This is a genomic window from Shimia sp. R10_1, assembly GCF_017744095.1.
Lineage (GTDB): Bacteria > Pseudomonadota > Alphaproteobacteria > Rhodobacterales > Rhodobacteraceae > Shimia.
The window spans coordinates 115344-173014 of sequence record NZ_JAGHQX010000009.1 but is presented as its reverse complement, the minus strand read 5'-3'; the positions used below and the strand labels follow the sequence as shown (position 1 = coordinate 173014).

General features: G+C 58.3%; 53 protein-coding genes (2 of these 53 cut by a window edge). 41 read left to right on the top strand and 12 right to left on the bottom strand.

What is annotated here, in order from left to right; genetic code table 11:
• From J7413_RS16925 to J7413_RS16905, 5 genes are all read left to right on the top strand, one after another.
• Positions 1 to 518: the final stretch of an FGGY-family carbohydrate kinase gene (locus tag J7413_RS16925; protein ID WP_209100332.1), read on the top strand. 1000 nt of this gene lie to the left of the window's left edge; only the last 518 of its 1518 coding nucleotides appear in the window; its start codon lies off the left edge, out of view; its stop codon occupies positions 516 to 518.
• A gap of 60 nt (positions 519 to 578) precedes the next feature.
• On the top strand, positions 579 to 857 hold the full coding sequence (locus J7413_RS16920) for a putative quinol monooxygenase (RefSeq protein ID WP_209100330.1): 279 nt from the start codon (positions 579 to 581) through the stop codon (positions 855 to 857).
• Between the two features lie 460 nt (positions 858 to 1317).
• On the top strand, positions 1318 to 3534 hold the full coding sequence (locus tag J7413_RS16915; protein ID WP_209100328.1) for a TonB-dependent hemoglobin/transferrin/lactoferrin family receptor: 2217 nt from the start codon (positions 1318 to 1320) through the stop codon (positions 3532 to 3534).
• An 80-nt stretch (positions 3535 to 3614) separates the two neighbouring features.
• Complete coding sequence (locus J7413_RS16910) at positions 3615 to 5252, top strand: SbmA/BacA-like family transporter (protein ID WP_209100326.1); 1638 nt, start codon at positions 3615 to 3617, stop codon at positions 5250 to 5252.
• Positions 5253 to 5274: 22 nt separating this feature from the next.
• A complete protein-coding gene (locus J7413_RS16905; protein ID WP_209100324.1) occupies positions 5275 to 6075 on the top strand; it encodes a ChaN family lipoprotein in 801 nt (266 codons plus the stop codon).
• Positions 6076 to 6196: 121 nt separating this feature from the next.
• Here J7413_RS16905 and J7413_RS16900 read toward each other — a convergent pair whose 3' ends face one another.
• Entirely contained in the window at positions 6197 to 7987 is a 1791-nt protein-coding gene (locus J7413_RS16900) for a methyl-accepting chemotaxis protein (protein ID WP_209100322.1), read from the bottom strand.
• 393 nt (positions 7988 to 8380) lie between these two features.
• On the opposite strand from J7413_RS16900, the gene J7413_RS16895 reads away from it, so the two are divergent.
• Complete coding sequence (locus J7413_RS16895) at positions 8381 to 10165, top strand: HAMP domain-containing methyl-accepting chemotaxis protein (RefSeq protein ID WP_209100319.1); 1785 nt, start codon at positions 8381 to 8383, stop codon at positions 10163 to 10165.
• Positions 10166 to 10222: 57 nt separating this feature from the next.
• Here the strand turns inward: J7413_RS16895 and J7413_RS16890 are convergent, their stop codons facing one another.
• The 6 genes from J7413_RS16890 to J7413_RS16865 all read right to left on the bottom strand — a co-directional run bounded on the left by J7413_RS16890 (position 10223) and on the right by J7413_RS16865 (position 17403).
• A complete protein-coding gene (locus J7413_RS16890; RefSeq protein ID WP_209100317.1) occupies positions 10223 to 12187 on the bottom strand; it encodes a beta-galactosidase in 1965 nt (654 codons plus the stop codon).
• The gene (locus tag J7413_RS16885; protein WP_209100315.1) at positions 12184 to 13830 is read right to left on the bottom strand and encodes an amino acid ABC transporter permease; all 1647 of its coding nucleotides are present in this window, start codon (positions 13828 to 13830) and stop codon (positions 12184 to 12186) included. Before J7413_RS16885 ends, J7413_RS16890 begins: the two co-directional genes overlap by 4 nt.
• A gap of 65 nt (positions 13831 to 13895) precedes the next feature.
• Positions 13896 to 14645 carry a transporter substrate-binding domain-containing protein gene (locus J7413_RS16880; RefSeq protein WP_209100312.1) on the bottom strand — a complete coding sequence of 250 codons (750 nt, stop codon included), beginning with the start codon at positions 14643 to 14645 and terminating at the stop codon, positions 13896 to 13898.
• A complete protein-coding gene (locus J7413_RS16875; RefSeq protein ID WP_209100310.1) occupies positions 14642 to 15715 on the bottom strand; it encodes a LacI family DNA-binding transcriptional regulator in 1074 nt (357 codons plus the stop codon). Before J7413_RS16875 ends, J7413_RS16880 begins: the two co-directional genes overlap by 4 nt.
• A complete protein-coding gene (locus J7413_RS16870; protein ID WP_209100308.1) occupies positions 15715 to 16467 on the bottom strand; it encodes a sugar phosphate isomerase/epimerase in 753 nt (250 codons plus the stop codon). The genes J7413_RS16875 and J7413_RS16870 overlap by 1 nt, the downstream gene beginning before the upstream one ends.
• Before the next feature lie 171 nt (positions 16468 to 16638).
• On the bottom strand, positions 16639 to 17403 hold the full coding sequence (locus J7413_RS16865; RefSeq protein WP_209100307.1) for a helix-turn-helix domain-containing protein: 765 nt from the start codon (positions 17401 to 17403) through the stop codon (positions 16639 to 16641).
• Positions 17404 to 17717: 314 nt separating this feature from the next.
• Between J7413_RS16865 and J7413_RS16860 the strand changes: the two genes are divergently transcribed.
• From J7413_RS16860 to J7413_RS16850, 3 genes are all read left to right on the top strand, one after another.
• Positions 17718 to 18698 carry a sialic acid TRAP transporter substrate-binding protein SiaP gene (locus J7413_RS16860; protein WP_209100306.1) on the top strand — a complete coding sequence of 327 codons (981 nt, stop codon included), beginning with the start codon at positions 17718 to 17720 and terminating at the stop codon, positions 18696 to 18698.
• 63 nt (positions 18699 to 18761) lie between these two features.
• Entirely contained in the window at positions 18762 to 19289 is a 528-nt protein-coding gene (locus tag J7413_RS16855; RefSeq protein ID WP_209100305.1) for a TRAP transporter small permease, read from the top strand.
• A gap of 6 nt (positions 19290 to 19295) precedes the next feature.
• Entirely contained in the window at positions 19296 to 20573 is a 1278-nt protein-coding gene (locus J7413_RS16850) for a TRAP transporter large permease (protein ID WP_209100304.1), read from the top strand.
• A 48-nt stretch (positions 20574 to 20621) separates the two neighbouring features.
• On the opposite strand, the gene J7413_RS16845 is transcribed toward J7413_RS16850, so the two are convergent.
• Positions 20622 to 22346 carry a phosphoenolpyruvate hydrolase family protein gene (locus tag J7413_RS16845; RefSeq protein ID WP_209100303.1) on the bottom strand — a complete coding sequence of 575 codons (1725 nt, stop codon included), beginning with the start codon at positions 22344 to 22346 and terminating at the stop codon, positions 20622 to 20624.
• Positions 22343 to 22870, bottom strand: coding sequence for a phosphoenolpyruvate hydrolase family protein (locus J7413_RS16840; protein WP_209100302.1), 528 nt, complete (start codon positions 22868 to 22870; stop codon positions 22343 to 22345). The genes J7413_RS16845 and J7413_RS16840 overlap by 4 nt, the downstream gene beginning before the upstream one ends.
• A 304-nt stretch (positions 22871 to 23174) precedes the next feature.
• On the opposite strand from J7413_RS16840, the gene J7413_RS16835 reads away from it, so the two are divergent.
• From J7413_RS16835 to J7413_RS16730, 22 genes are all read left to right on the top strand, one after another.
• Positions 23175 to 24041: a branched-chain amino acid ABC transporter permease gene (locus J7413_RS16835; RefSeq protein ID WP_209100301.1), complete on the top strand. Its 867-nt coding sequence runs from the start codon at positions 23175 to 23177 to the stop codon at positions 24039 to 24041.
• Positions 24038 to 25018: a branched-chain amino acid ABC transporter permease gene (locus J7413_RS16830; protein WP_209100300.1), complete on the top strand. Its 981-nt coding sequence runs from the start codon at positions 24038 to 24040 to the stop codon at positions 25016 to 25018. The genes J7413_RS16835 and J7413_RS16830 overlap by 4 nt, the downstream gene beginning before the upstream one ends.
• 13 nt (positions 25019 to 25031) lie before the next feature.
• The gene (locus J7413_RS16825; protein WP_209100299.1) at positions 25032 to 26270 is read left to right on the top strand and encodes an ABC transporter substrate-binding protein; all 1239 of its coding nucleotides are present in this window, start codon (positions 25032 to 25034) and stop codon (positions 26268 to 26270) included.
• The gene (locus J7413_RS16820) at positions 26261 to 27034 is read left to right on the top strand and encodes an ABC transporter ATP-binding protein (RefSeq protein ID WP_209100297.1); all 774 of its coding nucleotides are present in this window, start codon (positions 26261 to 26263) and stop codon (positions 27032 to 27034) included. Before J7413_RS16825 ends, J7413_RS16820 begins: the two co-directional genes overlap by 10 nt.
• Complete coding sequence (locus tag J7413_RS16815; RefSeq protein ID WP_209100295.1) at positions 27024 to 27743, top strand: ABC transporter ATP-binding protein; 720 nt, start codon at positions 27024 to 27026, stop codon at positions 27741 to 27743. Before J7413_RS16820 ends, J7413_RS16815 begins: the two co-directional genes overlap by 11 nt.
• A gap of 11 nt (positions 27744 to 27754) precedes the next feature.
• Positions 27755 to 28963, top strand: coding sequence for a Tm-1-like ATP-binding domain-containing protein (locus J7413_RS16810; protein WP_209100293.1), 1209 nt, complete (start codon positions 27755 to 27757; stop codon positions 28961 to 28963).
• 1 nt (position 28964) lies between these two features.
• Positions 28965 to 29828: a phosphoenolpyruvate hydrolase family protein gene (locus tag J7413_RS16805; RefSeq protein WP_209100291.1), complete on the top strand. Its 864-nt coding sequence runs from the start codon at positions 28965 to 28967 to the stop codon at positions 29826 to 29828.
• Positions 29825 to 30268 (top strand): SRPBCC family protein, encoded by a 444-nt coding sequence (locus tag J7413_RS16800; protein WP_209100289.1) that lies wholly within the window; start codon positions 29825 to 29827, stop codon positions 30266 to 30268. Before J7413_RS16805 ends, J7413_RS16800 begins: the two co-directional genes overlap by 4 nt.
• A 278-nt stretch (positions 30269 to 30546) precedes the next feature.
• Entirely contained in the window at positions 30547 to 31866 is a 1320-nt protein-coding gene (locus tag J7413_RS16795; protein WP_209100287.1) for an extracellular solute-binding protein, read from the top strand.
• Between the two features lie 97 nt (positions 31867 to 31963).
• The gene (locus J7413_RS16790) at positions 31964 to 32911 is read left to right on the top strand and encodes a sugar ABC transporter permease (protein WP_209100285.1); all 948 of its coding nucleotides are present in this window, start codon (positions 31964 to 31966) and stop codon (positions 32909 to 32911) included.
• Positions 32908 to 33870, top strand: a complete 963-nt coding sequence (locus J7413_RS16785; protein WP_209100283.1) for a carbohydrate ABC transporter permease — start codon at positions 32908 to 32910, stop codon at positions 33868 to 33870. Before J7413_RS16790 ends, J7413_RS16785 begins: the two co-directional genes overlap by 4 nt.
• Positions 33867 to 34055, top strand: a complete 189-nt coding sequence (locus J7413_RS16780) for a hypothetical protein (RefSeq protein ID WP_209100281.1) — start codon at positions 33867 to 33869, stop codon at positions 34053 to 34055. Before J7413_RS16785 ends, J7413_RS16780 begins: the two co-directional genes overlap by 4 nt.
• Positions 34056 to 34057: 2 nt before the next feature.
• Positions 34058 to 35152 carry an ABC transporter ATP-binding protein gene (locus J7413_RS16775; protein ID WP_209100279.1) on the top strand — a complete coding sequence of 365 codons (1095 nt, stop codon included), beginning with the start codon at positions 34058 to 34060 and terminating at the stop codon, positions 35150 to 35152.
• On the top strand, positions 35145 to 36137 hold the full coding sequence (locus tag J7413_RS16770; RefSeq protein WP_209100277.1) for an ABC transporter ATP-binding protein: 993 nt from the start codon (positions 35145 to 35147) through the stop codon (positions 36135 to 36137). The genes J7413_RS16775 and J7413_RS16770 overlap by 8 nt, the downstream gene beginning before the upstream one ends.
• 12 nt (positions 36138 to 36149) lie before the next feature.
• A complete protein-coding gene (locus J7413_RS16765) occupies positions 36150 to 37769 on the top strand; it encodes a dihydroxyacetone kinase subunit DhaK (RefSeq protein ID WP_209100275.1) in 1620 nt (539 codons plus the stop codon).
• A complete protein-coding gene (locus tag J7413_RS16760) occupies positions 37738 to 38832 on the top strand; it encodes a LacI family DNA-binding transcriptional regulator (protein ID WP_247743581.1) in 1095 nt (364 codons plus the stop codon). The genes J7413_RS16765 and J7413_RS16760 overlap by 32 nt, the downstream gene beginning before the upstream one ends.
• A 19-nt stretch (positions 38833 to 38851) precedes the next feature.
• Positions 38852 to 39907, top strand: coding sequence for a sugar phosphate isomerase/epimerase (locus J7413_RS16755; protein ID WP_209100271.1), 1056 nt, complete (start codon positions 38852 to 38854; stop codon positions 39905 to 39907).
• Positions 39907 to 41064 (top strand): Gfo/Idh/MocA family oxidoreductase, encoded by a 1158-nt coding sequence (locus J7413_RS16750; protein WP_209100269.1) that lies wholly within the window; start codon positions 39907 to 39909, stop codon positions 41062 to 41064. Before J7413_RS16755 ends, J7413_RS16750 begins: the two co-directional genes overlap by 1 nt.
• Before the next feature lie 103 nt (positions 41065 to 41167).
• Entirely contained in the window at positions 41168 to 41836 is a 669-nt protein-coding gene (locus J7413_RS16745) for a GntR family transcriptional regulator (protein WP_209100267.1), read from the top strand.
• A 19-nt stretch (positions 41837 to 41855) separates the two neighbouring features.
• Complete coding sequence (locus J7413_RS16740) at positions 41856 to 42869, top strand: ABC transporter substrate-binding protein (RefSeq protein ID WP_209100265.1); 1014 nt, start codon at positions 41856 to 41858, stop codon at positions 42867 to 42869.
• A 47-nt stretch (positions 42870 to 42916) separates the two neighbouring features.
• Entirely contained in the window at positions 42917 to 43684 is a 768-nt protein-coding gene (locus tag J7413_RS16735; RefSeq protein WP_209100263.1) for an ABC transporter ATP-binding protein, read from the top strand.
• Entirely contained in the window at positions 43677 to 44477 is an 801-nt protein-coding gene (locus J7413_RS16730) for an ABC transporter permease (protein ID WP_209100261.1), read from the top strand. The genes J7413_RS16735 and J7413_RS16730 overlap by 8 nt, the downstream gene beginning before the upstream one ends.
• Positions 44478 to 44487: 10 nt before the next feature.
• On the opposite strand, the gene J7413_RS16725 is transcribed toward J7413_RS16730, so the two are convergent.
• Entirely contained in the window at positions 44488 to 45387 is a 900-nt protein-coding gene (locus J7413_RS16725; protein ID WP_209100259.1) for a LysR family transcriptional regulator, read from the bottom strand.
• Positions 45388 to 45511: 124 nt separating this feature from the next.
• Here J7413_RS16725 and J7413_RS16720 point away from each other — a divergent pair, with 124 nt between their 5' ends.
• The 3 genes from J7413_RS16720 (at position 45512) to J7413_RS16710 (ending at position 48359) form a co-directional block, all read left to right on the top strand.
• Positions 45512 to 46135 carry a glutathione S-transferase gene (locus tag J7413_RS16720; protein WP_209100257.1) on the top strand — a complete coding sequence of 208 codons (624 nt, stop codon included), beginning with the start codon at positions 45512 to 45514 and terminating at the stop codon, positions 46133 to 46135.
• 92 nt (positions 46136 to 46227) lie between these two features.
• Positions 46228 to 46704, top strand: coding sequence for a nuclear transport factor 2 family protein (locus tag J7413_RS16715; RefSeq protein ID WP_209100255.1), 477 nt, complete (start codon positions 46228 to 46230; stop codon positions 46702 to 46704).
• A 29-nt stretch (positions 46705 to 46733) separates the two neighbouring features.
• A complete protein-coding gene (locus tag J7413_RS16710) occupies positions 46734 to 48359 on the top strand; it encodes a pyridoxamine 5'-phosphate oxidase family protein (protein WP_209100253.1) in 1626 nt (541 codons plus the stop codon).
• 2 nt (positions 48360 to 48361) lie between these two features.
• On the opposite strand, the gene J7413_RS16705 is transcribed toward J7413_RS16710, so the two are convergent.
• On the bottom strand, positions 48362 to 49120 hold the full coding sequence (locus J7413_RS16705) for a DeoR/GlpR family DNA-binding transcription regulator (RefSeq protein WP_209100251.1): 759 nt from the start codon (positions 49118 to 49120) through the stop codon (positions 48362 to 48364).
• Between the two features lie 165 nt (positions 49121 to 49285).
• Between J7413_RS16705 and glpD the strand changes: the two genes are divergently transcribed.
• The 4 genes from glpD (at position 49286) to J7413_RS16685 (ending at position 54975) form a co-directional block, all read left to right on the top strand.
• Positions 49286 to 50869, top strand: coding sequence for a glycerol-3-phosphate dehydrogenase (glpD, locus tag J7413_RS16700; protein WP_209100249.1), 1584 nt, complete (start codon positions 49286 to 49288; stop codon positions 50867 to 50869).
• Positions 50870 to 51056: 187 nt separating this feature from the next.
• A complete protein-coding gene (locus tag J7413_RS16695; protein ID WP_209100247.1) occupies positions 51057 to 53273 on the top strand; it encodes an NADP-dependent isocitrate dehydrogenase in 2217 nt (738 codons plus the stop codon).
• A 164-nt stretch (positions 53274 to 53437) separates the two neighbouring features.
• Entirely contained in the window at positions 53438 to 54604 is a 1167-nt protein-coding gene (locus J7413_RS16690) for an ATP-binding protein (RefSeq protein WP_209100245.1), read from the top strand.
• An 86-nt stretch (positions 54605 to 54690) separates the two neighbouring features.
• Complete coding sequence (locus tag J7413_RS16685; protein ID WP_209100243.1) at positions 54691 to 54975, top strand: helix-turn-helix transcriptional regulator; 285 nt, start codon at positions 54691 to 54693, stop codon at positions 54973 to 54975.
• A 39-nt stretch (positions 54976 to 55014) separates the two neighbouring features.
• Here the strand turns inward: J7413_RS16685 and J7413_RS16680 are convergent, their stop codons facing one another.
• The gene (locus J7413_RS16680) at positions 55015 to 55479 is read right to left on the bottom strand and encodes an Lrp/AsnC family transcriptional regulator (protein ID WP_247743580.1); all 465 of its coding nucleotides are present in this window, start codon (positions 55477 to 55479) and stop codon (positions 55015 to 55017) included.
• Between the two features lie 183 nt (positions 55480 to 55662).
• Between J7413_RS16680 and J7413_RS16675 the strand changes: the two genes are divergently transcribed.
• The 3 genes in view from J7413_RS16675 to J7413_RS16665 are tightly spaced (each overlapping or abutting the next) and all read left to right on the top strand, a layout consistent with a single transcriptional unit that may run on beyond the window.
• Positions 55663 to 56079: an acyl-CoA thioesterase gene (locus J7413_RS16675; protein ID WP_209100241.1), complete on the top strand. Its 417-nt coding sequence runs from the start codon at positions 55663 to 55665 to the stop codon at positions 56077 to 56079.
• A complete protein-coding gene (locus tag J7413_RS16670; protein WP_209100239.1) occupies positions 56076 to 57128 on the top strand; it encodes a pyridoxal-phosphate dependent enzyme in 1053 nt (350 codons plus the stop codon). Before J7413_RS16675 ends, J7413_RS16670 begins: the two co-directional genes overlap by 4 nt.
• A protein-coding gene (locus J7413_RS16665; protein ID WP_209100237.1) for a Xaa-Pro peptidase family protein crosses the window boundary here: on the top strand, positions 57121 to 57671 show its 5' end (the start). It continues 619 nt past the right edge of the window; only the first 551 of its 1170 coding nucleotides appear in the window; its start codon is at positions 57121 to 57123; the stop codon falls past the right edge of the window. Before J7413_RS16670 ends, J7413_RS16665 begins: the two co-directional genes overlap by 8 nt.

Below are 57671 nucleotides of genomic sequence, written 5' to 3'. Positions count from 1 at the left end.
ACATCACGCCGCAAAGCGATGATCCGTTTTTTCACCCCTTCTTGTATGGCTCTGGTCTGGGCGCAGATCACCGCGCTGGCTTTTACGGGGTCGCAGGCTGGCATGGCGAAGGCCACCTGCTGCGTGCATTGTTTGAGGGGGTGATGTTTGAGCACCGCCGCCACATTGATGTCTTGCGTGGCTCCGGCGTGCAATTTGACGCGGCCGTTCTGTCAGGGGGCGGGGCGCGCAGCCCACACTGGCCTCAGATGTTTGCCGATTGTTTGGGCGCTCCAATCTCTGTTGCTCAGGCGCAGGAAACCGGGGCGTTGGGTGCCGCTATTGGTGTGGCAGTGGCCACGGGGCTGGTGGCCGATTATGCCGAAGGCATCGCGAAAATGACGCGCCAGCGTGCCAGCTTTGCGCCCAATCCAGCAATGACGGCGCATTATGAACGCAGGTATCAGCTTTACGGCAAACTCACCGAAGCGCTCGCGCCGATCTGGGCGGAACTTCATGAACAGGCCGCTACGGCGTGAAATACGCCGTGGCAAATTTTCGGTTTCTCAAAAGAAACGCAGACTTTGAAAGAGACTGACATGACTGTCCTTGTGATTGCCGAAGTGTCAGGGCCTCTCGAAGAGTTTGATGCTCTGAAACACGCAGTGGATGCGCTTGCTCAAGCATCGCGCAGAGAGGAGGGGTGCCTGACATATCGTCCGTTTGAGGATCAGGAACAGTCTGGCTGCCTTGTGATTTTGGAAAAATGGGCAAGCCGTTCGGCGCTTGACGCGCACGGCAAGTCTGCCCACATGGCGCAGTTCAAGGCGTCCCTTTCAGACAAGATCAGTGTATCGGTTGAAAAGCACGACATCTGAGGCACGTTGCCGGTTAATCTCTTTTTAGGTGTGTGAATGCACCCTTCTAACCTAGACCTTCATGGCATTGTGCGTCAGTCTACGGGCTCGCAGCGAGCCTATCGGGCAGTGTCAAACTGAGTTGGTCCAACCAGATGGGAAAAGCGCGGGATTACTTTGCTGCGTCTCCTGCCTAATACTCCTTGAACGATGTGTGCCGTTATCCTGCACCTGCTGGACGAAGAGTCTTTCTTGCGGTTCCTCAGTTGACTTAGTTTTAACAATAACTTAACGAAGCAACGAAGGCGGACTGAATGGGCATTCACTTGCCTGCCGTTGCGCCTCCGCGAGCAAGACTAAGCTAGCACTTTCCCAAAATTTTATCTTGCTGCCGGAGGTTCCAATGGTTCCTAGGAACAACGCGCGTGTCTCGCTTTTTGCGACGACCGCTCTCGCTGCTTTGCTTGCAAGCATCCCAGCCATGTCACAACAAGTCGATGGTCAATCATCCCCCGATGAGGAAGCTGTCGCCGAAGATCTGTTTGAGTTAGACACGATTTATGTAAACACAGACCGTGTTGGCTCTGACCCGCTCGACATCCCCGCAAATGTCACCGTTGTTGGCTCTGAAGAGCTCAAACAGCGCAATATCTCAGACATCAATGAGCTTGCCCGCACGATCCCCGGTGTGGAGGTGCCACGCCAGACATCAGGCGCGAATCCCTACAATTCCTTCTCTGGGGTTACAATTCGTGGCGTTGGCGGCAACCGGGTCCAGTTGCAAGTTGACGGCTCGCGCATGGCCGAAAGTATCACCGATGGCACGCGAGACTACTTTGACACCAGCTTCACCAAGCAAGTTGAGGTTGTCAGAGGTCCAGCCTCGGTGCTGTGGGGGGCGGATGCGCTGGGCGGTATTGTTGCGCTCGAAACCATCGACCCCGAAGATCTGTTGCGTGGTCGCGAAAAGGGTGGAGAGGTGTCTCTGTCTTATGACTCGCTCGACAACGCCAGCACAGGGTCTGTGAGCTATGCGCAGCGCCTCGGCGATACTCTCGAAGTTATGTTTGGCTACGCTCACCGGGATGCCAACGAAGCGGAATTCTCCAATGCACGTGCAGACGGTGGAATCTACGGATGTCCCCGCAATCTGTCGTTTGGCGCAACGCCCTGTAACGAGTTGGACCCCACCGACATTTCGTCTGATCGCGGCCTCTTCAAAGCTGTTTGGACGCCAAATGCAAACAACCGCTTGGAATTCTCAGCAGATATTCTGGATCGCACCACAACCGTCAACAACAAGTATAACATCGGCCCGCAGTTCAGCAGTTTCACTGGAGCGCCCACTGGCGAAACCCTGCATTCTGACGATCGTGAGCTTGACCTGAGCCGCAAACGCTTTGGGCTTGAGCACGAACTGACTCTGGATACCGGTGTCATCAATTCGGTCAAAACTGTTCTGGCTTATACGCCGCATAGTTATAGCTCCAGCAGCCGCAGGCAAACGACCTCCGCGGCCGGGGATTCTGTGATCACCGATGATCAGCTTGACTTCTCAGAGGACTTCATCGAACTGGACATTCAGGCGGATGCATCTTTCGTGACAGGGTCCGCACAGCACAATGTGATCTTTGGCTTTGACGGTGATCTGACCTCAACAGACTATTCCCGTACGCGCGTGACCAACAATCTGACGCAAGGAACTGTCGATCCGGAGGCGGGGGTGGGCTTCAACTTCGCCAATGCAAAAACCACACGTGCTGATATCTATATTCAGGATCAGATCATCTTTGGCGATGGCCGTTTCGAACTGACCCCAGGTTTGCGCTATGCGACCTATGACATCGATCCAGAACCGGATGCAGACTACCAGGTTGCCCCCGGCAACGAACCTCGCACGCGCAGTGACAAGCGCCTGATCAAGAGCTTGGGCGCGCTCTATCGCTTTAACGACACATACTCCATGTGGGCGAAATATGGTGAAGGCTTCAAGATGCCAACGGCGTCACAGCTCTACACATCGCTGCCCGGCGCCTTCTTCTCTCTGATCCCTGCACCGAACTTGGAGCCTGAAGAAGTCAAAAGCTACGAGCTCGGTCTGCGGGGCGAATATGGCAATGGTTTCTTTGCCGTAAACGTCTTCCGCGCGGACTACACCAACTTCATCCAGCCATTCTACAACATTCCGGGGACATCAAACTATACCTATCGCAACCTGTCTTCTGTTGAGATTCAGGGTATCGAGGCGTCCGGGTCCTGGGCGTTTTCTGACACGCTGGTTGGGACCTTCTCCGCATCTTACCAAGAGGGCACGCAGGTTGCCTCTCCTGGCTCTGCACAAACCGATTATACAGCGCCACCTCTGACGGCGGTTCTGTCTCTGGCGAAAGATCTGCCGGATTATAACTTGCGTCTTGAGGCGGTTGGGACCTTTGCAAGCGCTGTAAAGAAAACATCGGGCGCGAACGATTTCAAACCGGGTGGTTACGGCCTGCTCGATTTGCATGCTCAGTGGCAAGTGATCGACAACGGCTATTTCAACTTCAGCCTGCTGAACGCGTTTGACAAACGCTACTTCGTCGCCAATGCCGCAAACTACGGTAGCTCGGCGTCTGCGGCTGTTGCACGCACCAACCCGATTGAACTGCAAACCGGCGCAGGCCGAACCTTTGCAGTGAACTTCGAATACAAGTTCTGATCGGCGCGATGCGCGTATTGCAACACATCTATCGAACAGTCAGGCGCGCGGTCTCAGGGCCGCGCGCCTGGCTGGGCTGTTTGATCTTCACCGTCGTCTTGGGGTTGAACTTCTTTCAAGTCTGGATCGGCATTCAGTTCATCGACTGGAACAAGGCGTTTTACGGCGCGATTGAAGACGTCGATGCCACCGCCGCGATTACGCAGCTTTTCGTTTTTGCCTATCTGACCGGCCTCTCTGCTGGCACCTATCTTGTAGGCACCTACCTGCGCAAACATCTCGGGCTGATGTGGCGCGAGCGTCTGACCCAGAAAGCGCTGGATGCGTGGGTCAATGCAAAGGCCTATTGGTATCTCCGCCCCGGCATGTCGCCTGACGCGCTGGACAATCCAGATCAACGCATTGCCGAAGATTGCAGAAAGTTCTTTGATATCTTCTTGGTGGAAGGCATCGAGCTGATCAGTGAAATCGTGGCGCTGTTTTCCTTGGTGTCTATCCTTTGGGGATTGAGCAACTTCCCATTGGCTTTCCAGATTTTCGGGCATGACATCGTCATCACACATTACCTGGTCTGGCTCGCTTTCGTCTATGTGGCGCTGTCCAGCGTGATCACCCATCTCATGGGCAAGCCTCTGAAATCGCTCGTGTTCCGACAGGAGAGGCGCGAAGCGGACTTTCGCGCTGCTTTGCTGCAACTCAGCGAAACCGCAGAGGATGTGGCGCAATCGCAGGGGGAGCTTGCCGAACGCCGTCGCCTCGACCTGCGCTTTGCTGCCATTAAGCGCAATTTCCATCGCTTGATCGGGCGAGAGTTTGTTCTGGGGCTGTTTTCGCGGCCCTACTTTCAGACCGTTTTGCGCATTCCGCTCTTTTTATGCCTACCCGGCTATTTTGCAGGCGCCCTGACATTTGGCGGTTTGATGCAGGTCTCTAGCGCTTTTGGGCGCGTTGTGACCAATCTCAGCTGGTTCATTTTCAGTTATCGCCAATTGGCAGAGCTCGCCGCCGTGGCGCAGCGATTGGACGATCTGTTTAACGCGACCAACCGCCTTGCACCGCACCCAGATGTGCCCGTCGACATCCATCATACACGTTCCAGCGACGGCGCCTTGCACGTCAAGGCGCTACAGCTCGCAACACCGGAGGGTCGATGGCTTGACTGTGTGCCGGATCAGACCGTGCATGCCGGGGAGTGCATCTGGATCTCTGGCGCGTCAGGCAAAGGCAAATCAACCTTGCTGAAGGCGCTCGCTGGTCTTTGGATCTACGGGCAAGGCGAGATCAAAACCCCAAACGCCAATATGCAGTTTTTGTCCCAAAGCGCGCATGTTTCACAGGAAGGTCTGTATGCTGCGGCCTGTTACCCGATGGATCCAAAGGACGTGCCAGCAGATGACCTCAATGCCGCGCTACAGAAAGTGGGTTTGGGGCTTCGGCTCACTAAGAGGCAACAGGCGGGTCGAGACGCGGCTGAAGGGCTCTCACTTGGCGAACAGCAACGCCTGGCATTCGCGCGCTTGCTCATCGCGAAACCTGAGTGGATCATCATGGATGAGCCAACCAGCAGTCTGGATCGCGAGGCAGAGCAGGCGCTGTTTTCCCTCTTGCGGGCGGAGGTGCCCAACGCGACCATTCTGTGTGTGTCGCATCGCGCTCCCAACGCGCTCAATTCCGACCGAACTTGGCAAATTGGCCATGTGGCAGATCGCGCCGCGTAAGCGCGCATAACAGGAGAAACCGATGAAATCCGGAAACTGGTTTGATCCCCGCACCGGCGCAGCTTTGCACCATCACGATGTGATTGCGCAAGCCGCGCAGGCACAGGCTGTCTTGCTCGGCGAACAGCACGACAAAGCGGAGAACCACCGCTGGCAGATGCATGTGGCCGCCGGCTTGCTGGCACTTCGATCAGACCTCGTGATGGGCTTTGAGATGTTCCCCAAACGCCTCAATCCCGTTCTGCAGGATTGGGTGGATGGCAAGATCGCCGAACCTGAGTTCGCAGAGCGTGTGGAATGGGGCACCGTTTGGGGCTTTGACATAAGCCTCTACATGCCGCTGTTTCATTTCTGCCGAGACTTTGGCATCCCGATGCTGGGGCTGAACTGCCGTCGCGGTTTGGTGACTGAGGTCGGCAAAGAGGGTTGGGATGCCATCCCAGAGCCAGACCGCGAAGGATTGACACAGGCGGCACCGGCCAGTGCAGCCTATCGCAAATACCTTTTTGACATCACCGGCGGGGCTTTTCCCAACCGTAAGGCAACATCGCCAGAGGATCCGCAGTTTGACCGTTTTGTGCGTGCACAACAGACGTGGGATCGGGCGTTTGCCTGTCGCATTGCCGAAATCGCGCTATCGTCTTCGGCACCGCTTGTGATTGGCATCATCGGTCGCGGCCATCTGGAGCATCGCTACGGCACGCCGTCACAGCTTGTAGATCAGGGCGTCAACAACTGCCGCGTTCTGCTGCCGCATGCGGAGGGCGCCGAGCCAATGGGCGATATCGCAGATGCGCTTTGCCAGATGCCGGCGGCGTCATAAGCGTTGCTGCGCTGTCCGGGTGGATTGGAACTCTTTGCACTGCTTAAATCAATTGGGGAAACGTGCCACCATAAAACGATGGCACGTTTTTTGTTGTGGGCACTTGGCCTCGTATCTCCCGTCAGGCCGCCGATTGGGTGGGCGAAGCAGCAGGGTTTCGTGCCCATGCGCTCTGTGAACCCGCAATCTTGAACCGATTGACAAGATCGACCAACGTTGCCGCATCCCCATTGAGCATATGCCCTGCGGCTGTGGCTTCTTCGACCATAGCCGCGTTCTTCTGGGTCACTTGATCGAGCTGCATAACCCCTGCATTGATTTCTGCAAGGCCTGTTGATTGCTCTGACGCACCTTCCGCGATGTCAGAGACACCTTTGGAAACCTGCACGACGCGTTCTGCGATGTTGTTCAATGCTTCGCCGGTTTTGCCAACAAGTTCCACGCCATGCTCTACATGTTTCGAAGACTCGTCGATAAGGCCTTTGATTTCCATAGCTGCCTCAGAGGAGCTGTGCGCAAGCTTGCGCACTTCAGAGGCCACAACCGCAAAGCCTCGTCCCGCATCCCCAGCACGCGCAGCTTCTACGCCAGCATTCAGCGCCAACAGATTAGTTTGAAATGCGATATCATCAATCACCGAAACGATCTGCGAAATCTGGCTGGAGCTTTGCTCAATCTCAGTCATGGCTTTGACAGCGCTATGCACAACCTGGCCGCTCTGTTCCGCTTCGAATTTGGCTTTCTCCATCGAGCTTTCAACAAACCGTGCTCCCTCTGCAGAGGTGCGCACCAAATGTGTCAGATCATCTAGCGCGGCTGCGGTCTCTTCCAGCGTCGCGGCTTGGTTTTCCGTCCGTTTGGATAAGTCGTCAGACGCCTGGCTGATCTCTTCCGCACCGTTGCGAATAGATCCGGCGGCTTCAATGACCTGTGTCATGGTCTGGCTCAAAGTGGTCACCGAGGCATTAAAATCTGCGCGCAGCTCTTCGTAGTCGAGAGGGAACTCTGTTGTGATTTTCGCGGAAAGGTCCCCGCGCGACAGGCTTGAAAGATGGCTCGATAGCGTCTGCACCACTTTGGACTGCTCGGCATCACGCGCGCGTTGCGCCACTTCCATGTCCCTTTGCCGCACCAGCGCGTCACGGAACACATCCAAAGTCCGCCCCATATCGCCAAGTTCATTCTGCGCCTGTGTGAACGGGATTTCGCTCTTTGTGTCCCCTTGTGCCAGACTGCCCATTCTTTCCCGCAATTGGCTAAGCGGGCCTGTGACGCTGCGTGTCAGGAAGAAGGCGGCACCGCACAAAATCACGAGAATGCCGCCCAGGACAGTCAGTGCCTTGTTACGGATGGTTGCCAACTGTGCGTCCATATCCGCCACATAGACGCCCGTGCCAACGGTCCAACCCCAGGGCTCAAAGTACTTCACATAAGCAACCTTGGCTTCCATTTCGGTGCTTCCAGGTTTGGTAAATTGATATGTGAGTGTCCCAGAGCCCTCGGTGACAGCGGCCTTCCGCAATTCGCGATAGACCAGCATGCCATTGGAGTCTTTGAAATCGCCTCGATAGCTGCCCACGGCGTCTGGTGACACTGGATGGGCTTGCATTACGAAGTCGCTGTCAAATGCGTATACATACCCTGTTTCACCAAAGTGAAACGTTGCGAGGCGATCACGCGCAAGTTCATAAGCCTGTTCTTCGGTGTATTTTCCAGATTGAACGCCCTTATCCAGATCTTCCAGCAGGCTGACGGCAATTTCGGTGATCTTATTCAGCTCAGCATCACGCAGTTGTTCTGTGGTTGTCCGCATTTGATTTTGCAAAATCATTTCCAGCACAATGGAGAGGCCAACGGCCAGCAACGCGAGCGCGACAACCCGTGTCGACAGTTTTGAAAGAAAGCCTAGCATGAGTGAGTTGAATCCTTTGGTAGTTCTTCGCGCTCAAGCGGCCTAGGGAGAGCCCCTTAACAACTCCTTGCTTGCCGAAATATTGAAAATGCAGCCTATTTTACCGGTTGAAGTCGATTTTCTTGAATTTTTCAATTTGAAAACAATTGCTTATGATGATCGTTTGCAGCGCTCGAAGTTTTGAAACATGTCATTCCAGCATCCCAAGTTCGGGCAGATATGCTGTCAGATCATAACTATGGTGCGCAGCCCCCTCATCATTGTCTTGAAATCTAGATCCGCGCCTGTTGCGGTCAGTCCCCTGACGGACCTCTCGAACACTGTTTAACTCTTCAACAAGCAAATTACGAATAGACGGGCCAGAACACGTTTAAACAGGATCAGAAACACGCAATGTACTCATTTGCAAAAAACCTGAGGATCTCTCAGAAAATTGGTGTCTGCTACTTCGTTCTGCTTGTCACCTTTGCATCCGTGGCAATCTACAATGTCAGATCCCTAGAGCAGGTCGCCGATGGCACCGAAGAAATCTATCAGAACTACTTCACCAGTGCGATCAATCTGGCCGGGGCTGAGGCGGCTTTAAGCCATCTGTTTATCGCACAAAAATCTCACATCATTGCGCCAGATGACAAAGCAATGCGGCAGCAGGAAGACATCATCCAGCATTCGATCACGCAGTTCAACGAGCGCATGAGCCAGTTTGAACAAACGCTCGATCCGGGCCTGGAAACAGAGACCTTTTTAGACCTGATGAAAAAAGCTGAGCGTCTTCTGGTCATGAACGATGAGATCGTTTCGCTTAGTCAAACCAACAATGATGTCAAAGCCGCTGATCTGAGTGCTGGGGCCTTTTCTACTCTCTTTCTCGAGATCGTCGAAATGAACGAAACGATGTTGCAAACCAACGTCGACGGTGCGGCCCACTTCTATGAGAAGGCGCAGAGCTCCTTCCAGCTGACAGAACGTATTGTGATCGTTGTCGCGGTTGTGTTCTGTGTTTTTGGTCTGGTGATGTTTGGCGTTCTTGCGCGGTCGATCAGCGCACCGCTTGGCAACTTGCGTGGTGTGCTCAATCAAATGGTGCGCGGTGAGGGGCAAATTGACGAAACGCTTCTCAATCGTCGTGATGAGATCGGTATGCTCGGTCAGTCTGTTATGGATCTGAAAGTCGCGATCGAAGAGAAATCCACGGCAGAAGCGGCATTCAAAGCCCGCGAGGCACGTGAAGTGAGCCATGTTGTGGAGGCACTGCGCACCAATATCGACAAGCTCTCCAAGGGTGATCTGACAGTCTCCATTGAAGAGGCATTTGCCGATAAATACGAAACCCTGCGTGCGGATTTCAACAATTTGACCGAGCGTCTGTCGCACACGGTTTCCACGCTGCAAGACAACGCCGCCTCCATTCGCAATGGCGCCTCAGAGATTAGTCAGTCTTCTGGCGCATTGGCGCAACGCACCGAAAGTCAGGCGGCGACATTGGAAGAGACGTCAGCCGCGATGGATGAGCTCAATGCGAGCGTGGCTGCTGGTGCAGATGCGACCCGTAGCGTGGCCACAACCATGGGCGAAGCCAGTGATCAAGCAGAGGCCAGCAGTGAAATTGTGGAAAATGCAGTCGGCGCGATGTCTCAGATCGAGCAAAGCTCCAGCCAGATTGCACAGATCGTTGGTGTGATTGACGACATTGCGTTCCAAACCAATTTGCTGGCTTTGAACGCAGGCGTCGAAGCGGCGCGGGCAGGGGACGCAGGGCGTGGCTTTGCGGTTGTCGCCTCAGAGGTGCGTGCGCTTGCGCAGCGGTCCTCAGAGTCGGCGATGGAGATCAAGTCGCTGATTTCTGAAAGCGAACAACAGGTTGAAAAAGGCGTGAAACTGGTTGGAAGCGCCGGCACAGCGATCAATGGCATCGCGGAACGCGTCAACCAGATCTCTGTTCTGGTATCAGAACTGTCCGTGCGGGCGGCGGAACAATCTGAAAACCTTGCCGAAATAAACAGTGGCACCTCGCAGCTAGAACAGGTCACGCAGCGCAATGCAGCCATGGCAGAGGAAGCAACAGCGACCAGCCAAGTGCTTGATGGCGATGCGCAATCTCTCACCGAAACGCTTGAGTTCTTTCATGTCGGGCGCGGTGGATATCGCTCAGCGACAGCTCAGAATGTTGCGGCATAGGCTTCGGGCGCGTTGTGAAATGCAGAACAGGCGTGGCATGTGCCACGCCTGTTTGGTTTACAGGATACGCCACACAGCCACGCCGTAGGCAGGCACCGTTGTCGTTCCAATCACAAAGGGCCGCCCCGCCGTATCGGGCACGCTGATGGGCTCCCGCCCGAAATTAAACGCAAATGCCAAGTCTCCTCGCTGTGTGATCCTAAGATCAGCGTGGCATGGGGTCGGTGTAAGCCCTGCCCAGTCCAGCGCATTTTTCAAGATCGCGCGCAAAAGCGCGCCGCGCGGAACCATGGCGACATAGGTGGCGCGGTCCGAGCGCACGACGGCCGCACTGCCATCTCGGTAGTCGCTGGCAAACGTGGCAAGCACCTCCGCATCCGTTTCAATCACCTCGCGCCAGCCGGAAAAGCCGAAAGCTGTACCGTTTTTCAGGCGCACGGACTCCTCGGCCAGATCAGGCAACGACTCCACCCGCAACACACGTACTGCCGCCAGTTCCGCCAGCACACCGGGTGCCAGATTGTGGGGTGTGTGCATCTGCGCTGTCTTGCTTCCGCTGCGCGCACCAATCAGCAGTTTTGCGCCGCTTTCTCTAAGTCTCGTTGCCAACGCGGCGGTCACAATCATGTTTTGTGGCAGCACGATCAGGGTGTACCCCGCCAAATCACTGTCTGGCCCGACAAAATCCAGATCCATACCCAAGGCGCGCAACTCCGCATACCACTCGCGTACGATCTGCGCATTGGGGAATGCATCGTCATGCGGCAGGATGTCAGCGGCCCAGATGGATTGATAATCCAACATCACAGCCACCCTTGCTTTCTGGCGTGTGGCTTCTGGCAGCAGCGCGCGCTCTTTGGCCACTTGCATCACCTCCAATGCGGCCTGATCCGGGCTTCCGTCAGAGCGCAGCAGCGCGGTGTGAAACTGTTCTTGGGCGTATTTCGCCTGCCGCCAGCGAAAAAACATCACCGCCTGCGCGCCATGGGCATAGGCCGCCCATGTCCAAAGCCGCACCATGCCATCCGCAGGGGAGGGGTTCTTTTCCGCCCAATCCACAGGCCCGGGCTGCTGCTCCAAAATCCACATGCGGCCGTCGCCCTGACTGCGGTAAAGATCGCAGTGAAAGCCCTGATAATCCGGCGTACCGGTTCTCAGATAGTGCCGCTTTTCTGTATCAGACAGGGTGGACCCCAACAAATTGCCCAGCGGGTAGCTGTCAAAACCGATGATGTCCAAATCCTTGGCCACGTCATGGTGGTCAAACTCAAAACTCCCGGCCATGAAATTGTGCGTGATGTCCCGACCCGGAGAATGCTTGCGCAAAATCTCCACTTGGGCCCGATTGAATAACTTCACGCGGTCAGAGCTATACTGCGCAAAATCAAGCGACTGCGTTGGGTTGGCCATCGCCACCAGCCCATTGGGCAATTCGATTTGGTCAAAATTGGTGTAAGACAGCCCCCAGAAAGCCGCCCCCCATGTGTCATTGAGCGCTTCAATCGTGCCGTACTTGCCTTCAAGCCAAAGCCGGAAACCGTCCCGGGCCGCTTCGGAATAGCTCAGCACCGTGTCATGGTCATTGTATTCGTTGTCGATCTGCCAGGCTTTGACATAGGGATTCTGCCCATAGCGCCGCGCATATTCTGTGGCGATCCGCTTGGCCTCTTCCAGATAAACGGTGCTGGAAAAACAGTAATGTCTGCGCGAGCCATAGCCGCGCACCCGGCCATCTGGCCCCACTGGCAGGATTTCGGGGTGTGCATCAATCAGCCATTTGGGCGGTGCCGCTGTTGGCGTGGACATCATCACCCGCAGGCCCGCCGCGCCCAGAATGTCGATCACCTCATCCAACCAATCCCAATGAAACTCGCCGCGTTTTGGTTCAATCAGCCCCCAGGTGAATTCGGCAATACGCACCCAGTCGATCCCCATCTCGACCATACGCTGCGCATCTTCGCGCCAAAGCGACGGGTCCCATTGCTCAGGGTAATAGCAAACCCCCAGTTCCAGTTTGCTCATCGGTTTTCCCTTGCTGTGCGGCGCTCAATCCATTTCAGAAAGCTCGCGCAGCACAGCGTGAGCACCACATAAAGGATCGCGGCGGTATTAAATGGTGCGAATGGCAGAAAGCTTGACGCCTGAAACTCGCGCATGCGCTGGGTCATATCGCGCACCGACAGGATCGAAAGCAGCGATGTGTCCTTGATCATGGCGATGAATTCATTGCCAAGGGGCGGCGTCACAACCCGCAAAGCCTGCGGCAGAATGATCAGCCGTGCGGTCTGCCAGCGTGACAGGCCGAGCGAGTTCCCAGCCTCAATTTGCCCCTTGGGAATGGCCTCGATTCCCGACCGAAAAATTTCCGCCATATAGGCGGAATAGCCCACCGAAATGGCGATAATCCCGCGCGTCATATTGGTCATGTCGATGCCGCCACCGGTGGCATCTTTCACGGCCCCCGCCAAGGGCAGGCCGATATAAAGGATGATCACCAGCATGGGAATGCCGCGGATCGTATCGACAAAAAACTCGGCCCCCACCGCGAGAGGATGCAACTTGTGTTGGGCGCCTCCAACGGTCAGAGTCAACAGCAGGAAGCCAAGGACCGCAAAGGTCAGCGCGGGGTTGCGCTTGGAATCCGGCAGAAAGCTGGTTTGCCAAAGCACAGGATATCCCTGTGTGTGTGCCTCCACAGGCACAAATGCAGCAGAAACTGATTTGACGGTTTCAATCTGCTCAAGCGCTGTGACGGCATCGGGCGCGCTGCGGATGCGGTACTTTTGCGCTGCGCTTTCTTCAAATTCGCCAAATCGGATGATGTCGGCCTGCGCCTGCGGCGTGCCGCGTACAATGGCAATACGCGCCTCCGTGCTGCCAACCAGAACGTAGGTCACTTTGGGCTGCATAAAGAAAAACGCGGATGCCGCCAGCATACTCATGCTGATCGCGGCATAGATCGCCGTGGTGCGTTTTTTCGGCGTAAAGGACTGGAGGCCCACCCAGATGAGCCCAAGAATACCCGCAAAAATATAGGCAAAAATCGCCGCGCGAAACGTGATCGCAACGCCTGTTGCGAACTGCCAGTGCGCCATGAAGAGTAGGTAAAACAGCACAGCTCCTGTCAGGATTTCCAGCCCAAGGCTGGCTGGATTGCGCAGTTGTGCGGGCAGCTTTGCCGCAAATGGAATGGTCAGCACAAGAAGAGCAAACAGCACGAGCAAAAATTGCAGGGCGGATTGCACCTGCGTCACCACCTCAGGAAACAGCGCCCAGGGTTTCACGCTGCGATCGATGAGTGTGGAGGTGTTCTCACCCAGCGCATTGAAGAAGACAGACTCGGCAAACGGCATCAAAACTTGTGGTGCGGCATATCCCACAGCCGCAACACCAGTGGCGCAGACCGGTGCCGCGAGTGCCGCAACGCGAAGCCACATCGGCGCAGAATCAACAAACCGCGCATGGCGCGCGCACAGATAGGCAAGCGCAGCGGTTACAAACAACAGCAGGAAACCCACGAAAGTTGGCCCCGCGTTTTCGCCAATGCCAAGGATCGCGACCAGCGACCTAAGGTATTTCGACGATGAGGCGAATAAATAGATGATAAAGGGCGCGGCCGCGAGCAGCACAAGGTTGCTCGGCCGGATCGAACTCAGGCGCGACATGGGATCTCTCTGCAGGTTGGATGGCCCGCCCCCCGGAAGGGGTCGGGCCTTGGGGTGAGTGGTGGTTATTCAGTGCCCCAGTATTTCCCCATCAGCTTGTCGAGCGTGCCGTCTTCTTTGATCATCGCCAGACCTTCGTTGATGGCGTCCACAGTGGCGTCGCCTTCCTGAAACACGATGCCAAGCGGGTCAGATTGCAGCCCGGTGATCCCCACGGTCAGCTCACCTGCAAATTCCTGCTCATAGGCAACAGCAGAGGTGCCATCGATGATCACGCCTTCCACATCGGCGTTCTGTAGCGCCAGAACCGCCGCAGAAAAATTGTCATAGAGGCTGACATTTTCACGCCCCACCAGATCTTCTGCAAGCTGCGCATTGGTGGTGCCGGTTTGTGCGGCAAGCTTGTTGCCGCCTGCCTTGAAATCGTCCAGCGTCAGGCTCGCATTGTCCACCGACAACAAGACCGCCTGACTGACAACGATGTAGGGATCGGAGAAATCCATCGTCTCTTCGCGCTCTGGTGTGATGGAGACCCCAGAAATCACCAGATCGAATTCGCCCTGCTGCAGGGCCGCAAAAATGCCGTCCCAAGCGGTGTTCACGAAATTAGGCACGCAATTCACCTTGGCGCAGATCGCGTTCATCACATCCACGTCAAAACCCACAACTTCGCCGGTGGCTTCATCAACGGTTTCCATGGGCGGATAGGTGGCGTCGGTTCCGATTTTCAGAACGCGCCCTTCCAGATCCGCGGCAAATGCGGCTGGAATCGTGAGTGCGGTTAGGGCCGCAGCTGTCAGTAACGACTTCATCATGTCTTTTGTAACTCCTCTGTTGGTTGGGGGTGGTGCGCCTCTTTGTGCGCAGGTGTGTCAGGTTGCCGCTCAATCAAAGTGGCCCTGATCTTTTTCTGGTTTTGGGTTGGGTCGACACCTGTCAATGCCCGCAGCATATAGTCGCCAAGCAGGCGGCTGGTCTCTTCAATCGGCACATAATAGGTGCTCGGTGGCGGCACAAAATAGCGGCTCAATTTCAGATCATCAGTGGAAACCACCACCAGATCGCGCCCGATCTTGCAGCCTGCCTCATGCGCTGCGGACAGCACCCCGAGCGTCATGGCTTCATTTGCACAGACACAGGCGGTTGGCGGCTCAGACATCGCCATCATGGCGGCAAAGGCGTCATGCCCAGTGCGCGCCGTGGTTGGTCCGCGAAAAATCAGCGCCTCATCAGGTATCAGCGCCGCTTGTTTGAGTGCGTCAATGTACCCTGCCTGCCGCTGGCGCGCGTAAATCAGATTTGACGGCGGATTGATCAGCGCAATGCGCCTATGTCCCAAACTGGCCAGTCGCGCCGTTGCATCATAAGCGGCCGTCTGACTGTCAATATCCACATAGGCATGGGGCTGCGGGCTGTCGCTCATGCCCATTGTAACAAAAGGAAATTCACATTCTTGCAGATACGCGATACGGGCATCGTCCTGCAGTGTGCCGGAAAAGATCACGCCATCCGCCAACCCATCCTGCACGATCCGTGCCAGCACCGCCATTGCGTCATCCATATTGGCGACGTTGAACACGCTGAGCTCATAGCGCGACCCCTGAAGCGCAGAGGAAATGCCTGCCAGAATGCGCGTGAATTCCACGCCTTCCCATTCGTCCGCATCCTCTGTGGAGACGCTGACCAAAACCCCAATGCGATAGGATTTCTTGGTGCGCAGCTTCAGCCCATCCAAGTTGACGCGATAGCCTACCTTGGCAGCCGCTTCTTGAATCTCTTGGCGTGTTTCTTCCTTCACCGATTTGTCGTTGCGCAATGCGTTCGACACCGTGCCGACCGAATAGCCCGTGAGCTTGGCGATGGATTTGATCGTCGCACGCGCCATCAAACCACGCTTTCTGCCAGCAGGTGGCTCAACACCCGCCGACCTGTGGCCAACGACCGAGCGGGCTCAGAAGGGGCATCATGTTCGACAAAAAGATCACGACAGGGCGTATTTGAAAGCGCGTTCAGCACGCTCGGCCAATCTACGACGCCTTGCCCAATGTCACGCCAGCGTGCATCACCGACGCCACCTTGCGGATCGACATCTTTTGCATGCACCGACACAATTTTATCTGCGTATCGCGTAATCCATGCCAGCGGATCGGCAACGGCGACAGCCAGCCAACCGATGTCGGGCTGCCAGTAAACGCCGGAGTGGGACAAAATTTGATCAAGGGGTGTGCTGCCGAAATCCCCCTGCAAATCAAAATCATGATTGTGGTAGGCAAACCGGATATCAAGCGCAGCAAGTCGATCCGCCCAGATGGCCATTTGATCAGCCAAAAGCTGCCAGCCTTCAGCCGTCGTTGGCCGCTGCTCAGGGGCAAGCCAAGGCATGACAACTGTTTTGCAGTCCAGAAGCACAGTCAGGCTAACAATGTCGTCCAGCCGCTCTTCAAAATCGGCCCAGTCAAAATGCGCTGACCGCAAAGTCAGTCCAGACTGCCGGACCTGTGCTGCAAGACGATGCGGGCTGAGATCGTGAAAACCAATCGTTTCAATGTCGCGGTAACCACACCCGCGGGCGGTAGTCAGCTGATGCTGCAACGTGCCCACATCCCTCACTGTGTAAAGCTGTGCCGATACCCGCATCTGCGATTCTCGTTAATTGAAACGTTTCAATTATGCTGTAAAAACCGTTTCAACTTGTCAAGCCGCTGGTTCAATGGATCTTGAAGGGGGCTGAATCTCTGCATCGCAAGACGCGGCCAGGGGAGGTGCTGCCCCTGCCAGCGTCTCACGCGCGGCATTGTGTCGTGGGTATTACGCGCGCAACAGGGATGTTGCGATGCTGTTTCTGATCTTGAGAAGTTCTGCCTCAATCTCCTCCATCGCAGCCTCGCAGGTGGCATTGTTGGCATATGGCACTGTCAGTGCGCCATGAAGTTGCCCGCCGAGAGACACCAATGGCACCGAGAGATCGACGATTCCCTCCATGAAGCGGCTGTTGAAGCGCAGCACACCGTTTTGAGACAGCTCGCTGCGATACGCGTCAAGATCTTTCGCTTGAAAGTCCGGGTTTCTCTGCAAAATGCGGGCCTCGGTTTCTGAGAACAGAAACGGGTTCATTGCGCACAGCATGACAATGCCGGATGCGGAGTCTTCCAACGGCCGCCGAGAGCCGATTGGCACGCTGATTGACATGCGCAATGGCGGTTCCCAGCGCTTCATCACAACCATCTCATCTCCGGAGGCAAGCACCAGTTGACAAGGGGCGCCTGTCAGGTGGGAAAACTGATCTGCCATGGGGGAGATCGCTTCCAGGATATCTTTTATTCTCGGTGAGTTAAGTCCCATTTCTAACAGTTTGGATGTCGTAACATACCCAAATCCGGCACCGGATTTTTCAAGGAAACCCTCGGCCTCCAGTACCGCGATCATTCGGAACACTTCGTTGCGGTTCCGGCCAAGTTCTGCCGCGATCTCCTGTGTGCTTAACGGGGTAGGGGCTTTGCTCACGATCTCAAGGATCTTCAACCCTCGCGTGAGCGCCGGAGCGGAATAGCTGGATTGAGTCGTCTTCGTCATGTGTCTCCCTTTCGTATTTGACACACTGTTTCAAATATGCAAACCATTCAACCCATAACGGGGAGAAGGATGCGGGTTAATGCCAAATTTCACGGCAATTCGCAGGGCGCAACGGATGGAAATGCACAGCTTGTTGCAAAGCTGCGCATCTTCCCTCCTCGCTGCTGAATGTTCGCAGATGCCGAACACCTGTCTTGCAGGGGCCGTCCCATCTGTTGTGGGGCCGCCCGCCTTCGTGTCGACGCCGCACCGTACCGACACCGTGTTCTGACTTTTCATTTATCAGTTTCTCAACAAATCCAGGGAGGAAAACCATGAAACTGTCTCAAATCCGCTCCGTCGCCATTGGTGCGACTGTTGCTCTTAGCGCAAGCGTGTCCATGTCTTGGGCGCAGGAAGTTCTGCGTTTCGGGCACGTCTATGAGGCGTCCACGCCATATCACGCCGCCGCTGAGCGTGCCGCCGACCTGCTCGAAAAAGCAACCGATGGCCGCTACACCATGGAAGTCTTCCCTGCGTCTCAGCTCGGCAAAGAGGCTGCGCTGAACGAAGCGCTATCACTGGGTACAGTTGATGCGATCTACACAGGTGTAGCGTTCCTTGGCCAGTCCTATGGCCCGATCAGCATCTCTGACTACCCTTTCACCATGCGGTCCTATGAGCATTGGAAAGCCTATGTGGCCTCCGATCTGTTTGATGAAATGAGCGGCGAGTATCGCAAGGTTTCTGGCAACACTATCGCGGCCATGACCTATTATGGCGCCCGCCACGTCACCTCCAACAAGCCAATTATGTCCCCTGAAGATATGGATGGGCTGAAGATCCGCACGCCAAACGCCCCTGCCTATCAGATGTTCCCTAAGGCCACCGGTGCCAACCCAACGCCAATGGCCTTTGCTGAGGTCTATCTGGCGCTGCAGCAAGGGGTGGTTGACGCGCAGGAGAACCCGCTGCCAACCATTCAGTTCAAAAAGTTCCATGAAGTTCAGTCCAACATCAACCTGACTGGGCACATCACGAACTCTCTGGCGATGGTGGTATCCCCGGTAACTCTGTCTAAAATGGGTGATGACGGTCAGGCCCTGATCGATGCGCTTGCTCAGGCTGCGTCCAGCACATCTGATGAAATCGTCGCCTCCGAGGCCGAACTCGCGGATTGGTTCCGCGATCAGGGCGTGACCGTAAACGAAGTGGACCGTCAGCCCTTCATGGATGCGGTGTCTCCAATGCTGACTGGTGCAGACGTGCCATGGAGCCCTGAAATCTTCGCGCGCCTTCAGGCCATCAAAGAATAAACAGGTAATGGGCCCGCCAGTTTTCGCTGGTGGGCCTTTTTACACATGGAAAGGAAGGCCCCGATGAAGGATGCGACCCAAGCGCCTGAAATTGATTTCGACGCTCTTGCCAAAGAAGACGAACTCCATTTCAGCAACTTCAAGGTCAGCCTGGCGGACTACCCCCTGCTTGCCCTCTTCGCAGCCCTGTTCTGCGTTGTGTTTCTGCAGTTTTTCACGCGCTACGTGCTCAATGACTCCATCGCCTGGACCGAAGAGGCCGCGCGATACCTGCTGATCTTGCTCACGTTTGCTGGCGCGATCCGCTGTCAGATCATGGGCTCACATATCGCGCTCGAATTTGTTGATAAGTTCTACGGGCGCCATCTGAAGTGGGTGCATGTTTTCGCCCTACTTGCCAGTTTTGCACTGTTTGCAACAATCCTCTGGTCCGCATGGGAGCTCATTCAGCGCACCTCATTTCAGCAAATGGTCTCGCTGCCTTTCCCAAAATACTATCTTTACGCGGGCGTCATGGCGCTGGCTGGGGTGAATGCGCTGGTGATCGTCGCGCAAATCATCAACGGTCTGAAAACCGCGACACGGAGCTAACCACCTATGGGTCTCTTTATTCTCTTTGCATCCCTTTTTGGTCTGATGCTCCTGCGCGTGCCAATCGCTTTCTCGCTCGCGTTGTCGTCTTTTGCCTATATCCTGCATTCCGGCCTGCCGCCCGTGCTGCTTATGCACAATCTGGTCAATGGCATGGACAGCTTTCCGCTTCTGGCCATTCCCTTCTTCATCCTCGCTGGAGCGCTGATGAATTCGGCGGGCATCACGGCGCGTATCTTTGGCTTTGCCCGCGCCATTGTGGGCTGGATGCATGGCGGTCTTGGCCATGTGAACATCGGCGCCAGCATCATCTTTGCCGGCATGTCCGGTGCGGCCGTGGCGGATGCTGGTGGCCTTGGCGCGATTGAAATCAAAGCCATGCGCGAAGCGGGATATGACGATGACTTCAGCGTCGGTGTAACCGCCGCATCTTCCACCATCGGGCCGATCATTCCGCCCTCACTGCCGTTGGTGATCTTTGGGGTGATGGCGTCCGTGTCGATCGGTCAGCTCTTTGTGGCGGGCATCGTGCCCGGCCTCATGATGGCGGCGGCGCTGTCCATCATGGTGTGGTGGATGTCACGCAAGCGCAACTACCCCCGTGATGTGTCCTTCAGCGTCAGCCTGATTGGCACGCGGTTCAAAGCGGCGTTTTTGCCCCTGATGACGCCCGTGATCATCGTCGGTGGCATTGTGTCAGGCGCCTTCACCCCGACTGAGGCGGCAATTTGTGCAGCGGCCTATGCTCTGGTTCTGGGCACACTGGTTTATCGCACGCTCACATTGCGCAAACTTGCGGTGATTTCACTGGAAACCATCGAAACCACCGCGGCCATTATGCTCATCGTGGGTGCAGCTTCTGTGTTTGCGTGGATCCTGACCGCCAATCAGATCGCCAGCCAATTTGCCGAATTTGTGCTCTCTTTCACCGACAGCAAAGCGGTTGTGCTTTTGCTTATCATGGCGATTGTGCTGATCGTGGGGCTGTTTATGGAGACCATCGCGGCGATCTCCATTCTGGTGCCCGTCTTGATGCCGGTGGCGGCGCAGTTTGGCATTGATCCCATTCATCTCGGCATCATTGTGATCCTCAATCTGATGCTGGGTCTGCTCACGCCGCCCGTGGGCATGGTGCTTTTTGTGCTGTCCCGCGTGTCCAAAGTGCCCTTTGAGCAATGTGTGAAAGCCACCCTGCCGTTTCTGGTGCCACTGATTGGTGTGCTGCTCCTGCTGACATTTATCCCACAGCTTGTGCTCTGGTTGCCCCAGATGCTGTATGGCTGATAAAAAAGCACCGGCTCTCAAATGGAGCCGGTGCGCCGCAGGCTGAGCCTAAGCCTGCAAATGATATTTCTTGATCTTGTTATAGAGTGTGCGGGTTGTCATGCCCAACTCCTCCGCGGTCTGCGCGCGCCGAAAACCATTGCGTGATAGGGCCGCCGCGATCCACTCCCGTTCAGAAGTGCTGGTCGCAGTTGGGGCTTCCGGTGTCTCTGGCGCAGGTGTCTCAACGGGCTGACGCCGCAGGAAGTCCACCGCCTTTAGATCCACTGTCCTCCCATCGGCCCGGCGAATGGCGCGATGCACCGCATGGGCAAGCTCGCGCACATTGCCCGGCCAGTCATGTTCCAGCAGTCTGCGCAGAGCGGCGTTAGAGAATTTTGGCACCTCGCCGCCAATCTGCTGACCAAGGTGCATTGCAAGCTCTGGAATGTCATCCACGCGTGCCCGCAAGGGCGGGAGTGTGATTTCATAGCCAGAAATGCGATAAAACAAGTCTTGTCGAAAGTCCTGTGTGTCTACGCAGCTCAGCAAGTCCAGCGCATTGGTGGCAATGATGCGGGCATCAATCTGACGTGCGCTATGGTCGCCAATCCGTTGCACGACCTTTTCATCCGTAAACTTGAGCAGTTTGCCTTGCAGATCGCGGGGCAATGCGGAGATTTCGTCAAAAATAATGGTACTGCCCGCCGCAAGCTCCAGCGCACCCCGTTGTGTGCCGCCCCCGCCAAATGCGCCCGGCGCTTTGCCCAGAAGATGCACCGCGCCTTCTTCGCCGTTCAGGGCAGGGCAGTCCACCACAACTGGCTGACGCCGCGCAGCCATCCCGGCTTCATGCAGCCCCAGCGCGGCCCGGCTTTTGCCGGTGCCGGTTTCTCCGATCAGCAATACGGGCACATCTTCATGGGCCAGCTCCTCAAGTTCCTGACGGATCATCTGCATCGCCATCGACGATCCAACCAGATCATGCCGTGAGGCTGGCGTGCTGGTCTCAACACGCGACAGGCTTGGAATGGCGGTGAAACCCTTTGTCACCTCATTCAGTGTTTGCTCCACAGGCAGACGGTCCAAGGTGGACCCGGCCACAAAGCCCTGAACTCCGCAAATCCGCGTGATCGCAAGCGCCTCTTCCGGCGAGGTGATCGGCCCGCCGTGGCACAGCTTGTCAACCGAGGCCGGTACACCTTCCAGCACCCGCTCAATCTGCGCCGCTGCCGTGTCTAGTGTCAGATGCGTTGTGACGCCGGTTCCCCCGCTGGTGAACCCGACGTTGACGCAAATTGCGGTTGCGCCCGCATCCACCATTTTGCGCGCCTGCATATTGTTGTGCACATAGGCAAAGCTGCCCAATCCCGCCTTGGTCGCTTCCCGCACAAGCGTGAGCTCGCGCTCAAGCCCCAGCCCTTCGCGCTCAAGCAGAGCGCCCAATCTGCCATCAATCAATGTGGTGGAGGGGAAGTTGCACACCCCCGCGAACCCAAGCGCCTTTGTGCGCGCCACGAGGGCCGCAATGTCGAGATTGGGGTCGCTCACCGAAAACCCGGCATAGATCGGCGCGCTACAACGCCCCAGCATTTCCCGCTCGGCAAATTCGATCACCCAGTCATTGGCCGCGCGCACCGGCAAAAAACTTGTGAGTGAGGAGGCCCCCTGCACCCGGAAGCGACCGGCATTCAATGCCAGCAAATAATCCGCCCCCGCTTTGTCGGCAGCTTTCGCGGTCAGACCAGAGCCGACTACAGCAGCAAACAGAAACTCTTTCTTCTGCGCACTCATGGCTTGGCCTCGTTCCAAATGATCCCGTCCACAGACAGTGTTTTGAGCGCCATCAACTGTTCATGCCATGCAGAGGAATAGGCGAAAATGCGTGCGCGATCATCTTCAGATCGCAGCGTATCAATCAGGGTTTGCAGCGACTTCAACACCAGCGCGCCGCTCTCAGTGTCCTCGATGCTCAACAATCCGGGATGCAGCACAAGCTGATCATTGCCTGCCCTCAGCGCCTGACGGGCCTGATCGAGGGAGAGGAAAAACGCCAACGTGTCAAAACCTGCCGCTTTGGCGCGGGCAAGAAAATCATACTCGAACGCGGGCGAGGCCGGGATTGTCGACATGGATTGCCGCAGGTTCCCTTCCAGCAAAATAGCAGAGGGCCAATTGGTGATCCCACGATAGCCAAGTTCATGCAGCCGGGAAAACAACGCATCTTCTGAACCAAACGGATCGCTGGCCAAGACCGCCGCCCAGTCGCCTTGCTGCGGGCTCTCTCGCAGGGCGCGGTTGTGGTCAAGTCGGGGCATAAGAAACCCCAGATCTGCCTGCGATGGGGAAAGTCCGGCCAGGGTAGGGCAAAAGATCCGATCGCGCTGGGGTGCGTCTGAAAGGGTGCGGCCAGCAAGGGTAAGTGTTTTCATGCTGCCATATAAGAAGAATATTCCGATAATAAGAAGCTATTTCTGATATTTTCTGATTGCGGTCAGGAGGCGGGTTCGTTGATCTGATTTAAGTGTATGAAAATAATACATTTTAAAAATCCGCGCCGCTGGTGTGTTTTCTTTGTTGGCCACGACATCTCTGTCAGTTTCTTTCTCAACGGGAGGAAACATGACTCTATTTCTTATTGTCACCCTCAATGGGCTGACACTCGCTGCGCTCTACTTTTTGGCGGCCAGCGGTTTTAGTTTGATCTTTGGCCTGATGCGCACGGTCAACATGGCCCACGGCGCGCTTCTGCTGCTGGGCGGCTATGTCGGCTACAGCATCGTCGATGTCACCGGCTCTTGGGGACTTGGCGTGCTTGGGGGCGGCCTGGCGGCGGCGCTGGCAGGCGCTTTGGTGCAGGCTGGCGTTCTTGGGTGGATGCAGGGCGATGAGCTGCGCCAAACCCTCGCCTCTATCGCGATTTCCATCATCATGGCCGATCTTATGCTGTGGTACTGGGGTGGTCTGACCTATCAGGTCGCGCTGCCAGAGGCGCTGGCAGGTGGGCAGAGACTGCCGATCCTCGGTGTGGGCTATGCCAACATCCGCCTCGCTCTTATGGCCTTTGCATTGGCCACCGGTCTTGCGCTTTGGTTCCTGATCCAACGCACCCGCTTTGGCGCCGTGATCCGCGCCGGTGTGGATGATCAGGACATGCTGCGCGCCCTTGGCTACCCAATTGGCCGCATCTTTGTGCTCGTCTTCGCCCTCGGCGGCATGCTTGCAGGCATGGCCGGAGTTGTCGCAGCAAGCGCGCTCTCCATTGCGCCGGGCACGGATCTTCAGTTCCTGCTGTCCTCGTTGGTGGTGGTCATCGTTGGCGGCATGGGCTCGATCGGCGGGGCTGCCCTTGGTGCGCTGCTGGTGGGTCTGGCTGAGCAATACGGCCTCGCCTACGCGCCGACCTATGGCGTGGTTTTCACCTTCGCAATCATGGTGCTTGTGCTCGCGGTGCGTCCGCAGGGCCTGCTTGGAAAGGCAGAACAATGAGACCCGCTGTCGTTCTTCTACCGCTTTTGGCGCTGCCTCTGCTGCTCAATGATTTCTGGCTGACACAGGTCGCGACCCGCGCGCTGATCCTCGGCGTCATGGCTTTGAGCCTCAGCTTTCTGGCCACCTATCTGGGCGTGGTCTCTTTTGCACAAGCCACCATGGCTGGGGTTGCGGGCTACACAATGGCCTATTTTGGCCCCAACACCGTTGGGCTCGGCGTGCCGCTGCCATTCTGGGTCACAATCCCCATCGCCTTGGCGCTTGCCACGGTGTCCGGCGCACTTGTCGGGCTGATTGCGCGTCGCTCACGCGGCATCTATGCCATCATGATCACGCTGGCGATTGGCGTGGCCTTCTTCTACTTCACCCGACAGAACTACACGTTCTTTAACGGCTGGACAGGCTTTTCCGGTGTGCGCGCGCCAGAGATCGCCGGGATCAGTCTGCGCGATCCGCTGCCCCTCTATCTTCTGTCGCTCGCGACAGCCGGTTTGGCTCTGGCGCTGGTCAGTGGCTTTGTACGCTCCCCATTGGGGCTCACCATTCAGGCGGTGCGCGATGCGCCGGGGCGCGTGCTGGCGCTGGGCATCTCTGTCACCACTCCGATTGTCGCGGCCTTTGCATTCTCAGGCTTTCTGGCCGGGGCAGGGGGCATTCTCAATGTCTGGTATCAGGAGCGGATATCGTCCTTTTCGGTTGGCCTTGGCCCGATCATCGACATCCTGATCATCTCTGTCATTGGCGGGTTGCGCCATCCAGCGGGGGCCTTTGTCGGCGCAGTGGTCTTTGTGCTGCTGGACACCTTCGCCGTCGATCTGATCGACCGGGAGCGCTTCAACACGCTGATCGGCTGTGTGCTGCTGCTGATCGTCGTCGTCGCCCCCGGCGGGCTGCATCAGCTTGGCGCGGACTGGATCGCCCGCCTGCGCAGCCCTGACGCGAAATCCAAATCATCTGTACGAGCAAACTCATAGGGAGGAACCTAGAATGAATAAGCTCAAATTAGCGGCTTCGGTGCTTGCGCTCAGCGCAATGTCAGTGCCAGCTTCTGCCGAGGAGGTCAAAATCGGCGTGATCTCCATCCTCGAAGGCGCGTTTGCCGCGCTTGGCCAGGATGGGATCCGTGGCGCAGAGCTCGCGGTGCTCGAAGTCGGCGGAGAGGTCGATGGCAACAAAGTCGAAGTCATCACCATGTCCTCAGACGCCAGCCCGGACAGCGCCGTGAATGCCGCCCGCAAGCTCATTGAGCAGGATGGGGTGGATATGATTGTGGGGCCATTGTCAGGCTCCGAAGGGCTCGCGCTGCGCGATCTGTCCAAATCTTATCCGGCTGTGACCTTCCTGAATGGCTCGTCAGCAGCGCAGGACACCACGCTGCGCGACAGTTCTGACAACTTCTTCCGCTTTGGCGGCGATGGCGCACAGTGGATGGTGGGTGTCGGCGACTATGCCTACAACGACATGGGCTACAAATCCGTCGCCGTGATCGCAGAGGATTACTCCTTCCCCTACACGCAGGTTCTGGGCTTTATGACCGAATTCTGCTCCGCAGGCGGCAAGGTGCCAGAGAAATTCTGGACCCCAATCGGCAACAAAGACTACTCCTCCGTGGTCTACTCGATCCCGCAGGACGTGGATGCGATCTTTGTGGCGCTGGGCGGCGCAGACGCGGTCAACTTCCTCACGCAATACAGCCAGGCCGGCGGTGACAAGCCGATCATTGGCGGCTCCATCACCATCGACCAGTCCATTCTGGACTCCAAAGGTCCGTTCAAAAAGCTGCTTGTCGGCGCGCCAGCTGGCACGCCAACAGTGAGCGACTATGACGGCGAAGAGTGGAGCGCCTTTTCGGCAAGCTACACAGAGGCCTTCCCAGATGGTTTCTCTGCACCGTCTATCTTTGCCCATCATTATTACATGAGCGCAAAAGCTGCGATGCTGGCTCTGGACGCGGTGGATGGCGATCTGTCAAACGATCAGGCGGCCTTCCGCGCGGCGCTCACGGATCTGACCTTTGTGACCCCAACAGGCGGCACCATGCGTCTGGACAAGAACCGCAATGGCATCGTCGATAACTTTGTGACCGAGGTCTATGAGCGTGAAGACGGCTCGCTTGGCAATCGTGTTGTCAAAGTGGTGCGCGATGTGGATCAGCTCTTGGGGCAAGACGAAGCCACTTTCCTGGCCTCTGGCCCTGTCAGCCGGGACAACCCTTCGTGCCCATAAGTCAGACACATACCAACGCCAATGCCCTGGAGGTCCGGGGCATCGGCAAACGCTTTGGCGGCTTCTGGGCGGTTCAGGACATCAATCTGACGGTGCAGCCCGGCGAACGGCGGGCGATCCTTGGGCCGAATGGCGCGGGCAAAACCAGCCTGTTCAATGTGCTGACAGGCGACACGCCGGCGACGGCCGGAACCATTTCGCTGTTTGGCACCAACGTCACGCGCGAGCCGATCAACAAACGCATTCAACGCGGGGTGCGCCGCACCTATCAGCACGCACATCTGTTCAATGGGCTCACTGTGCGCGAAACCCTGTTTCTTGCGGTCGCAGGCGTGCGGGGCGGTTGGCGGCAGGTGCTGCCCTTGCGTCACAATGATGCGCGCCTGACAGAGGCGGAGCGCTTGGCAGAGGTGGCAGGTGTCACCGATGTGTTGGAGCGGGAAGTTTCGGAGTTGAGCCACGGTCAAAGGCGCCAGCTCGAAATTGGCATCGCTTTGGCGGAAGACCCCAAAATCTTGCTTCTGGATGAGCCCGCTGCCGGGCTGTCCCCGGCAGAGCGCCCGAAACTCAGCGCCTTGCTCATGGCTTTGCCCAAAGACGTCACTGTTGTGTTGATCGAGCATGACATGGAAATCGCGCTGCAAACTTCTGAAAGCGTCTCTGTGCTCTACAATGGCCGCCTGCTCGCAGAAGGGTCTCCCAAAGACATCATGCAAAACGAAGAGGTGCATCGCGTCTATATCGGAGGGGCCCATGGCCATTGATGGATTGCTAAAAATCGAAGGGCTGGATTTGCGCTATGGCTCCAGCCACGTGCTGCACGAGGTGGATCTCACCGTGGGCACACGCCCGCTGGGCATTCTGGGGCGCAATGGCATGGGCAAAACCAGCCTGTGCAATGCCATCATGGGGCTGCATGCCCATGCCGCAGGTGAAATCTGGTTTGATGGGGTTGCGCTCACGGGGCTCGCGCCAGAAAAGCGCGCGCAGCTTGGCATCGGCTATGTGCCGCAGGGGCGGCGGGTGTTTCGCTCCCTCACGGTTGAAGAGCACCTCAGAATTGTAGAGCGTCGGGGTGGGGACTGGTCGGTTGACCGGGTGTATGAAACATTTCCCCGCCTGAAAGAGCGTCGCCGCAATCTGGGCGACCGCCTCTCTGGCGGTGAACAGCAGATGCTCGCGATTGGGCGCGCGCTCCTACTCAATCCCAAGCTTATCGTGATGGACGAACCCACAGAGGGTCTCGCACCCGCGATTGTGTCCGATGTGATTGACCTGATTGCATTGATTGCGCGCGAAGGCATCGCCGTGATGCTGGTTGAGCAAAACATGCACGCCGCATTGGCTGCCGTGCAGGATGTGGCGATCATGGTGGGTGGCGAGGTTGTGGAACGCATGAGCGCAGAGGCGCTTGAGGCAGACACAGCAATGCAGAAACGACATCTTGGTCTAGAGCCGGGTCAGGCAGGCTAAGGGAGGAGCTTATGACGAAGAAAGCTTATGTGATTGGCACCGCAGACACAAAGGGCCCAGAGCTGGCTTATGTGCGCGATCTCATCGCCGCAACCGGGCTGGAAACCGTGCTGGTCAATGTCGGCACCAAAGGTGGGGAAAGCGGCGTGGACGTGACCGCCGCCAGTGTCGCCGCCTGCCACCCGGAAGGCCCCGCAGCGGTGTTTGTCAATGATCGCGGCGCCGCTGTGACCGAAATGGCCCGCGCGCTGACAGCCTTTGTGGGTGGGCGGTCTGACCTGGGTGGCATCATTGGCCTTGGCGGGTCTGGCGGCTCGGCCATCATCGCGCCAGCGATGCAGGCTCTGGCGATTGGCGTGCCCAAGGTTCTGGTGTCCACGCTCGCCTCAGGCGATGTGTCTGCCTATGTCGGCGCCTCCGATGTGAACATGTTCCATCCTGTGACCGACGTGTCTGGCCTCAACCGTGTCTCCCGCAAACTGCTGGGCAACGCCGCTCACGCTCTGGCGGGCATGATGGCAAACCCGGTGCCCGAAGCTCCCGATGATCGCCCCGCCGTGGTGCTCTCGATGTTTGGTGTCACCACCCCCGCCGTGCAGGCCATCACAGAAGACCTGTCAGACCAGTTTGATTGTCTGGTGTTTCACGCCACCGGCAGCGGCGGCCGCTCGATGGAACAGCTTGTCGATCAGGGCGATGTGGCCGGGGTGCTCGACATCACCACCACGGAAATCTGTGACCTGATTGTGGGCGGCTTCCTCAGTGCAGGGGAGGGGCGCCTTGACAGCATCGCGCGCAGCAAGCTGCCCTATGTGGGGTCCTGTGGCGCTTTGGACATGGCGAACTTCTGGGGGCCAGAAAGCGTGCCGCCCCAGTTTAAGGACCGCACACTCTATCATCACAACGCGCAGGTGACGCTCATGCGTGCCAATGCCGAAGAAGCGGCGCAAATTGGCACCTGGATCGGCAACAAACTCAATGCCTGCGAAGGGCCGGTGCGCTTCTTGCTGCCGCTCAAGGGGGTGTCCGCTTTGGATATCGAAGGCGGCCCGTTTTACGACCCCCAAGCCAATGACGCGTTGTTTCAGGCGCTGCGCTCCACCGTAAAACAGACCAAAAACCGTCGATTGATCGACCTCGAAATGCACATCAACGATCCGGCCTTTGCCAAGGCTGCGATCGCTGAGTTCAACGAAATCTACAATGAAAAAGGAACCTAAGATGGCAGTCACAGGACGCGCAGACATCCTTCAGCGCCTTCGGGCCAAGATCGCCGCAGACAAAGTCATTGTGGGTGGCGGCGCCGGCACCGGACTTTCCGCAAAATGCGAGGAAGCGGGCGGCATCGACCTGATCGTGATTTACAACTCTGGCCGCTACCGCATGGCCGGACGCGGCTCGCTCGCAGGTTATATGTCATACGGCAACGCCAATGAAATCGTGATGGACATGGGGCGAGAGGTGCTGCCCGTCGTAGAAAACGTGCCCGTGCTTGCCGGCGTCAACGCGACAGATCCGTTCTGCATCATGGACAAGTTTCTGGATGATCTCGCCGCAATGGGGTTCGCCGGTGTGCAGAATTTTCCCACCGTTGGCATCATTGATGGCCGCTTCCGGCGTGAACTCGAAGCCACCGGCATGTCTTATGACAAAGAGGTGGAAATGATCGCCAAGGCACATGAACGGGATCTTTTGACCACACCTTATGTGTTCAGCGCGGAAAACGCCGCCGCCATGGCCAAAGCCGGGGCAGATGTGATTGTTGCCCACTTTGGCTTGACCACCGGCGGCTCCATCGGGGCCGGGGACAGCGCGCCTGACATCGCAGAATGTGCCCGCCTCTATGAGGAATGGGCTGCCGCCGCCCGCGCTCACCGGGATGACTTGATTTTCATCTGTCACGGTGGCCCACTGGCCGAGCCGGATGACGCGCAGAAGTTCCTTGATCTCTGCCCGGACTGCCACGGCTTTTATGGCGCGTCCTCCATGGAGCGTTTGCCAACTGAACGCGCGATTGCGGCGCAGACCGCAAGTTTTGGAAATCTGCGCCGTGGCGCGCAAATAGCAGAAGGAGCCGCCCAATGATCAAAGCCTACGCGTCCACAATCATCGCCGTGCCCGTCGATCAAGTCTGGGCCCGCGTGCGCGATTTCAATGGGTTGCCAAACTGGCATCCTGCCGCCACCGACAGCCGCATCGAGGAAGGTTTCAATGCCGGTGAGGTGGGCTGCGTGCGCAATTTCGCCCTCACAGATGGATCGGGGCGTATTCGGGAAACCCTGCTCGCGATCTCCAATGTAGAGCGGTCCTTGACCTATGATATGCTGCCCAATGGGCCGCTGCCTTTTGTGAACTATGTCGCCACCATGAAGGTCTCCGCGATCACGGATCGCAACGAAACGTTTGCCGAATGGTGGGCCGAGTTTGAAGCGGGCGATGGCCAGACGGCGCAGTGGCACAGCTTTGTGGAAAACGATGTCTTTCTCGGCGGCTTTCGTGCTTTGGAGCAGAGCTTCCAGAGCTGATCAAATCCGTTGATGCGAGTCAGATCAAACCCGCGTTGCAGGGGGCTCTTGGCGGCTTCCAGAACACCGCTTCGGTCACGCATGTGGCCGGAGCGGTTTTTCTTTGCGCAGGCGTTCCCTCATCTCGAGTTCGTTAAGTATCTGAAAATAGGCGTTTTACATCATGAATGAGGTACGCACCTCAAAAATATGTAGACATGAGGTGCGTACCTCAAATAGCGTGGATGCATGCCGCGATTCGACGGGAGTAGAGGGCGGCGTAGATAGGGGAGGATTGAATGACGTATTTTAAACTGGCCACCGCCAGCGCTCTGGCTCTTGCAGCCGCAGGCGTATCATCCACAGCACAAGCCGAAGATCTCACGCTCTGTTGGGCGGCATGGGATCCCGCCAATGCCTTGGTGGAATTGTCCAAAGACTTTGAGGCCCAATCCGGCCACACCATGAATTTTGAGTTCGTGCCATGGCCGAACTTTGCAGATCGCATGCTCAACGAGCTGAACTCCGGCGGCAAACTCTGTGACCTGCTGATTGGCGACAGCCAGTGGATTGGTGGCGGCGCAGAAAATGGCCACTACGTCAAACTCAACGACTTCTTTGACGCCGAAGGCATCTCCATGGACGATTTTGCCCCGGCAACGGTCTATGCCTATTCCACATGGCCCAAAGGCACGCCAAACTACTACGCGCTGCCCGCGATGGGCGATGCAAACGGCTGGTTCTATCGCAAAGACTGGTTCGATCGCGATGACATCAAAGCCGCCTATAAAGAGGCCACAGGCTCCGATCTGCGCGAGCCTCAGTCGCAGAAAGAAATGCTGCAAATCGCGCAGTTCTTCCAGGGGCGCGAGATTGACGGCAAAACCGTTTATGGCGCAGCGATCTTCACCGAGCGTGGCTCTGAAGGCATCACCATGGGGGTCACCTCCGCGCTCTATCCATGGGGCTTCAAGTATGAAAACACCCCGGGCAGCTACGATATGGAAGGCGCTGTAAACTCCGCCGAAGCTGTCGAAGCGCTTGAGTTTTACAAAGAGTTCTACAAAACCGCGACACCTCCGGGCTACACCAACAGCTATATGGGCGAGAGCCTGGACGCCTTTAAATCTGGTCAGGTCGCCATGGCGATGAACTGGTTTGCGTTCTTCCCGGGTCTATATGCTGATCCAAACACCGGCGGTGACAAGATCGACTTCTTTGTGAACCCCCCGCAAAACCAAGCAGGCTCCACACTGGGTGGGCAGGGCATCAGCGTTGTGGCGTACTCCGACAAACAGGACGCTGCGCTTGAGTACATCAAATGGTTCTCTGATCCCGGTGTTCAGGCCAAATGGTGGGAGCTGGGCGGCTACTCTGCGCACAACTCCGTTCTGGAAGATCCCGGATTTGTGGAAAGCCAGCCCTTCGCGGGGGATTTCCTGGATGCCATGGCCGGAGTGCAGGACTTCTGGCAGGAGCCAGCCTATGCCGAGCTGCTGCTCGCCATGCAAAAGCGCGTGCATGACTATGTGGTCGCCGATCAAGGCACCGCGCAAGAGGCGCTTGATAAGCTGATAGAGGACTGGACAGAGGTCTTTGAGGACGAAGGCAAACTCTGATCTTACGCTCCAGCGCGCGCGTGACAGTGTGCGCTGGGGCCATCCTCCACACGGGACGCCCACGTCCCTCACACATTTCAACTGACAGGCCGAGCATATGTCTGACCGGACAATAGATCGCGTTGCGTCGTCAACGCCCGCTCCAGTAGCGCGCAAAATCAGGGGGCTGTCTGATCGGGCCATCGCCTGGATCTTCGTCGCCCCCACCATTTTCCTGCTGCTTGCGATCAACATCTTCCCGCTGGTCTGGACCATCCGGCTCAGCTTCACCAACTACAAGGCCAACCGCATTGGCCGCGAGGTCAAAGAGATTGGCCTGCGCAACTATGAGCGCATCCTGACAGACAGTGACATCTGGCTGAACATGCAGGCCACCGCCCACTTCCTGTTCTGGACGATCTTCTTTCAGGTGCTGATCGGCTTCACCTTGGCGTGGATGATCAACAAAAAGTTCAAAGGCAACGATCTGTGGACGACCATCATCGTGTTGCCCATGATGCTTTCACCTGCGGTGGTCGGCAACTTCTGGAAGTTCCTCTACCAGCCCCAAATCGGTCTGTTTAACTACATCGTTGGGTTTTTCACCGGCAAAGATCCCTCCAGCTTTGAAATGCTGGGGCAGGTCAACCTTGCGCCATGGGCGATTGTGATCGTGGACACATGGATGTGGACTCCATTTGTCATGCTGATCTGTCTCGCGGGACTGCGCAGCATTCCCGACTATATCTATGAGGCCGCAGAAATCGACCGCGCCTCAAAGCTGCGCCAGTTCTTCACGATCACCATTCCCATGGTGCTGCCGTTCCTCATGCTTGCGGTGCTGTTCCGAGGCATTGAGAACTTCAAGATGTTCGATCTCGTCGTGCAGCTGACAGGCGGCGGGCCGGGATCCGTGACAGAGCTCACCTCAATCAATCTCAAACGGGAAGCCTTTGAAAAATGGCGCACAGGCTATGCTTCCGCCTACGCGATCATCCTGTTTGTGACGGTGTTTGGCTTGGCAAGTATCTACGTCAAAGCCCTCAATAAGGTAAAAGAAAGATGAGCGGCTTTTCCATCAACGAACCCTCAAACCGTATCAAATGGTTCGCAGGCTCTCTGGTCATCCTTTATGCGGTGATCACCATGATCCCACTGGTCTGGATTGCGATTACAGGTTTCAAAAGCCCGGCAGATGCCATCGCCTATCCGCCCAAATACGTGATCGGCGGCGAAGGGGAGTCCGGTTTCACACCCACGCTCGAGGGCTATGTAAACCTGTTCACCACACGCACGCGCCAGACAGAGGAATATCTGGCCGAAAACCCGCCACAGAATTGGGCCGATGAGATCGTTCGCCAATACGACATGGTGATTGTTGGCCCCTCAAAGTTTGGCCAGCGTTTCCTCAACTCGGTGATCATCGGCTTTGGCTCCACCTTCCTCAGCGTGTTTCTCGGCACTTTGGCCGCCTATGCCTTCAGCCGTTTCAAAATCCCGCTGGCCGATGATCTGCTGTTCTTCATCCTGTCCACCCGCATGATGCCACCCATCGCCGTCGCGATCCCGATCTTCCTGATGTACCGCCAGCTTGGTCTGTCAGACACCCATCTGGGCATGATCCTGCTCTATACCGGTGTGAACATCTCGCTGGCGGTCTGGCTGCTCAAAAGCTTCATCGACGGCATTCCAACCGAGTATGAAGAGGCCGCGCTGATTGATGGCTACACACGGTTTCAGGCCTTTTACAAAGTGGTGCTGCCACAGGCCGCTACCGGCATTGCCTCCACCGCGATCTTCTGTCTGATCTTTGCGTGGAACGAATATGCCTTTGCGGTGCTGCTGACCACAGCCAACGCGCAGACCGCGCCGCCCTTCATCCCGACCATCATCGGCATCGGGGGCCTTGACTGGCCCGCCATCGCCGCCGGCGTCACGATCTTCCTGCTGCCGGTCATGATCTTCACCATCCTGCTGCGCAAACACCTGCTGCGTGGGATCACATTCGGAGCCGTGCGCAAATGAGCAACTTTATCACCGGCCTGATGCGCTTCCGGCGCGGACCCTGGGAAATGCTGGCCACCTTCATCATCGCACTTGGGGTGTTCATGCTGATGCAGCCCTTCGTGATCTGGGCCTTCACCTATTCGTTCATAACAACCTTAATTGGCACAGTGATGTTCATCATTGTCAGCCACTTCCCGGAGTGACCATGGCGCAGATCGTCATCAAAAACCTCAAGAAGCAGTTCGGCGATTTCACCGCTGTGCGTGAAAGCTCCTTCACCATCGAAGACGGGGAGTTCTTCATGCTCCTCGGCCCCTCGGGCTGCGGTAAAACAACCACCCTGCGCATGATCGCAGGGTTAGAGCTGCCAACGTCCGGCGACATCTTTCTGGATGGCGAAGAGATTTCTCAGCGCCCGCCGTCCCAACGCGACATCGCTTTTGTGTTTCAGATGTTCGCGCTCTATCCGCATATGAATGTGCGCAAAAACATCAGCTATCCGCTGGTGTGTCAGGGCATGTCGCGCAGCGCGGTGAAAGACAAAGTGGCCGAAGTCGCCAAAATCCTCGGCATCGAGGATATTCTGGACCGCCCCGTGGGGGGGCTGTCAGGTGGGGATCGCCAACGTGTTGCGCTGGGCCGTGCCATCGTGCGCGAACCCAAGGCCTTCATGATGGATGAACCCCTCGGCGCGCTTGATGCAGAGTTTCGCGAGCATATGTCCGAAGAGCTCCGCGCCCTGCATGACCGCATGGGGGCCACCACCGTCTATGTGACCCATGATCAGCTGGAGGCGATGCAGATGAGCGACAAGATCGTTGTCATGAACAATGCCGTGGTGGAACAATTTGGCACGCCGCAGGAAATTTATGACAAGCCTGCCACCATGTTTGTGGCAGATTTCATCGGCTCCCCGTCAATGAACTTCCTGAAATTCCACGGCAAAGTTGGGCGTCATGACAGTGACGTCACCATGCATGACACCGCCTTTGCGATCCCGCAAACCCGCGAGCCGTTTGAGGGCGATCTGGCCTTTGGGGTGCGTCCTGAGCATATCCAGCTCAGCGATGCCGCGCCTTATCGCGCCGAGGTGCTGGCGACCGAATATCTCGGCACCACGCAGATCGTCACCCTCAACACCCACGGCGGTGAGGTCAAGGCACGCATCTCTGCCCAACAAGCCGCACGTGCCGGTGAAACCGTCGGGCTCGAATTTAACCCAAGCACCATCACGCTGTTTGATCGCCAGTCTGGCCGCGCGCTCAAATCAGAACTGAATGAGGGCATTCTCCATGGCTGAAGTGTCACTCCACAATGTTTCCAAGACGTTTGGCAAAACCCAGGCTGTCTCTGACATCTCCATGACGATTGAAGATGGTGCCTTCGTGGTGCTGCTTGGCCCAACCGGGGCCGGCAAAACCACAACCCTGCGTCTGATTTCCGGGCTGGAAAAACTGGACAGCGGTTCCGTGTTCATTGGTGGGCGCGATGTGGGCAATGACACGCCCGCACAACGCGACATCGCCATGGTGTTTCAGCAGTATTCACTCTATCCACACCTCACCGTGCGCGACAATCTCGCTTTTCCGCTGCGTTCCCCGATCCTCAGAACGCCTGAGGATGTGATCGCCCAGAAGGTTCAGAAGATCGCGGAGATCCTGCAAATCCCCCACAAGCTCGACAACAAGGCAACCGAGCTGTCAGGCGGTGAAATGCAGCGGGTGTCCATTGGCCGTGCGCTGGTGCGCGATCCGCAGATTTATCTGATGGATGAGCCGCTCAGTTCGCTGGATGCCAAACTGCGCGCCGACCTGCGTGTAGAGCTCAAGCGCATTCAGGCCGATCTTGGCTCCACGCTGCTTTATGTCACGCATGATCAAATCGAAGCCATGACAATGGCGACCCACATCGGCGTGCTTGAGGAAGGGCGTCTGGTGCAATATGGCACTCCCAAAGAGATTTACGAGGATCCGACGAGCGTCTATGTGGCCAGCCGTCTGGGCCTGCCACGGATCAATATCCTCCCGGCAGAGCTCTTTCCCGGCGCACATAAAGGGGTGCAGATCGGCCTCAGACCAGAAAACATCCGACAGGGGGATGGCATAGAGGCGCAGGTTATCAGGTCAGAGCATCTCGGGGACCAGACCCGCCTGCACCTGAAGGTTCACGGGCATGACATCACCACGCTCACCGATCCGCATCACGATTACGCGGGCAGCGCGACCATAAAAATCAGCTTAGAAAATCCATTGTATTTCGATGCTTCCGGCGCACGTGTCGTCTAAGGGAGGAACAGCATGTCACAGTTTATCAATGCCAAAGAAGATCTTGTCACCGAAGCACTGGACGGTGTTTTGGCCGCGTCCGGCGGGGCTTTGTCGCGCCTGGACGGATATCCTCACATCAAGGTTGTGTTTCGCTCTGACTGGGACAAATCCAAGGTGGCGCTTGTGTCGGGTGGTGGCTCCGGTCACGAACCTGCCCACGCCGGGTTTGTTGGCAAAGGCATGCTCACCGCTGCCGTCTGTGGTGAGGTGTTCGCCTCTCCTTCGGTAGAGGCTGTGCTCGCGGGCATCTTGGCCGTGACAGGCGAGGCAGGCTGCCTGCTGATTGTGAAAAATTACACCGGGGATCGGTTGAATTTCGGTCTGGCTGCCGAACGCGCCCGCGCATTGGGGCGCCGGGTGGAAATGGTTGTTGTCGATGATGACATTGCGCTGCCACATCTGCCTCAGCCGCGCGGCGTGGCAGGCACGTTGTTTGTGCACAAAATCGCGGGCGCGCTGGCTGAGGAAGGCGCAGATCTCGCCGCCGTCACCCAGACCGCCAAAGATGTCATCGCCAAAGTTGCCTCCATCGGTATGAGCCTTGATACCTGCACAATTCCCGGCTCTCTCAAAGAGGCGCGGATTGGCGAAGGCAAGGCAGAGCTGGGCCTCGGCATACATGGCGAACCCGGTATTGAGCAGGTGGATTTTTCCGGCGCTGTGGCGGCGATGGGCACTGTTGTGGAAAAGCTGAAAGCGCACGCCACAGGCGACGTTGTGGCGATTGTGAACAACCTTGGCTCCACAACACCGCTGGAAATGTCGGTGCTGACCCACGCGCTGACAGAGGCAGGGCTCGCACAGCACATCATCGGCCCCGCGCCTCTGATGACCTCGCTTGATATGCACGGGTTTTCCGTTTCCATCATGGAGGTCACGCCGGGTGAACTGGACGCGCTGAAAGCCGCAGTCACCTTGCCCGCATGGCCGGGCCTTAAGGCGATTGTCACGCCGCCCGTTGTTGCGCTGCCCGATGGGCTCACGCCAATTGAGCCGATCCCATCCGAGAACCCGCGCACCCGCGCCATCATCGAGAATGTGACCGATCTTCTGATCTCGGCTGAGGCGGATCTGAACACGCTGGATGCCAAATCCGGCGATGGCGATACCGGCAGCACGCTGGCTACCGCCGCACGCGCGCTGCAGGCGCGGCTTGATCACATGCCGCTCGCCGATCTGACACAGCTGTTCCCGGCGCTGGGCAACGAGCTGAGCCAAACCATGGGCGGCTCTTCTGGTGTGATCCTAGCGATTTACTTCAACGCGGCAGGCGACGCCTGCGCCAATGGGGCCTCTGTGCAGGGCGCGCTGGCGGATGGTCTGGCGCGCGTCAGCCAGGTGGGCGGGGCCTCTGTCGGGGATCGCACCATGATTGACGCGCTCGCCCCGGCACTCAGCGCCCTTCCCGAAGGCATTGCTGCCGCCGCCGCCGCGGCACGGGCTGGGGCAGACAGCACCGCAAGCATTCACCGCGCCAAAGCAGGGCGCGCCGCCTATGTGCCAGAGGAAAACCTCAAAGGGCACAATGATCCGGGTGCAGAGGCCGTCGCGCTGCTCTTTGGCGCGCTGGCAAAAGAAATGGGGACGTAAACTGAGCAAGCCAACCATCACAGGTGTCGCAAAACCAACGGTCAATGACATTGCCCGCGTTGCGGGCGTCAGCCTCGCGACTGTCGACCGGGTGCTGAACGAGCGCCCGGGCGTGCGGTCTGTCACCATCGAAAAGGTGCAATCCGCCATCACTGAACTCGGTTATGTGCGCGACACCGCCGCCGCCAATCTTGCGCGGCGCAAGACCTATCGCTTCGTCTTTGTCTTGCCAGATTGGAAGGGGCAGTTCCTCACCAGTCTGGAACGCGGCATTTCCGAAGTCATTGTGAATGCCCCGCAAAACCGCACCGAAGTGCGCACCATTCGTGTGCCCACACAGGAGCACACCCAGCTGACCGATACCCTAAGCGCGCTGGATCCGGCGGAGGTGGATGGCTTGGCGATCATGGCCAAGGAAACCCCACAGGTGCGTGACGCCATCGCAGATCTGCGCAAACGCGGCATTCCTGTTGTGTCGCTTGTGACCGACCAGCCCAATTCGGATCGCGACCATTTTGTTGGCATCGACAACGTCGCCGCCGGGCGCACCGCTGGCACGCTTCTGGGGCGCTTCACGGGTGGGCAAACCGGCAAGGTGGTGGTGGTCATCACCAACAAACAATCCCGCGACATGATCGAGCGACGCCTCGGTTTTGATCAGGTGGTGGGCGCAAGCTTTCCCCATCTGGAAACGCTTCCCAGCATCGAAGGGCAGGAAGACGCGGCTCATACAGAGCGCGTGACCCTGCGCGCGCTGAAAGAAAACCCGGATGCAATTGGCATCTACTCCGTGGGTGCCAGCGTGCAGGGCATCGCCCGCGCCATTGCTGCCGCGGATCTGCCCCAACGCCCCGTTCTGATCGACCACGAGCTGACCGAAAACTCATCCGCGCTGCTGCGCGCAGGCGTCATTGATGCGGTCATCACCCAAAACACCGGCCATCTCGCCCGCAGTGCTCTGCGTGTGTTGCGCGCAAAATGCGACCGCACGCCTGTCATTGAGAGTCAGGAGAATATTCGGATCGAGATCGTCATTCGGGAGAATCTACCGTCCATGAAGTGAGCATTTTAGGGAGGATGCGATGAAAGAAATCAAAGGACCCGCACTGTTTCTGGCCCAGTTTGCCGGAGACGATCCTCCGTTCAATTCATGGGACGCGATCACAAAATGGGCCGCCGACTGCGGCTATCTTGGCGTCCAAGTGCCCAGCTGGGACAGCCGCCTGATTGATCTCGACAAAGCCGCCACAAGCAAAGACTACTGTGATGAACTTGCGGGCGTGGCACAGGCCAATGGGGTCGCGATCACCGAGCTGTCGACCCACCTTCAGGGTCAACTTGTTGCAGTCCATCCCGCCTATGACACCGCCTTTGACGGCTTTGCCGCGCCAGAGGTGCGCGGCAATCCCGCTGCACGCCAGAAATGGGCCGTCGATCAGGTGAAAAAAGCGCTGACCGCCTCTAAAAATCTCGGGATCGGCGCACACGCCACCTTTTCCGGCGCGCTGGCGTGGCCTTATGTCTACCCTTGGCCTCAACGTCCCGCCGGGCTGATTGAAACCGCCTTTGATGAGTTGGCGGCGCGCTGGCGGCCGATCCTTGATCACGCCGAAGACTGTGGTGTGGATGTCTGTTATGAAATTCATCCGGGCGAAGATCTGCATGATGGCGTGACCTACGAAATGTTCTGGGAGCGCACCGGCCAACACGCGCGCGCCTGCATGCTCTATGACCCGTCCCACTACCTGCTTCAGTGCCTCGACTATCTAGACCACATCGACATTTATCAGGACCGGATCCGCATGTTTCACGTCAAAGACGCGGAATTCAATCCCACCGGGCGACAGGGGGTCTACTCCGGCTATCAAAGCTGGGTCGACCGCGCAGGGCGCTTCCGCTCGCTGGGCGACGGGCAGGTGGATTTCCGCGCGATCTTTTCCAAACTCACCGCTATCGGCTTTGATGGCTGGGCCGTGGTGGAATGGGAATGCGCCATGAAACACCCCGAAGACGGTGCGCGCGAAGGCGCGGCCTTTGTGCGCGACCACATCATCCGCCCAACAGAGGTGGCCTTTGATGACTTCGCTGATGGCGGCACAGACGCCGCCGCAAATCGCAAAATGCTGGGGATCGACTGATGGTGAGCGCAAAAAACGAAACGCACAAGGGCCGCATCCGCCTTGGCATGGTTGGCGGTGGCAATGACGCCTTTATTGGCGGGGTTCATCGCATCGCCGCACGGCTGGATGACCACTTTGAACTGTTGGCCGGGGCCCTGTCCTCCACGCCTGAGAAATCCATAGAGAGTGGCGCAGCCCTTGGCCTGCCACGGGTCTATGAAGATTTCAAAACCATGGCGATCCGCGAGGCGCGGCGCAAAGACGGAATTGAGGCTGTTTCAATTGTTACCCCCAATCACGTGCACTATCAGGCCGCGCGCGAATTTCTCAAACGCGGCATCCATGTGATCTGTGACAAGCCGCTCACCTCCACGCTGGCGGATGCCAAGAAACTGGTGAAAGCCGCCGAAGCCTCAGACGCGCTCTTTATCCTCACGCACAACTACACGGGCTATCCCATGGTGCGGCAGGCGCGCGAGATGATTGCCGCTGGCGAGATCGGCAAAATCCGGGTGGTGCAGGTCGAATACCCGCAGGATTGGCTGACAACAGAACAGGATTTCAAGCAGGCCGAGTGGCGCACAGACCCGGCCAGATCCGGGGCAGGGGGCTCCACCGGAGATATTGGCACCCACGCCTACAATCTTACCTGTTTTGTCAGTGGTCTGGATGTTGCCGAACTTGCCGCGGATCTCACAGCTTTTGTGCCGGGGCGGCAGGTTGACGACAACGCCCATGTGATGCTGCGCTTTGAGGGCGGTGCCAAAGGCATGCTCTGGTGCAGTCAGGTTGCGCCGGGCAATGAAAACGCCCTGCGCATTCGGATCTACGGCGAAACCGGTGGTCTGGAATGGGCGCAGGAAGATCCGAATTACCTGTGGCACACCCCCTTTGGGTCGCCCAAACGCCTGATCACACGGGGTGGCGCCGGGGCAGGGGAGGCCGCCGCCCGCATGAGCCGCGTGCCTCCGGGTCACCCAGAGGGCTATCTTGAAGGCTTTGCCAATATCTATGCAGAGGCCGCGCAGGCCATTGTCGCCCATCGTACCGGGGACAAGGCTGCGCCTGAGGTGATGTTTCCAACGGTTCAGGACGGGCTGAAAGGCGTGCAATTTGTCGATGCTTGCGTGCGCAGCGCACAGCGCAACGCCGCTTGGGTCAAACTCGCGCCATAAGGGAACATCGCGCACTTTGTGCAATTCAATCGTCAGGAGTCTCTTGACGATTTTCTCCACATATCGGAAAAATCTCCAACGTTTTTGATTTTGTGGAACAGCGATGATTTTCTCTGGCAAGAAAACTGAGGATGCCACCATTGTGGAATTGCTGGCTTCCTCTTTGCGGCGCGACATCGCCTTTGGCACGCTGCTGCCTGATCAAAAGCTCAAGATTGAGGCGCTGCGCAGCCGCTATGGCGGCTCCAACCATTCCATGCGGGAAACGCTGCGTATTCTCGCCACAGAAGGGCTGGTTGAGGCCACCGCCCAATGCGGCTTTCGCGTGACCTCTGCGACGGAGGATGACCTGCGCGATATCCAACTGGTGCGCATTGAAATTGAACGCATCGCACTGGCCCGCGCCATTGCGCTGGGCGATGTGGCTTGGGAAGGGCGCGTGATTGCTGCCCACCACGCGCTGCAAAAGGCCGAGGCCGCCGTTGCGGGCGCGCCCGATGATCTGGTGGCGCTGGAGTGGGATGAGGCCTGCCGCACCTTTGCCCAAGCCCTGATTGCCGCCTGCGACAGCCCGCGCCTGATGGATCTGCACCGCAAGTTCTTTGACCAGAGCCGCCGCTTCCGCCTCGCGCAGATGCGCGAAGGCAAGCTCGACTGGGCAGCGCGCAAGGCGCGTCAGAAATCACTGCTCGATGCCGTGCTGGCCCGCGAAGAGAGCACCGCTCTCACGCTGTTGCAGGCCGACATCGAAGCTGAACTTAAGACCCATTGATGATCAGAGGGAGGACATCATGACCACTTTTAACCGCCGCAAAATGCTGGCGCTCATGGGCGGCGCTGCCGCCGCAACCGGGCTGGCCGCCCCTGCGATTGCCGCAAACAAGAAAATCAAAGTGGGCGCGCTGCGCTTCACATCCCACTCAGGCAGCTTTGTGGCTTTTGAGCGCGGCTATTTCGCTGACGCCGGGCTTGATGTGGAGTTTGAATTTTTTCAAGGCGCACAGCCCATGGCCGTGGCGATTGCATCCGGTGATGTGGATTACGCCGTAACAGCCATGTCCGGCGGCCTGATCAGCCTTGCTGACAAAGGCGCGATCAAAGTCATCGGTGGTGCGTTAAGCGAAGAAGCGGGCATTGACGGCCAGAAGTTCCTTGCCTCAGATGCGGCGTTTCAGGCGGGTGTGAAAACCCCGAAAGATCTGGCAGGCAAACGGTTTGCCGTGACGCAGGCGGGCTCTTCTTTCCACTATATGGGCTCCAAAATGGCACAGGCCGAGGGCATCGACATGTCCTTCACACCGCTGCAAAAGGTTGGGGCCATCATTGGCGCGATGAAATCCGGTCAGGTTGATGGCTGGTCCATTGTGCCCCACATCGCCAAGCCGCTCGCAGGCTCCGGTGCGGTCCACATCATCGGCAATGTGGCGGACTATATCCCCAACTATCAGGTGACCACCGTTTTCACCTCCGCCAAAAACGCCGCCAACGAGCGGGGTCTGACCGAAAGCTTCCTCGCAGGCTTCTCCAAAGGCGTGGATGACTACACCGCCGCCATGATCGACAAGACCGCCGATCAGGACGCGATGGTCGATCTGATCCACAAATATGTCTACACCGACCGCCCCCGTGAAAAGGCCGCGCCTTCGATCATCAACGGCACCATGCGCCTGAATGCAAATGCGGCGCTGAATGTGGGCTCTTTGCAGGATCAGCTGTCTTGGTTCCAGTCCGAGAAACTGGTGGATAGCGACATTTCCATCGACCAGATCGTGGACAGCTCCTACGTCGAAATCCTCGGCGCATAACCTCTTTTGGCGAGGTCGGCCTCTGCGGGCCTCGCCGGATTGCACTCATGGACATCAAACTCGAAAACATCAGCCATTCCTATGACAGCTTTGAAGTCATGCGGAACATTTCGCTGGATATTCCCAGCGGGCAGATCGTGTGTATCGTCGGCCCGTCCGGCTGTGGCAAATCCACACTTCTGCGCTTTATCGGCGGGCTGGAACGCCCCACCTCTGGCCGGGTTCTGCAACTGGGCGCCCCGCCCGAAGGCTGTCTCAACCCGCTCACCTATATCTTTCAGGATTTTGCCCTGCTGCCCTGGCGCAGTGTTGAGGGCAACATCTCTCTGGTGCTCGAAGATCACGGCATCAAAGGCGCCGACGCCCGCGCCATCATTGATGATGTGCTGGCCCGCACCAAGCTCACCGATTTTGCCAAGGCGCTGCCCAAACAGCTTTCTGGCGGTATGAAACAACGCGTCGCCATTGCCCGCGCTCTGGCTGTGAACCCGGCTGTTATGCTGATGGATGAGCCGCTTTCTGCGCTTGATAGCCAGACCCGTGAACTACTGATGGATGATCTTGTCGAACTCTGGGAGCGTCAGCCCTTCACCGCCGTCTACGTCACTCACAATCTGGCAGAGGCCGTGCGTCTCGGTCATCGTGTGGTGGTGCTTTCCCGTCGTCCCGGCGAAATCCGCGAGATTGTCGACATCGACACCCCCCTGAGCGCGCGCGCGTTTGGCGATGCAGAGCTCGACGCCCATCAAAAACACCTTTGGCACCTGATGCGCGACGAAGCGCGTGCCGCCGATGCGGAGCTGATCCATGTCTGACGCCTCTGTGGGAAAAACCGTCACCTTCCGGGGCGGTGGCTTTGCCCCCAAACCCCACCGCTGGGTCAGCTTTGCGGTGTTCCTTGGCCTTGTGTTGATCGCCGAATGGGGCACGCGCGCGGGCTGGATCTCTGCGCTGACCCTGCCGCGCCCCTCGGATGTGTTTGAAACCTTCCGCGAACTTTATCAAAGCGGGCTGCTCTTCAAACACCTCGGCCCCTCGCTGTCACGTCTGGTTGTCGGGGCCGCCATAGGCGCCAGCATCGGCATCAGTGTCGGCGTACTCATTGGTCTGTTTTCATATGTGCGCTCGGGGCTCGTGCCCATCGTTGCTGCGATCTTTCCGATCCCCAAGATCGCGCTTTTGCCGCTGTTTGTGATCTGGTTTGGTATTGGCGAAGGCTCCAAATACGCACTGATCGCCTTTGGCACCTTCACGCCGACGGTGGTTGCCACCTATGGCGCGGTGGACAATGTCGACCGCACCCTGATCCGTATGGGCCAAAGCTTTGGCCTGTCCTGGTGGTCCATCGTGCGCAAAATTGTGCTGCCCGGAGCCATGCCCGGCATACTCTCTGGCCTGCGCATCAGTCTTGCGATTGCCATCATCCTGCTGGTCGCGGCCGAAATGCTTGGCGCGGAATACGGTATTGGGGCTTATATTCTGGAGGCCGGTTCGCTCTATGATCTCGAACGTCTGTTTGCTGGGGTGGTGATCCTGTCACTGCTCGGCGTGCTGGTCAGCACGCTGATCGGCGCGATTGAGCGCCGCTTGCTGGGCTGGCGAACCTAGGGTCCTGAGCCTACACGCCACCGTTGCAGATCAGCGGATCCTGCGCCAAATGGTCGATCAGGGCACGCACACGGGTGGTCAGGCGGCGGTTCTGTGGAAACAGGGCCGCCACCACATAGGGCGTCACCCGATAGGGCGCAAACAGCTCCACCAGCTCCCCGTTTTTGAGCGCTTCAGCCACCGTATAGGCTGGACAGCGCGCCACCCCGATGCCTGCTGCGGCCAGCCGCGCCGCCGCTGCGGGCGCATCGGCCTGCAATCGGCCTTGCACAGGCACCGCCACATCCTGCCCGTCGATTGCAAACCGCCAGACTCCGGGGTCTGCCGTGTTGCCATCCTGAATGCACTCGTGTGTCGACAGCGCTTGCGGATGTGTGGGCGTGCCCGCGCGCGCCAGATAAGCAGGCGCAGCACAGATCACCAGCGGCATCGGCCCCAGCCGGCGCACCATCAGCGAGCTGTCCCGCATCGGCCCAATCCGCACCGCCAGATCCAGCCCCTCATCCACGATGGACACCCGCCGGTCTGACAGTTTCAGATCAATCTCCACTTCCGGATGCTGGTTGGCAAAGGCGGCCAGCGAGGGTGCAAGCCGCAAGGCCCCAAACCCGGTGGGCGCGGCAACACGGATCACACCGCGCAAGGCGGCCTGCGCGTTGCGCACGGTCTCCTCCATCTCGTCAAACCCATCAAGCAGGGGCTCACACATCGCAAGATAGGTCGCCCCCGCATCGGTCAGGGACACACTGCGCGTGGTTCGGTTGAGCAGCTGAACGCCAAGCGACTCCTCCAGATCAGCCACATATTTGCTTACCAGCCGGGAAGAGCGCCCCAATCGCTGGGCCGCTGCGGTGAAAGAGGCGTTCTTTGCCACAAGGGCAAAGGCGCGCATGCGATCAATCTTGTCCATATCTATTGCGCCTTCTGAGGGCTTAATGATCCGCAAAAAGTGGCAATTATCATCTGTTTTGGCAAGCGCTATCTCTGCGCACACAGAACAGCCCCAACAACAGTCCCAGAGAGAGGAGCCTAAAATGTCCACAGCCGTTCGCATCCACCACTTCCCAAAATCAGGCCACGCCCACCGCGCGTTGGTCTTTGCCAAACTGGCAGGCATTGCCCATGAGACCGTCTTTGTCGATCTCGCCGCTGGGGCGCATAAAACGCCCGAGTTTCTGGCGATGAACCCAAACGGGCAGGTGCCTGTTCTCGAAGATGGCGACGTTGTGGTCTCTGACTCAAACGCCATTCTGGTCTATCTCGCGCGCCGCTATGCGCCAGACTGGATGCCCACCGATCCTGTTGGCGAAGCCGCTGTGCAACGCTGGCTCACTCTGGCCGCAGGGGACATCGCCTTCGGCTCCGCCGCCGCGCGTCTCATCACCGTCTTCGGTGCGCCGCTTGATGCGGAATTCACCGCAACCATCGCCAACCGCGCCATGCAGAAGCTGGAGCAGGGACTTGAAGGGCAGGACTGGCTTGTGGGGGATCGTCCAACCATCGCCGATGTCGCCGCTTATTCCTACACCGCCCACGCGCCCGAAGGGAATGTCTCGCTTGCGCCTTACCCAAATGTGCGCGCCTGGCTTGCCCGGTTTGAAGCGCTGGATGGGTTTGAGCCTATGCCAGCCACCGCTGTGGGCCTTGTCGCCGAATAACCTTCCGCTCCAGAGCAGGGCGCAGGCTGTGCTCTGGCGCATTCATCTTTTCAATACTCCCCCTGTTTTCTCCCTTAAAGAAAGTCCTCCCCATGACTGCCGAAGCCCCGCGCCATCCCCTGCCGCCCTTCACGCGCGACAGCGCCATCGAAAAGGTGCGCCTCGCCGAAGACGGCTGGAACGGCCGCAACCCAACCAAAGTGGCGCTCGCCTATACGCCAGACAGCCAGTGGCGCAACCGCGCGGAATTTCCCAAAGGACGCGCAGAGATCGAAGCCTTCCTGACCCGCAAATGGGACAAGGAGCTCGATTATCGCCTGATCAAAGAGCTCTGGGCCTACACCGAGAACCGCATCGCCGTGCGCTACGCTTATGAGTATCGCGATGACAGCGGCAACTGGTTCCGTGCCTATGGAAATGAGAACTGGGAGTTTGATGAAAACGGCTACATGGCCCACCGCTTTGCGAGCATCAACGAACATCCCATTGCCGAAGAAGACCGCAAATTCCGCTGGCCCCTCGGCCGTCGCCCCGACGACCACCCCGGTCTCAGCGAACTGGGTCTCTGACCCCTGCCACCCTGACGGAGGACGCCGACATGCAGACGACAGACACACCGTTTCACAAGGGCGAGCGCGCCGCACAGCTGCGCGCCGGAGCTGGCGATATGGCACGCCGTGTCGCCCCATTCATTCGGGACTTCATGCCAGATCAGCACCGCGCCTTCTATCAGGATCAACCCTTTCTGGTGGTCGCGTCAGGTGATGCAAATGGGCACGTCTGGGCCACGATTGTCGAAGGCCCAGACGGTTTTATCCGCTCCCCGGATGCGCATACCCTCACCTTGGCGGGCGCAATGGATCCGCAAGATCCGCTCGCCAAGACTCTGAAAGCGGGCGCAGACATCGGCGTTGTTGGCATCGAGTTGGCCACCCGCCGTCGCAATCGGCTAAGTGGGCGCACCCGCCCCACCGACGCAGGGTTTGCCATCGACATCCGCCAGACCTTTGGCAACTGCCCGCAATACATCAGCGAGCGGGAGTGGTGGCGCGTGCCGCACCCCACGCGCCCTGCGTCCCAAAGTGCTGCCCAACTGAGTGCCGCGCAAATTGCCCGCATTCAGGCCGCGGATACGCTCTTTATTGGCTCAGGTCATCACAGCGCAGGGCAGGCGGCGTCCAACGGCTATGATGCCTCCCACCGGGGCGGCACACCGGGGTTTGTGCAGGTGGTCAGCCCCACCCGGCTGCGCATCCCCGACTATTCCGGCAACAACTTCTTCAACACGATCGGCAATCTCATTGAGGATCCCCGCGTCGGCCTGCTGTTTGTCGATTTTGCCACCGGAGGTCTGCTGCATGTCTCCGGGCGCGCAACCATCGACTGGGCCCCCCAAGAGGCGCGCGACCCCAGCACTCTGCGCGTGATCGAGGTCACGATTGAACGCGTACTGGACCGCCGCGAAGCGCTGGCCCTGCGCTGGTCCAAAACCCCAACGCCCACGCGCAAACTGGTTGTCACCGCAAAAACAAAAGAGGCTGAAGACATCACCTCCTTCACGCTGGCCGCACAGGATGGCGCACCCCTTGCGCCATTCAAGGCCGGGCAGCATCTGCCCATTGCGCTGGAGGGGCCCACTCAGCGCGCCAAACTGCGGCGCACCTATTCCCTGTCTGGGCCTGCAGAAGAAAGCAGCTACCGCATCACGGTGAAGCGCGAGCCGCTTGGTGCGGCCTCACGGCACCTGCATGACACGATTGCCGTGGGCGATGTGATCGAGGCCAAGCCCCCCGCCGGAGATTTTGTGATCCCGGATGGACGCAGACCTCTGGTTCTGATCAGCGCGGGCGTGGGCCTCACCCCGATGGTCGCCATGCTGCACGAAGCGCTCCGTCAGGACCCCAACCGCCCAGTGTGGTTTCTGCACGGCGCGCGCAACGGGCGTCACCACGCGCTGCGCGAGGAGGTCGATAAGCTGATCGCCAGCCATCCTGTCGCACAGCGCGCTGTGTACTACAGTCAGCCGGAACCAGATGATCAAATAGGGCAGGGCTATGATATGCAGGGTCGCATTTCCGCGCCTGACATCCTCGCGCTCAATGCCGGGACGCAGGCGCACTATCTGCTTTGTGGTCCGGCGGGTTTTGTCACCGCACTCACATCAGGGCTGGAAGCGCAGGGCGTGCCGATGGCGCAGATCCATTCTGAAACCTTTGGCGGCTGAACCTAGCCGCTTTGCGTGACCTGCGTGGCTTTCTCTGCACAGATCGGATGCAGCGCGGCGGGCAGGGCGTCGGTGAACAGCCGGTCCACATCGTCAAAATCCAGAATACGCGCGGGCGCGTTGCGCTGAAACTTGCTGTGATCTGCCAGCAGCCAGGTTTCCCGCGCCCCCGCATAAGCCGCTTTGGACACCGAAATCTCGTCCATGGCAAAATCATAGGCCGCGCCCTCTGCTGAAATCGCCGAACAGCCAAGGATCGCATAATCAAAGGCAAAATCCCGCACCATGCGCTCTGCAATCGGCCCCACCAGACCGCCATCCTCTGGCCGTGGCTTGCCCCCGGTCAGCAAGACCTCGCAGCGTTCATTGCCCGCCAGAATTTGCGCCACATTCAGATTGTTGGTCACAACCAGCAGCCCGTCATGGCCCAAAAGCGCACGCGCCAAAGCCTCTGTGCTGGTGCCAATGTTGATGAACAGCGCAGAGCCGTTGGGGATTTCTGCTGCACAGGCCAGCGCCATCGCCGCTTTGGCTTCTGCATTCACGCGGCTGCGCTCCTCATAGGCAATGTTGCGCACCCCTGAGGGCAAAACCGCGCCGCCATGCACACGCTCAAGCCGTCCTGCGTTCGCCAGCTGGGTCAGATCGCGGCGGATGGTCTGCACCGTCACATCAAAATGCGCGGCCAGCCCGTCAACGGTCACTTTGCCTTCGGTGCGGGCGATTTCAAGGATTTCACGGTCTCGGAAACTGCTGTGCATGTTCGCTTATCTTCGTTTTGCACGCATAGCCGTGTCAGGCTTTCCGTGAAATTACAACGAAAACCTGCGCAATCGCGGAGATTTCGGTGCGTTTTTCTTGACTCTGGTCCGCGAAAATGTTCGAAGATGCGCGAAAATGTTCGAAAGCCCGCGAAAGGGAATCTCATGGCAGCTCAGTCAGACAACACAGTGGATCTCTTTGTGATCGGCGGCGGCATCAACGGCTGCGGCATTGCACGCGACGCAGTGGGGCGCGGCCTCTCTGTCGAACTTGCAGAGATGAAAGACCTCGCATGGGCCACCTCTTCGGCCTCCACCAAACTCTTTCACGGCGGCCTGCGCTATCTGGAATATTTTGAGGTCCGCCTTGTTCGCGAGGCGCTGATTGAGCGTGAAACCCTGCTGCGTGCCATGCCCCATATCAGCTGGCCCATGCGCTTTGTGCTGCCGATGCATAAGGACATGCGGTTTGACAATGACACGCCGACATCGCGCATCCTGTCGCTGGTCATGCCGTGGATGAAGGGCCGCCGCCCCAGTTGGCTGATCCGTTTGGGTCTCTTTATGTATGACAACCTTGGGGGGCGCAAAATTCTGCCCGGAACACGCACGGTGGACCTGAAGTCGGACGAAGCGGGTAAGCCTCTGAAGGGCAAATTTGCCAAGGCCTTTGAATATTCCGATTGCTGGGTCGAGGACAGCCGCCTGGTGGTTCTGAACGCGCGTGATGCCGAAGCACGCGGCGCAACGATCCATACCCGCACCAAGGTGCTCTCTGCAGCGCGCACCGATGGTGTGTGGCAGATCGAGATGGAAGATGTGGAGACCGGCGCCCGCCGCACGGCCCGTGCCAAGGCGCTGGTGAATGCGGGTGGCCCGTGGGTGGCTGATGTCATTCAGGGTGTGCTGAAACAGAATTCTTCTGCGGGCGTGCGTCTGGTGCGTGGCTCCCACATCGTGACCAAGCGCCTGTTTGATCATGACCGCTGTTACTTCTTCCAGGGCGAAGATGGCCGCATCATCTTTGCCATTCCCTATCAGGAAGACTTCACCCTGATTGGCACCACCGATCAGGAACACAGCAACGCCGATGAGGCCCCAACCTGCACCGATGAAGAAGCGCAGTATCTCTGTGATTTCGCATCAAACTACTTTGAGAAACCTGTGACGATGGAAGACATCGTCTGGCGCTATTCCGGCGTGCGCCCGCTTTATGACGATGGGGCCTCTTCCGCCACCGCGGCCACGCGCGATTATGTGCTCAAACTCGATGACAACGGCGCGCCGGTGCTCAATGTCTTTGGCGGTAAAATCACCACCTACCGCAAGCTCGCAGAGGCGGCGATGGCCAAAATCGTGCCATTCTTCCCCGAAGCCACCGCGCCATGGACAGCAGGCGTGGCCATGCCCGGCGGTGATTTTGAGGTGCATGAGGTCGAAGGAAAAATCGCCGCGCTGCAAAGCCGATATCCTTTCCTGACACCCGCTTGGGCCAAACGCCTCATTCGCGCCTATGGCACCGAGGCAGAGATCCTTCTTGGCGATGCCAAAGAGGCGGCAGACCTCGGCACAGACTTTGGCGCAACTCTGACAGAAGCCGAGGTCACCTGGCTGATGCAGAAAGAATATGCCCGCGTCGCAGAAGACATCGTCTGGCGGCGCTCCAAGCTGGGCCTGCGCCTGACAGAAGCGCAAATTGCCGCGCTTGATGCGCATATGCAGGCCGCGCGGCAAAAAGCCCCCGCCTAAGCGGGACGCCGCAATTGATCTTTGGCCCCATGCAGCCTATACGGAGCCCGCACGATGCCGTCGTGCGGGTTTTTTGTGCCCGTCACAATCCCCACGATGGCAAAGAGGACCAAACGGATTATGTCGGGCATTCCGCCCAGAACCCGCAAATATAGACACCCCTGACTTAAAAAAGGTTGTGAGACATATGGCTGAAAACAAGACACCAGATATTCTGTATACAATTGTAGACGAAGCGCCGGAGCTGGCTTCTGCCTCCTTCCTGCCGATCATCCGCAAGTTCGTTTCTGCCGCCGGAATCACCGTTGGCACCCCAGACATTTCGCTGGCGGGCCGCATCATCGCAACCTTCCCGGAAAACCTGACCGACGCACAGCGTCAGTCTGATGATCTGGCCGCTCTGGGCGAGCTGGTGAAAACCCCTGACGCCAACGTCATCAAGCTGCCAAACATCTCCGCCTCCGTGCCACAGCTGGTGGCCGCGATCGAAGAGCTGCAGGCGCAGGGCTATGACATCCCAGCCTATCCAGAAGATCCGCAGTCTGACGAAGAAAAGGCGATCCGCGCCCGGTACGACGGCATCAAAGGCTCCGCTGTGAACCCTGTGCTGCGCGAAGGCAACTCCGACCGCCGCTCCGCACGTGCGGTGAAAAACTTTGCACAGAACAACCCGCACTCCATGGGTGCCTGGACGTCTGACAGCAAAACCAAAGTCTCCTCCATGCCGGGCAACGACTTCTACGCAAACGAAGTCTCCGCGACCATTTCTGCGGATCAGGCCGGTGATGCGAAAATCGAATTTGTTGCCAAAGACGGCGCCGTGACCGTTCTGAAAGACGGCTGGCCGCTGGAAGAAGGCACCGTTGCTGACGCCACCTTCATGTCCGCCAAAGCGTTGGGTGCGTTCCTGGCAGAGGCGATTGAAGACACCAAAGCAGACGGCACCATGTTCTCCCTGCACATGAAAGCCACCATGATGAAGGTCTCTGACCCAATCATCTTCGGCCACGCGGTCAAAGCATGGCTTGGCCCGGTTTGGGACGCCCATGGGGACGCCATCGCCGCAGCAGGCGGTTCCCCGAACTCCGGTCTGGGGGCTGTTCTGGCCGCCATCGACACGCTTGACAACGCCGATGCCATCAAAGCAGAAATCGCCGCGCTGGAGCGTCCGTCCATGTATATGGTGGATTCTGACAAAGGCATCACCAACCTGCACGTGCCTTCTGACGTGATCATCGACGCCTCCATGCCTGCCGTGATCCGCGCAGGCGGCAAAGGCTGGGATGAGGCTGGCAACAAGGGCGACACCAACTGCGTGATCCCGGATCGCTGCTACGCCTCTGTCTATGACGAGACCGTGAACTTCTTCAAAGCCAACGGCGCGCTGGATGTGACCACCGCAGGCTCCGTGGCCAACGTTGGCCTGATGGCACAAAAGGCGGAAGAGTACGGCTCCCACCCAACCACCTTTGAAGCGCCTGCTGAGGGCACCATCCGCGTTGTTCTCGCAAACGGTGAAACCCTGCACAGCCACGACGTTGAGGCGGGTGACATCTGGCGCTCCTGCACCGTGAAGAAGGCACCGATTGAGAACTGGATCGAGCTGGCTCTGGACCGTCAGCGCCTGACAGGTTCCGAGGCGATCTTCTGGCTGGACGCAAACCGCGCCCATGACGCAGAGCTGATCAAATACGTGACTCCTGCGCTAGAAGCAGCTGGCAAGGCGGACCTGTTCCAGATCCTCGCGCCACGCGAAGCCACCGCACAGTCCTTGAAAACCATCACCGCAGGCAACGACAGCATCGCCATCACCGGCAACGTGCTGCGCGATTATCTGACCGATCTCTTCCCGATCCTTGAGCTGGGCACCTCCGCCAAAATGCTCTCCATCGTGAAGCTGATGCAGGGCGGTGGTCTGTTTGAAACCGGCGCGGGCGGCTCTGCCCCTAAGCACGTTCAGCAGCTGGTCGAAGAAAACCACCTGCGCTGGGACTCAATGGGTGAATTCTGTGCCCTTGGTGAAAGCCTGAACTTCCTCGCGGATGTCAAAGGCAACGCCAAAGCCGGTGTTCTGGGTGTCGCTGCCGAGGCCGCAACCCAGGGCATTCTGGACGACAACCGCTCCCCATCCCGCAAAGTGGGCCAGCCTGACAACCGCGACAGCCACTACTGGTTTGCGCGTTACTGGGCCGAAGCGCTGGCAGCACAGTCTGACGATGCCGACCTCGCAGCCGAGTTTGCAGGTGTGGCCAAAGCTCTGGCAGAGGGCGAAGAGGCCATCCTGGCGGAATTTGCAGCGGCGCAAGGCCCAGCGGCAGAGATCGGCGGCTACTACCGCCCATCTGTGGAGCTGAAAGCCAAAGTCATGCGTCCGTCCGCAACACTGAACGCGATCATCGACTGAGCGTCGGTTTGAGCTGAGAAACAAAGAAGCCGCCCCTCGTGGGCGGCTTTTTCTTTGGTCAGTAAGGCGAAGAGGCGTGACAGCAGTTGGATCTGCACAGCTGTATTGACTTATATATAGCTATATCTACCATAACATATAACTCATTAGATTTTGATAGTACCATGGATCCAGTCAGAAACCCTTTTGCCCCGGGGGCAGGTTCGCAGCCGCCGCAGCTTGTCGGACGCGATGAGATCATTACCGATGCGGTCACCGCGCTCAAGCGCACCATGATCGGTCGCCATGCGCGTTCCCAAATGCTTCTGGGCCTGCGTGGCACAGGTAAAACCGTTCTGCTCAATGCCATTGAAAACGCGGCCGAAGACGAACACTATCTCACCTCCGTGATTGAAGCCCCCGAAGAGAAAAAACTCGCGCTTATGCTCTATCCGCGCATGCAGCGCGTGTTGCGAAAGCTCTCTCTGATCGAAGCAGCGAAGGCCAAATCCCACTTCGCCATGAAAGCCCTGCGCAGTTTCGCCAGCGCTTTCAAAGTGCAGATGGGCGATATCTCAGTTTCAGTGGATCCGGAGCCCGGCGTCGCGGACAGCGGCAATCTGGAATATGACCTCACCGATATGTTTGTCGCCATTGGCACCGCTGCCAAAGCTGCGGGTCGTGGATGGTGCCTGCTGATTGATGAGGTGCAATATCTCAGCGAAGCAGAGCTTGCGGCCCTCATTGTGGCCATTCACAAAATCGGTCAGAAACAGCTCCCCGTCATGTTCTTTGGGGCGGGCCTGCCGCAATTGGCCGCCTTGTCTGGCGATGCAAAATCCTATGCAGAGCGCTTATTTTCCTACCCAAATGTCGGCCCGCTGGATGAGGCATCAGCAATGCAGGCCATAAAGGGACCGATCGAGGACGAAGGAGAAAAGATCACCCAGGAAGCGCTGAAACGGATTTATGAAACCACGCAGGGATACCCGTATTTCTTGCAGGAGTGGGGCTATCAGGCGTGGAACACTGCCGTGGCTTCCCCGATTGACCGAGATGTTGTCGAGGTGGCGACCGGGGATGCGCTGCGGCGTCTGGACGAAGGGTTCTTTCAGGTCCGTTTTGACCGCCTGACCCCAAAGGAGCGCGATTATGTGGTCGCCATGGCTGCGTTGGGGTCAGGGCCATACCGCTCGTCCAAGGTGGCCAAAAAGCTGGGCCAGTCCCCCAGCAAACTCGGCCCCCGACGCGCCCAGATCATCACCAAAGGTATGATCTACAGCCCTCAATATGGCGAGATAGACTTCACCGTCCCCATGTTTGACGACTTTTTGCGCCGTACTCAGCGTTGAGGGGAGATACCTTCAAAGGCAAACTTGCCACCCGATACACACCAGCCTATCTAGGGTAGACAGACAACAATCCATACAGGTGTTCCGTGACCGCGCTTACTCTTGATCCTCAGCGTCTCAAAACTGTTCGCAAGGCGCGTAAACTGGGCCGGCCCAAGCTTGCCAAGCTTGTGGGTCTGACGGAACGCCAACTGACCAAGCTGGAAACCGCTTCAAATGGCGCAGCTTTGCCAGAGGCGACCCTGATCCGCATCGCCACCGCGTTGCAAATCCCAGCCCCCGCGCTCACCGGAGAATTGCCTTTGGGTGAGGACACTCTGGAGCCGGTACAGCCGATCTCCCAAGGTTCGTCTTGCAGCTGCTGCGGCTAGATCAGTCTGCAACTCTGTGAAGGGGCCAAAAAGCGCCCTTCACACTGGCACTTGCAACCCGGCTTTGACGCGGTCAATCACCACATTGCTGTGAAAACGGCGAATGTTGGGATTGTCGTTGAACACCCGGCGGCTGAAGTCTTCATAGGCGGTCATATCCGGGGCGGTCACCACAAGGATAAAATCCGCGTGGCCGGTCACATAATAGCATTGCTGCACATCATCGAGCTGCAGCATGGAGCGGCGGAATTCATCCAGAAGGTCCGTGCGCTCGCGCTCCATCTCGACCTCCACGATAAAGGTCATCGGCCGCCCGACGGCTTTGGCCGACACCACCGAAATATCCGCCTCAATCACCCCGCTGTCGCGCAACCGCGCCACGCGCCGCTGCACGGCAGAGCGTGACACCCCTGCAATCTCACCCAGTTCATCTGCGGTCAGGCGATTGTTTTTTTGCAGCGCCGCCAGCAAGCGGCGGTCCATGTCGTCCAATTCTGCGGTCATTTAGGTCGTTCAGCGTGAATATTGGGGCAAAACGCCCCTATCTCTGCGGTTTTAGGGCAAAATGCCCAAGTCTCGGCGCTACCTTCAGGGCTGCACCCTTCTTCTGTCAACCCAAAGTCCTCATTGCCATTCTCGCCATCGGCACCCAATCTGGCCCCAAACAGGCCACGAACGGAACCCCTCATGCGCTTCACTTTTGAGCACCACCACCACGTAGTTTTTGGCGATTGCGACCCAGCGGGCATCGTCTACTACCCCAATATCTATCGGTGGATGGACGGCACCTTTCAGCGCTTTCTGCAAACCTATGGCGGCCACGCGGCGGTCTGTGCGCAACTGGGGGCCAAGGGTCTTGGTCTCATGGAAACCCATGCCAAATATCGTCGCCCGCTTAGGGATGGCGATCTGCTGACCATCCGCATGGAAATCACCGATTGGGCTGCCAAATCTTACCGTCTGTCCCATCTCGGATATGTCGGAGAGGATCTCGCCTTTGAGGGCACCGAAGTGCGCGCGCTGTTTGAAATGCGCGATGGCCGCATGCGGGCGGGGGAGGTGGCACGTTTGAAAACTCTCTTGGAAAGCCCCCCTGATACATGACCGACACCTTAGCCAACCCGTTTCGCAGCCAAGGCCTCCCGACCCGCCAGTCTGACACGCTCCCCAGCCGCGATGCCGCAGCGGTGGCCAAGCTGCTTGCGCTTTGTCCGGCCCACGCCGAAACCCCGTTGCGCGACATGGCCGATCTCGCAGCCAAGCTTGGGGTCGCCAGCTTCCACATCAAAGATGAGCGCAGCCGCATGGGCCTTGGCTCCTTCAAAGCGCTCGGCGCGGCCTACGCCATCGCCCACGACGCGGCCCGCACAGATCCTTCTGATTGGTCCCAAGCGCTGACGGGCCGCACCTATGTCACCGCTTCGGCGGGCAACCACGGCATGTCCGTTGCGGCTGGCGCGCGCATCTTCGGGGCCAAGGCGGTGATCTACCTCGCCCACACAGTTCCGGCTGCCTTTGGTGCCCGCCTTGAGGCACAGGGGGCAGAGGTCGCTTGGGCGGGTGACGACTATGAAGCCAGCATGGCCGCCGCCGAAGCCGCCGCAAAGGCCAACGGCTGGACTCTGCTGTCTGACAGCACATGGGCTGGCAACGAGGCGTCAGGTTACCGCGTCATGGAGGGCTATCTGCAAATGGCCTCAGAAGCCGCCGCACAAATTCCCGCACCGCCCACACATATTTTTCTTCAGGCCGGTGTCGGTGGTCTCGCCGCCGCCGTCGCCGCCTATGCCCGCGCCACTTGGGGGGATGCGCCACAGATCACCGTGGTGGAGCCCGAAGCCGCCCCCGCGCTGATCGAGTCCATTCGCGCAGGTCAGTTGGTGGACACCACCGGACCTGTTTCTGACATGGGCCGACTGGACTGCAAAACCGCTTCCATGGTGGCGCTCAATGGTCTGGCGATGGATGCCGACAGTTTTGTGACCATCTCAGAGCAGGAGGCCCACGACGCGGTAGAGGCCCTCAGAGCCTACGGCATCGCCAGCACCCCCTCCGGTGTGGCCGGTGTTGCTGCCGCGCTGCTCAAGCGCCCGCAGCTCGACCCGGACGCCCGCATCCTCACCATTGTCAGCGAAGGACCCGAAGATGTCTGAGCCGACGCCCGCCCGCGGTTTCCCTCCTGCGGAATTCCAGACCCGCATCAGTCGCCTGCAAGCCGCCATGGCCCGCGCAGGTCACTCCGTCCTGCTGCTGACCTCAGCCGCCGACATCTTCTACACCACGGGTTTTCTCACCCGCTTCTGGGAAAGCCCGGCTCGCCCGTGGTTTGTGCTCATCCCGGCCACCGGCGCCCCTATCGCCGTGATCCCAGCCATCGGCGCAGACCTGATGGGCAAAACATGGCTCACCGACATCCGCACATGGGACGCGCCTTTCCCTGAGGACGATGGCCTCAGTCTGCTCTGCGACACCCTTGCCGAAATCGTCCCCGTAACTGGCACCGTCGGCCTGCCCATGGGCCTTGAAACCCAGCTGCGCATGCCACTGGCGGATTACACCCAACTCACCCAAACCCTCGCGCCCCGCCGCTTTGTCGACGCCACAGACACCGTCCAACGCACCCGTGAAATCAAATCAGAGGCTGAGATCCGCAAAATCCGCGCCACCTGCGCCGTCGCAGATCGCAGCTTTGCCCG

Bases quoted from the DNA above. Each gene is read 5' to 3' on its own strand.
- J7413_RS16885 (WP_209100315.1), bottom strand. From the start codon at position 13,830: ATGTCGCGCCTGAGTTCGATCCGGCCGAGCAACCTTGTGCTGCTCGCG.
- J7413_RS16880 (WP_209100312.1), bottom strand. From the start codon at position 14,645: ATGATGAAGTCGTTACTGACAGCTGCGGCCCTAACCGCACTCACGATT.
- J7413_RS16795 (WP_209100287.1), top strand. From the start codon at position 30,547: ATGACGTATTTTAAACTGGCCACCGCCAGCGCTCTGGCTCTTGCAGCC.
- J7413_RS16730 (WP_209100261.1), top strand. From the start codon at position 43,677: ATGTCTGACGCCTCTGTGGGAAAAACCGTCACCTTCCGGGGCGGTGGC.
- J7413_RS16830 (WP_209100300.1), top strand. From the start codon at position 24,038: ATGAGACCCGCTGTCGTTCTTCTACCGCTTTTGGCGCTGCCTCTGCTG.
- J7413_RS16775 (WP_209100279.1), top strand. From the start codon at position 34,058: ATGGCGCAGATCGTCATCAAAAACCTCAAGAAGCAGTTCGGCGATTTC.
- J7413_RS16785 (WP_209100283.1), top strand. From the start codon at position 32,908: ATGAGCGGCTTTTCCATCAACGAACCCTCAAACCGTATCAAATGGTTC.
- J7413_RS16840 (WP_209100302.1), bottom strand. From the start codon at position 22,870: ATGCCCCGACTTGACCACAACCGCGCCCTGCGAGAGAGCCCGCAGCAA.
- J7413_RS16920 (WP_209100330.1), top strand. From the start codon at position 579: ATGACTGTCCTTGTGATTGCCGAAGTGTCAGGGCCTCTCGAAGAGTTT.
- J7413_RS16755 (WP_209100271.1), top strand. From the start codon at position 38,852: ATGAAAGAAATCAAAGGACCCGCACTGTTTCTGGCCCAGTTTGCCGGA.
- J7413_RS16835 (WP_209100301.1), top strand. From the start codon at position 23,175: ATGACTCTATTTCTTATTGTCACCCTCAATGGGCTGACACTCGCTGCG.
- J7413_RS16845 (WP_209100303.1), bottom strand. From the start codon at position 22,346: ATGAGTGCGCAGAAGAAAGAGTTTCTGTTTGCTGCTGTAGTCGGCTCT.
- J7413_RS16850 (WP_209100304.1), top strand. From the start codon at position 19,296: ATGGGTCTCTTTATTCTCTTTGCATCCCTTTTTGGTCTGATGCTCCTG.
- J7413_RS16825 (WP_209100299.1), top strand. From the start codon at position 25,032: ATGAATAAGCTCAAATTAGCGGCTTCGGTGCTTGCGCTCAGCGCAATG.
- J7413_RS16790 (WP_209100285.1), top strand. From the start codon at position 31,964: ATGTCTGACCGGACAATAGATCGCGTTGCGTCGTCAACGCCCGCTCCA.
- J7413_RS16720 (WP_209100257.1), top strand. From the start codon at position 45,512: ATGTCCACAGCCGTTCGCATCCACCACTTCCCAAAATCAGGCCACGCC.
- J7413_RS16805 (WP_209100291.1), top strand. From the start codon at position 28,965: ATGGCAGTCACAGGACGCGCAGACATCCTTCAGCGCCTTCGGGCCAAG.
- J7413_RS16800 (WP_209100289.1), top strand. From the start codon at position 29,825: ATGATCAAAGCCTACGCGTCCACAATCATCGCCGTGCCCGTCGATCAA.
- J7413_RS16915 (WP_209100328.1), top strand. From the start codon at position 1,318: ATGTCACAACAAGTCGATGGTCAATCATCCCCCGATGAGGAAGCTGTC.
- J7413_RS16695 (WP_209100247.1), top strand. From the start codon at position 51,057: ATGGCTGAAAACAAGACACCAGATATTCTGTATACAATTGTAGACGAA.
- J7413_RS16810 (WP_209100293.1), top strand. From the start codon at position 27,755: ATGACGAAGAAAGCTTATGTGATTGGCACCGCAGACACAAAGGGCCCA.
- J7413_RS16745 (WP_209100267.1), top strand. From the start codon at position 41,168: ATGATTTTCTCTGGCAAGAAAACTGAGGATGCCACCATTGTGGAATTG.
- J7413_RS16715 (WP_209100255.1), top strand. From the start codon at position 46,228: ATGACTGCCGAAGCCCCGCGCCATCCCCTGCCGCCCTTCACGCGCGAC.
- J7413_RS16670 (WP_209100239.1), top strand. From the start codon at position 56,076: ATGACCGACACCTTAGCCAACCCGTTTCGCAGCCAAGGCCTCCCGACC.
- J7413_RS16735 (WP_209100263.1), top strand. From the start codon at position 42,917: ATGGACATCAAACTCGAAAACATCAGCCATTCCTATGACAGCTTTGAA.
- J7413_RS16725 (WP_209100259.1), bottom strand. From the start codon at position 45,387: ATGGACAAGATTGATCGCATGCGCGCCTTTGCCCTTGTGGCAAAGAAC.
- J7413_RS16860 (WP_209100306.1), top strand. From the start codon at position 17,718: ATGAAACTGTCTCAAATCCGCTCCGTCGCCATTGGTGCGACTGTTGCT.
- J7413_RS16765 (WP_209100275.1), top strand. From the start codon at position 36,150: ATGTCACAGTTTATCAATGCCAAAGAAGATCTTGTCACCGAAGCACTG.
- J7413_RS16705 (WP_209100251.1), bottom strand. From the start codon at position 49,120: ATGCACAGCAGTTTCCGAGACCGTGAAATCCTTGAAATCGCCCGCACC.
- J7413_RS16905 (WP_209100324.1), top strand. From the start codon at position 5,275: ATGAAATCCGGAAACTGGTTTGATCCCCGCACCGGCGCAGCTTTGCAC.
- J7413_RS16690 (WP_209100245.1), top strand. From the start codon at position 53,438: ATGGATCCAGTCAGAAACCCTTTTGCCCCGGGGGCAGGTTCGCAGCCG.
- J7413_RS16815 (WP_209100295.1), top strand. From the start codon at position 27,024: ATGGCCATTGATGGATTGCTAAAAATCGAAGGGCTGGATTTGCGCTAT.
- J7413_RS16890 (WP_209100317.1), bottom strand. From the start codon at position 12,187: ATGAGCAAACTGGAACTGGGGGTTTGCTATTACCCTGAGCAATGGGAC.
- J7413_RS16780 (WP_209100281.1), top strand. From the start codon at position 33,867: ATGAGCAACTTTATCACCGGCCTGATGCGCTTCCGGCGCGGACCCTGG.
- glpD (WP_209100249.1), top strand. From the start codon at position 49,286: ATGGCAGCTCAGTCAGACAACACAGTGGATCTCTTTGTGATCGGCGGC.
- J7413_RS16710 (WP_209100253.1), top strand. From the start codon at position 46,734: ATGCAGACGACAGACACACCGTTTCACAAGGGCGAGCGCGCCGCACAG.
- J7413_RS16680 (WP_247743580.1), bottom strand. From the start codon at position 55,479: ATGACCGCAGAATTGGACGACATGGACCGCCGCTTGCTGGCGGCGCTG.
- J7413_RS16875 (WP_209100310.1), bottom strand. From the start codon at position 15,715: ATGGCGCGTGCGACGATCAAATCCATCGCCAAGCTCACGGGCTATTCG.
- J7413_RS16870 (WP_209100308.1), bottom strand. From the start codon at position 16,467: ATGCGGGTATCGGCACAGCTTTACACAGTGAGGGATGTGGGCACGTTG.
- J7413_RS16750 (WP_209100269.1), top strand. From the start codon at position 39,907: ATGGTGAGCGCAAAAAACGAAACGCACAAGGGCCGCATCCGCCTTGGC.
- J7413_RS16770 (WP_209100277.1), top strand. From the start codon at position 35,145: ATGGCTGAAGTGTCACTCCACAATGTTTCCAAGACGTTTGGCAAAACC.
- J7413_RS16855 (WP_209100305.1), top strand. From the start codon at position 18,762: ATGAAGGATGCGACCCAAGCGCCTGAAATTGATTTCGACGCTCTTGCC.
- J7413_RS16895 (WP_209100319.1), top strand. From the start codon at position 8,381: ATGTACTCATTTGCAAAAAACCTGAGGATCTCTCAGAAAATTGGTGTC.
- J7413_RS16865 (WP_209100307.1), bottom strand. From the start codon at position 17,403: ATGACGAAGACGACTCAATCCAGCTATTCCGCTCCGGCGCTCACGCGA.
- J7413_RS16675 (WP_209100241.1), top strand. From the start codon at position 55,663: ATGCGCTTCACTTTTGAGCACCACCACCACGTAGTTTTTGGCGATTGC.
- J7413_RS16900 (WP_209100322.1), bottom strand. From the start codon at position 7,987: ATGCTAGGCTTTCTTTCAAAACTGTCGACACGGGTTGTCGCGCTCGCG.
- J7413_RS16740 (WP_209100265.1), top strand. From the start codon at position 41,856: ATGACCACTTTTAACCGCCGCAAAATGCTGGCGCTCATGGGCGGCGCT.